Raw genomic sequence first — 45,535 nt, 5'->3', positions numbered from 1 at the left:
CGGCGCGGCCCGCGGCGCGCGCGGCATCGGCGGCCCGCGCCTGGGCCAGCGCGCCGTCGGCGTCGACGGTGATGAAGGCGTTGAGGTCCTGGCGGGACGCGATGCGGTCCAGGCAGCTGCGGGTCAGGGCTTCACTGGTGACGCGGCCCTCGCGAAACAGCGTCGCGGCTTCGGTCACGGTCGGGCAGGTCGGGGGCGTCCGGGGGGTGGGCATGGCGTGTTGTCTCCTTGTGGCTGCCATTTTGTCGGTTCGATCCCGATCTATACCTGTTCGACCGTGGCGCTGTCGAGCACGGCGCGTCGAGCGGGCGCTCCGGCCCGTGGCTGGAGCCGTCCCGCGGCGCCGCCGCAGGCGCTAACATAGACGGCACTTATACACGTACAAGTCCCCCGCTTATCCTGGTATGAACACTTCCCCCCAGGCCGGCGCCGCCGGTCACGAAGGCTCCCGCCTGCGCCGCCAGGCGCTGGGCGAGTTCGTGCGCAGCGCCCGCTCGCGCATCACCCCGCAGATGGCCGGCCTGCCCGAAGGCATGCGGCGCCGCACGCCGGGGCTGCGGCGCGAAGAGGTGGCGCAGCTGTGCGGCATCAGCGTCACCTGGTACACCTGGATCGAGCAGGGACGCGAGGTGTCGGTGTCGCCGTCGGTGTGGTCGCGCATCGCGGGGGTGCTGCAGCTGGCGCGGGCCGAGCGGGCCTATCTGTTCGACCTGGCCGATTGCGCCGACCCGCAGCATGCGCGCGACGATGCGATGGGGGCGCCGGGGTCGTTGCGTGAGTGCGTGGATGCGATCACCGCGCCGGCCTACGTGCTGGACCGGGCCTGGAACGTGCTGGCCTGTAATGAGCCGCTGCGGGATCTGTTCGACGACTGGCCGGCCCGGGATCCGGAGCCCAACCTGCTGCGCTACATCTTCCTGGATCCGGCGGCGCGCGAGCTGGTGGTGGACTGGGAGCAGCGGGCGCGGCGCGTGGTGGCCGAGTTCCGGGCGGATGCGGGGGCGCATCTGGATGAGCCGGCGGTGCTGGCGCTGATCGACGCCCTGAACCGGCAGAGCGCCGTATTCGCCCATTGGTGGACGCGGCACGCGGTGGTGGAGCGCGAAGGCGGTTTGCGCGAGTTCCAGCACCCGCGCCGTGGCACGTTGGCCTATCAGCAGATCACCTTTCGCCTGGCGACGCATTTGGATCTGAAGCTGGTGATGTTGCTGGGGGAGGAGTGATCTTTAGGCGCGAGTGACTTAGCAGCGGATGTTGGGGCGGGCGGTTTGCTTGGCGTTTTTGCCAGCAATCTTTGGGGTGGGAAGGGGCTTGCGGGGTCGCCAAAGACGGCCGCGCGGGCGGCCTTCTTTGGCGTTTGGGTGTCTGGCGTCGGGGCGGTGACGCTGCGCGCGGGGGGGCGGTCGGAGGGCGCTACTTGCTGTTGACCAGCAGGTCGCCGGGGAGGCCGGCTTCGATCAGGCCCAGCAGGAGTTTCTTTACGGGGGCGGGCAGGGCGGTGTCGGGGAGTTCGGCCTGGGTGATCCAGCGCTCGGGTTGCGTGGGCTGGCGCAGCGAGGCGCTGCGCACGGGCACGTACCAGGGGCGGATGTGCAGGCGGTAGTGGGTGAAGGTGTGGGCGAAGGCGGCGAGTTCGAAGCGCTGTTCGGGGTCCAGGCCTAGGGCGCGGGAGGCGGCCAGGGGGTCGCCGGCGGCGTCGAATTCGGGCAGGCTCCAGAGGCCGCCCCAGATACCGGGTTCGGGGCGCTGCTGCAGCAGGAAGGCGCCCTGGTGCTGCAGCACCAGCATGGCGGTCTCGCGTTCCGGAATCGCCTTGCGCGCCTTGGGCGTGGGCAGCTCAGCCTGGCGGCCGTCGCGCTTGGCGACACAGGTATCGGCGACCGGGCAGCGCTCACAGGCCGGCTTGCCGCGCGTGCAGAGGGTGGCGCCCAGGTCCATCAGGCCCTGGGTGTAGGCGGCCATGTCCAGGCCGGGGGCGGCGTCGACGTTGGCGTCGGCCAGGGCCCACAGGCGTTGTTCGATCTCGCGCTTGGCGGGGTCGCCGGCGATGCCGAATTGGCGGGTGAAGACGCGCTTGACGTTGCCGTCGAGAATGGGCGAGCGCTCGCCGTAGGCGAAGGCGGCGATGGCGGCGGCGGTCGAGCGGCCGATGCCGGGCAGGGTGGCGATGGCTTCGGCGGTGGGCGGGAAGCGGCCGTTCCAGTCGCGCGCGATTTCCTGGGCGCAGCGGTGCAGGTTGCGGGCGCGGGCGTAGTAGCCCAGGCCGGCCCAGTAGGGCATCACGTCTTCCTGGGCGGCGGCGGCCAGCGCCGCGACGTCGGGGAAGCGCTGCAGGAAGCGTTCGTAGTAGGGGATCACGGTGGCCACCTGCGTCTGCTGCAGCATGATCTCCGAGAGCCAGATGCGGTAGGGATCCCGGGTGTTTTGCCAGGGTAGATCGTGGCGGCCGTGCTGGCGTTGCCAGGCGACGATGCGAGGGGCGAAGTCCATGCCCGCAATTATCGCATCGCCCTATTGCCGGGGGTGGGGCGAGCGGTTACAACCGTAGGACAGAGGCGCATCGAGCGCCCGGAATTCACCTCCCGCCGCTTGCCCGCATGCGCTTCAAGAGGGCGTGGTGCGTTGGCTGCCGCGGGCGTTCCACGACCCTCGGAGTAGACATGAATGCCCCCCTCACGCCCGCGCTGCGCGCGGCGCTCGAATCCGTCCAGCTGGACGACAAATACACCCTCGAAAGTGGCCGCGCCTGGATGAGCGGCATCCACGCCCTGGTGCGCCTGCCGATGATGCAGCGGCTGCGCGACCTGCGCGCGGGGCTGAACACGGCCGGGTTCGTGTCGGGCTACCGGGGCTCGCCGCTGGGCGGGGTCGACCAGAACATGTGGAAGGCGGCCAAGTACCTGAAGGCGCACCACGTCGAGTTCCAGCCGGGCATCAACGAGGACCTGGCGGCCACCGCGGTGTGGGGCACGCAGCAGGTCAACCTGTTCCCGGGCGCCAAATACGACGGCGTGTTCGGCATGTGGTACGGCAAGGGGCCGGGCGTGGACCGCTGCGGCGACGTGTTCAAGCACGCCAACGCCGCCGGCACCTCGCCGCACGGCGGCGTGCTGGTGGTGGCCGGCGACGATCACCCGGCCAAGTCGTCGACGCTGCCGCACCAGAGCGATCACATCCTCAAGGCCTGCATGATCCCGGCGCTGTTCCCGTCGAGCGTGCAGGAGGTGCTGGACTACGGCCTGCACGGCTGGGCCATGAGCCGCTACGCCGGGGTCTGGGTCGGCATGAAATGCATCACCGACATCGTCGAGGTGTCGGCCTCGGTGGACGTGGATCCGTACCGCGTGCGGATCGTGCTGCCCGGGGATTTCCAGCTGCCGCCGGACGGCCTGAACATCCGCATCCCGGACACGCCCCTGCAGCAGGAAGCGCGGCTACTGGACTACAAGCTGTACGCGGCGCTGGCCTACGCCCGCGCCAACAATCTGAACCGCGAGCTGTGGCAGGTGCCGGCGCGCGACGCGCGCTTCGGCATCATGACCTCGGGCAAGGCCTACCTGGACACGCGCCAGGCGCTGTCCGACCTGGGGCTGAGCGAGGCGGTGTGCCAGCGCATCGGCCTGCGGCTGTTCAAGGTCGGCATGGTGTGGCCGCTGGAATCCACCGGCATGGCGCAATTCGCCGACGGCCTGGACGAGATCCTGGTGGTCGAGGAAAAGCGCCAGGTGCTGGAATACCAGTTGAAGGAAGAACTGTTCAGCTGGATCGGCAGCGGCAAGAAGATCCCGCGCGTGGTCGGCAAGTTCGACGACAAGGACGGCGGCGAGTGGTCGGTGCCGCAGGGCAACTGGCTGCTGCCGGCGCACTACGAGTTTTCGCCGGCGATGGTGGCCAAGGCCATCGCCGCGCGCCTGCTGCGCTTCGAGCTGCCGGCCGACGTGCGCGCCGGCATCGAGGCGCGGCTGGCCTTCATTGCCGGCCGCGAACAGGCGCTGGCGCGGCCGCGCGTGGTGGAGGACCGCAAGCCGTGGTTCTGTTCGGGCTGTCCGCACAATACCTCGACGCGGGTGCCGGACGGCTCGCGCGGCATGGCCGGCATCGGCTGCCACTACATGGTGACCTGGATGGGCCGCAATACCCAGGTCTACACGCAGATGGGCGGCGAGGGCGTGCCGTGGCTGGGGCAGGCGCCGTTCACCGAAGAGAAGCACGTGTTCGCCAACCTCGGCGACGGCACCTACTTCCATTCGGGCCTGCTGGCGATCCGCGCGGCGGTGGCGGCCAAGGCGCCGATCACCTACAAGATCCTGTTCAACGACGCGGTGGCCATGACCGGCGGGCAGCCGGTGGATGGCCCCATCAGCGTGCCGATGATCAGCCGCCAGGTGGCGGCCGAGGGCATCGACAAGATCGTGGTGGTGACCGACGAGCCGGAAAAGTACCAGGGCATGGCCGGCATGGCGCCGGGCGTGCCGGTGAAACACCGCGACGAGCTGGACGCGGTGATGCGCGAATTGCGCGAACACCCCGGCGTGTCGGTGCTGATCTATGACCAGACCTGTGCCACCGAGAAGCGCCGCCGCCGCAAGCGCGGCGCCTATCCCGATCCGGCGCGGCGCGTGGTCATCAACGAGCGCGTGTGCGAAGGCTGTGGCGACTGTTCGCAGAAATCGCACTGCCTGTCGGTGGAGCCGCTGGAGACCGAGTTCGGCCGCAAGCGCGCCATCAACCAGTCCAGCTGCAACAAAGACTTCTCCTGTCTGAAGGGCTTCTGCCCCAGCTTCGTCACGGTGGAAGGCGGCAAGCTGCGCAAGCCGCGCGCGCTGGCGCCGGAAGGCGCGGTCGACGACGAGGTGCCGCAACCGGCATTGCCGGGCCTGGCGCAAGCCTATGGCGTGTTCATCGCCGGCGTCGGCGGCACCGGCGTGGTCACCATCGGCCAGCTGCTGGGCATGGCCGCGCACCTGGAAGGCAAGGGCTGTTCGGTGCTGGACATGGCCGGCCTGGCGCAGAAGGGCGGCGCGGTGTATTCGCACGTGGTGCTGGCGCAGACGCCGGACCATTTGATGAATACGCGCGTGGCGATGGGCGAGGCCGACCTGATGCTGGCCGGCGACCTGGTGGTGGCGACCAGCGCCGACGCCATGGCGCGGCTGCGCCCGGGCCGCTCGCGCGCGCTGCTCAACAGCGACACCGCGCCCACCGCGGCGTTCGTGACCAATCCCGACTGGACGCTGCCGGGCGCCAACCTGACGGCGGACCTGCAGGCCGCCTGCGGCAAGGACAACCTGCACACGGTGGACGCGTCGGCGCTGGCCGTGGGCCTGCTGGGCGACGCCATCTACTCCAACCCGCTGATGATGGGCTATGCCTACCAGAAGGGCTGGCTGCCGCTGTCGCGCGAGTCCTTGCTGCGCGCCATCGAGCTGAACGGCCAGCAGGTGCCCAACAACCTGGCCGCCTTCGCCTGGGGCCGCCGCGCGGCCCACGACCTGGCCGGCGTCACGCGCCTGCTGGCCAACGGCGGCGCGCCGGCGCATCCGGACGACATCATCGAGATCCGCCGTCCGCGCGCGGCCAGTCCGGTGGTGGAACTGAAGAAGCCGGCCGGCGAGCTGGAACGCCTGGTCGAAACGCGCCGCGCGTTCCTGACGCAGTACCAGGACGCCGCTTATGCGCAGCAGTACGCCGAGCTGGTGGACAAGGTGGCGCATGCCGAGCACGAGGCCACCGGTACCCAGCGCCTGGCGCTGGCGGTGGCGCGCTACTACTTCAAGCTGCTGGCCTACAAGGACGAATACGAAGTGGCGCGGCTGTACACCGATGGCGCGTTCCTCAAGCGCATCGGCGAGCAGTTCGAGGGCGACTGGAAGCTGCGCTTCCACCTGGCCCCGCCGCTGTTCGCGCGCCGCGGCCCTGACGGCCATCTGGTCAAGAAGGCCTATGGCCCGGGCATGTTGCGGGTGTTCCGCCTGCTGGCGCGCATGAAGCGCCTGCGCGGCACGCGCTTCGACCCGTTCGGCTATACCCGCGAGCGTCGCGCCGAGCGCGAGCTGGCGCGTGAATACCGCGAGACGCTGACGGCGATCCTGTCCAAGCTCAACCGCGGCAACCTCGACCGCGCGGTGGCGCTGGCCAGCGTGCCGGAGGAGATCCGCGGCTACGGCCACGTGAAGGAGGCGGCCATGGAAAAGGCCGCCGCGCGGCGCGAGGCCCTGCTCAAGGACTTCACCGCCAACGTGGTGTCGATCGGGGGCGCGCGGGCGGCGTGAAGGGCGGCGACGCGTGCGGCTAGGCCGGATAGTGCGCGTCGTCCAGCAGCATGTCCTCGAAGAACGCGCCGTAGCGGCCCTGCGGGTCGCGCAGGTGGATCTCCAGGATCCAGCGCATCTCCGAGGGGCTGATCGCCAGGTCGGCCAGCGAGCCGGTGTGGATCGCCGCGTGCGGGAAGTCGGACACGCGGTGGCCGGGCAGGTCGAAATTCAGTTCCCAGCCCATGGCGCGCGCCTGGCGGTCGGCGTAGGCGTACAGCGCCTGCCCGCTCAACCGCTCGCGCAGCCAGACGCCGCGCACATCATGGAACAGCGCCTCGGCGTCGCGCGCGCAGCGCGCCTGCCCGGCGTCGTCGCCCACCACGTAGCTCTTGCCGCCGTCGCCTTCCCAGGCGTCCAGCCGCGGCGCGATATCGAGAAAGAAGATGTCGTGTTCGCCCAGCGCCACGCCGGGCGTGGACGCCTGGCGCATCGCCTTCATGGTGTTGGCGCCGAAGCGCACGCGGGTGGGGTGCCAGCTGAGCGCCAGGCCGGCGTCGATCAACGTCTGCTTGGCCAGGGCGACGGCGTCTTCCTCGATCATGCCGGGGCGGATGCGGGCGGCGATGTCCTCGATGGCCTGGCGCGTCTTGTTGCGGGCCAGCAGCATGCCGTCCACGGAGAAGGCGGGACCGACGCGTTCGCTGGGGTCGGAGGAGGGTGTTTGCATGATGCGTTTCCTTGCGTGGCGAGCCCGGAGGGCGATGCAGGCAGTGTCGGCGCGCGCGCCGTGGCGGACCAGCGCCGCGTGGGGCGGATTGAGGCCAGGATGGCGCGTCCGGCGGCCAGGGCCCGGGGCGGCGGCGGATGGCGGCCGCCATGGCACGGTTTACGGCCAGGCCCGGCGGCGGCGGGCCGCGCGCCCAAGGGCTTGGGCTAAGGTAGCGTGTCGCGGCGCCGTTGCCGCGTTGTCCGTGGCGTACCGCGCGGCGTTCCCCCTTTCGCCTTCCCGATCCCATGAAATCCGTCGCCATCCTCGTCTTTCCCGGCGTGCAGTCGCTGGACGTCAGCGGACCGCTGGACGTGTTCGCCGAGGCCAACCGCTTCCTGCTGCCGGCCCGGCAGTACCGGATGGAGCTGATCGGCCTGACGCGCGGCGCGGTGCCCTGTTCCAACGGCATGCTGCTGACGCCGCAGCGCCATTACGCCGACGTCGCGGACGCGCCCGACCTGCTGCTGGCCGCCGGCGGCCCGGGCCTGCCGGCGGCGCGGGAATCGGACGAGGCGCTGGCCTGGCTGCGCGCGGCCTGCGCGCGGGCCGAGCGCTATGGGTCGATCTGCAACGGCGTCTTCCTGCTGGCGCGCGCCGGCCTGCCCGCGGGCGCCATGGTCACCACCCACTGGAACGATGCGCCGGCGCTGGCGGCGCGCTATCCGGACCTGCGGGTCGAGACCGACCGCCTGTACGCGCAGGATGGCCGCTTGCACACGTCGGCGGGGGTGACGGCCGGCATCGACCTGGCCCTGTACCTGGTGGCGCAGGACCACGGGCCGGAGGTGGCGCTGAACGTGGCCAAGCGGCTGGTGGTGTTCATGCAGCGCGCCGGCGGGCAGTCGCAGTTCAGCCCGTTCCTGACGCCCTTCGTCGAGGAGACCTCGGCGGTGGCGCAGGTGCAGCAGTACGTGCTGGGGCACCTGGCCGACGACCTGGGCGTGGACGCGCTGGCGGCGGTGGCCAACATGAGCCGCCGCAATTTCTCGCGGGTGTTCCTGCGGGATGCCGGCGTCACGCCGGCGGATTTCGTCGAGAGCGCGCGGGTGGACGCGGCCCGCGCGCGGCTGGAGCGCGCGTCGGCGCCGCTCAAGACCGTGGCGTTTGATTGCGGCTTTCGCGATGCGCGGCACCTGCGCGAGGTGTTCCAGCGGCGGCTGGGCGTGTCGCCCAGCCAGTACCGCGCCAGTTTCGGCTGCTGACGCGGCGGCGGATTCAGCCGCCCGCGGTTTCCGGCTTGCGGCGGCGGGTGACGCCGGTGTCGAAGCGTTCCACGCCGGGACGCGTGGCGGGACGGTCGAAGCGCTCGACCCCCGGCCGGTCGAAACGCTCGACGCCGGGGCGATCGAAACGTTCCACCCCGGGGCGGGCGGCGGGGCGGTCAAAGCGTTCCACGCCGGGCCGCGCGAAGCGTTCGACCCGCGGCGGGCTGTGGGTCTTGGCCTGCACGCTTTCGGCGGCGGCCTGTTCGCGCTTGGCGATGATCTCTTCGGCGCGCTGGTGGTGCGGCGCCATCTTGCGGACCATCACGCGGCCATCGCGCGGGAAGTAGTTGATGCGGCGCGCGTGCACGTCGCCCAGGTCCTGCGCCTTGACCGGAATGCCTTCCGTGCGCAGGTAGTTGAGCACGAACTGGCCGTTGCGCTCGCCGATGTTCATCTGCTGCATGGCGGAGAGCACCGCGCCGCCGCCGAACACCTTGGCCTCGAGGCGCTCGCGCGACGCGCCGGCCTTGAGCAGCTCGTTGATCAGGACTTCCATGGCGAAGGCGCCATAGCGCATGGTGGCCGAGGCGGGCGACTGCATGTCGCCCTCGGGCAGCATGAAGTGATTCATGCCGCCCACGCCGTTGACGGGATCGTGGATGCAGGCAGCCACGCACGACCCGAGCACGGTCGAGATCATGATGTCTTCGTCGGTGACGTAGTACTCGTTGGGGAGTACCTTCACCGCCTGAGACTGGAACGCGCTATCGAAATAATGGCGCGTCGCACGGGCTTCAAGACGGGCGACCATGGAACGGAATCAAGGGCAAGAACAACGATTGGGACACGAAGGCAGCGCTCGGTAGGACAGTAAACGTTTCAAAATATGAGGAAAGATGTCGCTTTATTCTTGCACATCTGGCCCGTAATAGGGGGAAAACCTGTGTAACCGCAACTTTGTTATGTCCCTGATACATATGGCCGTTTCCCCGATAGCGAGGGCGCGCGCGACCCATGGCGGGACGGTGTTTCCATCCTAACCAGGGTCGGGCGGGGCCGTTCCCCGGATCACGGGGAAGAAGGGGGGCTATACGCGGGTTTAGAAGCGCGTGCTGCGGGTCACGGACCAGCGGGCCGACAGCGCGCCCAGGGCGGCCGAGGCCACGGTGGCCGTCAGCAGCACGGGGGCGCCGGGCAAATGCAGGGCGAATTCCGCCCCGTAGCTGTGGGCCAGGCCGAGCAGGGCGTTGTTCAGCGGCGACAGCGCCACCGCCGCCACGCCGATGGCCAGCAGCGAGGCCAGGGCGCCGGACAGCGCGCCCAGGTACAGGAACGGCCGCCGTACGAACGATTCGGTGGCGCCCACCAGGCGCGCCACCGCGATTTCCTCGCGCTGCGACAGGGCCTGCATGCGCACGGTGTTGAAGACCGTGGCCAGCACCACCACCGCCACGCAGGCGGCCAGGAAGCCCAGGCCGATGCGGGCGAAGCGCAGGATGGCCTCCAGCCGCTGCACCCAGGCGCTGTCCAGTTGCACCAGGTCCACCTGGTTCCATTGTTTCCAGGCCTGCGCCAGCTTGTCGGCGCGGCCGGCCAGGTCTTCGCCCTCGGCCAGGGTCACCACCACCGCGTCGGGCAGGGGGTTGCCGGGCAGCACGGCCAGCGCCTGCTGCCAGGCGGGGTTGGCGCGCAGGTCGGCCAGGGCGTCGTCGCGGCCGACCACGCGCACCGCGCGCACGTCGTTGGCGTACTCGCCCTGGATGCGCCTGGCGATGTCGGCGGCGGCGCCGGCGGGGGCGTCGACCCGCAGGAAGACGGTGACCTCGGGGGTGACGGACATCTGCCGCGCCACTGGCTGCACCGACACCAGGATGGCGCTGCCCAGCAGCGGCAGGGCCAGCGCCAGCGCCATCACCAGCAGGTTGGCGAGCGAGGAGAACGGCTGCTTGACCAGCCGGCGCAGGGTGACCATGAGCGCATAGCGATGCTGCCGCAGCCAGGCGTTCATGCCGGTTCTCCGGCGCTGCCGTGGCCGGCGTCGGCCGAGGGCGTGGCGGGACCGTGCGAGTCGGCGAACTTGCCGGGGTCGATGCGCAGGGTGCGGGTGGCGTAGCGCGCCATGAGTTCCTGGTCGTGCGAGGCGATCAGCGTGGTGACGCCGACGCGGTTGAAGTCGCGGAACACATTCATGATGCGCTGCGCGTTGTCGTGGTCGAGGTTGGCGGTGGGTTCGTCGGCGATCAGGATGGCGGGCCGGTTGACGATGGCGCGCGCGATCGCCAGGCGCTGCTGCTCGCCGCCCGACAACTCGATGGGGTTGAGATCTTCCTTGCCCGACAGGCCGACCTTGTCCAGCGCGGCGCGGGCGCGGGCGGCGGCCGAATCGCCGGGGTGGCCGGTGACCGCCAGCGGCAGCATCACGTTTTCAAACGCGCTGCGATCGAACAGCAGGTGCGTGTCCTGCAGGATCACGCCGACGGCGCGGCGCAGGTAGGGCCGGGCGCGGGCCGGCAGCTTGTCGAGCCGCTGGCCGTTGACCTGGATCGAGCCGCGGCTGGCGGGCTCGAGCCCCCCGATCAGCTTGAGCAGGGTCGACTTGCCGGCGCCGGATGGCCCCGACACGAAAACGAACTCTCCCGCGCTCACGCGGAAGTTGATGTCGGCCAGGATATTGCGGCCGCGGCCATACGATTTGAATACGTGCTGGAATTCGATCATGGCGGCTGTCGGATGAAGCCGCAATATTAACTCGGGGACAGTAAGCTGGCCTAAAACCGCGAGAGGGGCGCGCGGGAAAAAGTGTCCTGATGTGACCGCCGGCCCCACGCAAAAGTGACCGGTTGGACACGTTTTTTCGAACGAAAATGTGTCCCCGTTTTTATCGCAAAACCCCGTTTGATTTCATCCAGTGTCCCTATATTTCAAGGGAATTCCCGGATGCGGAGGCCGCTTTGTGGACGCTACCATCCGCCCCATGCGTAAAGCCCAACCCGGCCTTGCGTTCGGCTTCGCTACACCCCTACGGAGATCACGATGAAAGTACTGAAACTCGCTGCCATTGGCACCGCCCTGTTCGCTGCGTCCGCGGCTGCCAATGCGGGTGCGACCTTCGATAACGTCAAGAAGAAAGGGTTTGTCCAATGCGGCGTTTCGACCGGCATCCCGGGCTTCTCGATCGCGGACAGCAAGGGTGAATACAAGGGCCTGGACGTGGACCTGTGCCGCGCCGTCGCCGCCACCATGTTCGGCGACGCCACCAAGATCAAGGTCACGCCGCTGAACACGCAGCAGCGCTTCACCGCCCTGCAATCGGGCGAAGTGGACGTGCTGACCCGCAACACCACCGTCACGCTGACCCGCGACACCACGCTGGGCCTGATCGGCGTGGGCGTCAACTACTACGACAGCCAGGGCGTCATGGTCTCCAAGGACCTGAACGTCAAGAGCGCCAAGGAACTGAACGGCGCCACCATCTGCGTGCAGCCCGGCACCACCACCGAGTTGAACCTGGCCGACTGGTTCCGTGGCCAGAAGATCGAATTCAAGCCGGTCGTGATCGACAAGTACGACGAAATCATCCGCGCCTTCTCGGCCGGCCGTTGCGATGCCTTCACGACCGACAAATCGCAGCTGGCCTCGACCCGCACCACGCTGGAGAATCCGGACAAGTACATCATCCTGCCGGAAGACTTCTCCAAGGAGCCGCTGGGCCCCATGGTGCGCCAGGGCGACGAGCAATGGTTCAACGTGGTCCGCTGGTCGCTGAACGCGATGCTGGAAGCCGAGGAATACGGCATCACCAAGGCCAACGTCGATGAAATGACCAAGAGCACCAACCCCAACATCCAGCGCATCCTGGGCGTGACCCCGGGCATGGGCAAGAACCTGGGCGTGGACGACAAGTGGGCCTACAACATCATCAAGCAGATCGGCAACTACGGCGAGAGCTTCGAAGCCACGCTCGGCAAGAGCAGCGCGATGAAGCTGGACCGCGGCCTGAACGCCAGCTATAAGCAAGGTGGCTTGATGTACGGCTGGCCGGTGCGCTAACACACGGCTGCCCGGCATGGCGCCCTCGCGGCGCCATGCCTAGCCCGCCTTCGAGCGGGCGGCAGGAGTGGGCGGCGCGGTCTTTCGGGCCCAGCCGCCCGGTGTCCGACTTCTGTAGATTCATTCATGACGACTCCCAATAAAAACGCCCCGATTTCGGCACCCCCCCGGCGTCTGAACTGGAACGATCCCGGCGTGCGCGCCGTGGTCTATCAAGTGATAGCACTGGCCGCCGTTGCCACGGCGGTGTGGTTCCTGGTTTCAAACACGCTTCACAACCTGTCCGTGCGCAACATCGCCACGGGCTTCGGTTTCCTTCAACGCGAGGCCGGCTTCGCCATCGGCGAAACGCCCATCGCCTATACCCCCGCCGACACCTATGGCCGCGCCATCTGGGTGGGCCTGCTCAACACGCTGCGCGTGGCCGTGCTCGGCATCGTGCTGGCGACCATCCTCGGCACGCTGATCGGCGTGGGCCGGCTGTCCAAGAACTGGCTCGTCGCCAAGATCACGTCGATCTACGTCGAAGTGATGCGCAACGTGCCGCTGCTGCTGCAGCTGTTCTTCTGGTATGCGCTCATCACCGAGAACATGCCGGGTCCGCGCCAGGCGCACAACCCGCTGCCGGGCGTGTTCATCTCCAACCGCGGCCTCAAGGTGCCGGCGCTGGAGGGCAACTCGCTCGACTGGATGCTGGCCGGCCTTGGCCTGGCCATCGTCGCCATCCTGTTCCTGGGCCACTGGGGCAAGAAGCGCCAGGAAGCCACCGGCCAGGTGTTCCCGCTGGGCCGCGCGGCCATCGGCCTGTTGATCGGCCTGCCGGTGATCGGCTGGCTGGTCAGCGGCGCCTCGCTGACGCTGGACATGCCGGAACTGAAGGGCTTCAACTTCAGCGGCGGCCTGACGCTGTCGCCGGAGTTCGCCGCGCTGCTGGCGGGCCTGGTGATCTACACGTCGGCCTTCATCGCCGAGGTGGTGCGCTCGGGCATCCAGGCGGTCAACAATGGCCAATGGGAAGCGGCCGGGGCCCTGGGCCTGCGCCGCAAGCAGGTGCTGCGCCTGGTGGTGCTGCCGCAGGCGCTGCGCGTGATCATCCCGCCGATGACCAGCCAGTTCCTCAACCTCACCAAGAACAGCTCGCTGGCCGTGGCCATCGGCTATCCGGACATCGTGTCGGTGGTCAACACCACGCTGAACCAGACCGGGCAGGCCATCGAGGGCATTCTCATCATCATGGGCGCGTACCTCACGGTCAGCCTGTCGATCTCGATCTTCATGAACTGGTACAACAAGCGCATTGCGCTGGTGGAGCGTTGATATGAGCAGCACTACGCATACCCCCAGCGAAGGGCTGCCGCCGCCCAAGACCCATGTCGGCGCGTGGGCGTGGCTGCGCTCGCGCCTGTTCTCCTCGCCGCTGAACATCCTGATCACGGTGCTGGTGGCGTGGTTCCTGTTGATGTCGGTGCCGGCGCTGGTCGAATGGGCCTTCATCAAGGCTAACTACACCGCCGCCAACGCGCAGGAATGCCGCGCCTCGGTGGGCGGGGCCTGCTGGGCCTTCATCATCGAGAAGCACCGGCTGATCCTGTTCGGCACCTATCCGTTCGACGAGCAATGGCGGCCGCTGATCGCGACCATCATCCTGGTCGCGGTGATCGTGTGCAGCGGCATCCGCCGTTTCTGGAACTGGAAGCTCGCCATCATCTGGACCGTCGGCCTGACCGCCGTGGCGATCCTGATGTGGGGCGGCGTGCTGGGCCTGACCTACGTCGAGAACGCGCGCTGGGGCGGCCTGCCGCTGACGCTGATCCTGTCGACGTTCGGCATCGCCTTCGCCTTCCCGATCGGCGTGCTGCTGGCCCTGGGCCGGCGCTCGAAGATGCCGGCCATCAAGGCGCTGTGCGTCGTGTACATCGAGCTGATCCGCGGCGTGCCGCTGATCAGCCTGCTGTTCATGTCGTCGGTGATGCTGCCGCTGTTCCTGCCGGAGGGCTTCTCCATCGACAAGCTGCTGCGCGCGCAGATCGCGATCATCATGTTCGCGGCCGCGTACATCGCCGAAACGGTGCGCGGCGGCCTGCAGGCGATCCCCAAGGGCCAGTACGAGGGCGCCGATTCGCTCGGCCTGAACTACTGGCAGCAGATGCGCAAGATCATCCTGCCGCAGGCGCTCAAGATCGTGATCCCGCCGCTGGTCAGCATCTTCATCGCGCTGTTCAAGGACACGTCGCTGGTGGTGATCATCGGCATCTTCGACCTGACGCTGGCGGCCAAGGCGGCCCTGTCCGACGCGGCATGGCGCGGATTCGGGGTGGAGGCGTATCTGTTCATCTCGCTGATCTACTTCGTCTTCTGCTTCTCCATGTCCAAATACAGCCAGGCGCTGGAAAAACGCCTGGCCACCGGTCACGCACGATAGAACCTTGCCGCGGGTCCGCCCCGGGCGGGCCCGCAACGCGATATTTACGGGAGTACAGGCATGTCTGATGCCATCATTCGACTGCAGGACGTGAACAAGTGGTACGGCCAGTTCCACGTGCTGCGCAACATCAACCTGGACGTGGCGCCGGGTGAGCGCATCGTGGTGTGCGGGCCGTCCGGCTCGGGCAAGTCCACCATGATCCGCTGCATCAACCGGCTCGAAGAGCACCAGAAAGGCCACATCATCGTGGACGGCACGGAGCTCACCAACGACCTCAAGCACATCGAGACCATCCGCAAGGATGTCGGCATGGTGTTCCAGCACTTCAACCTGTTCCCGCACCTGACGGTGCTGGAGAACCTGACGCTGGGCCCGATGTGGGTGCTGAAAAAACCGCGCGCCGAAGCCGAGGCCACGGCCATGAAATACCTGGAGCGCGTGCGCATCCCGGACCAGGCCAAGAAATTCCCTGGTCAGCTCTCGGGCGGCCAGCAGCAGCGCGTGGCCATCGCCCGTTCGCTGTGCATGAGCCCCAAGATCATGCTGTTCGATGAGCCGACCTCGGCGCTGGACCCGGAAATGGTCAAGGAAGTGCTGGACGTGATGGTCAGCCTGGCCCAGGAAAGCGGCATGACGATGCTGTGCGTGACCCACGAAATGGGCTTTGCGCGCAAGGTCGCCAACCGCGTCATCTTCATGGACCGCGGCGAGATCATCGAGCAGAACAGCCCGGACGAGTTCTTCGACCACCCGCAGAACGAGCGCACCAAGCTGTTCCTGAGCCAGATCCTGCACTGAGGCCGGGCGGGCCCTGGCCCGCCGCGACCAGACCCGGAAAACCGCCCTCCCTGGAAGGCGGTTTTTCTTTTTGAACCCCGGCGGCTGCCCGGATGCCCGAGGCGCGCGGAAGGGGCTCGTCCGCCGCGCCGGTCCCCCGGGGACGACGGCTGGCGCGGGAAAAGCACCCGCTTTTCCCGGTATCCCTTTGTTACGGTGTTCATGCCACTGCGGTATGCTACCGACCGCCATCGATGCAATGAGAGGAGCAAACGAGATGAAACCGACCCCCCGCAGCGCCCTGCGCCGCGCCTTGCTGGGCGGCGCCGCGGCGCTGGCCGCCACGCTGGCCTTCGGCGCGCCCGCGCTGGCCCAGGCTACCGATTTCCCCACCAAGCCGCTGCGCTTCGTGGTGCCTTACCCGCCTGGCGGCCCGCTCGACACCATGGCCCGCATGCTGGCCGAGAAGGTGCGCGGCTCGCTCGGCCAGCCCGTGATCGTGGAAAACCGCTCGGGCGCCGGCGGCAACATCGGCGCCGACCTGGTGGCCAAGGCCCCGGCCGACGGCTACACGCTGGTGATGGGCGCCGTGGCCACCCACGCCATCAACCCCTGGCTGTTCGCCAACCTGCCGTATGACCCGGTGAAGGACTTTGCGCCGATCACCATCGTGACGTCGGTGCCGAACGTGCTGGTCATGAACGTCGAGTTCGCCGCCAAGAACAAGATCGAGACGCTGGCCGACCTGATCGACTACGCCAAGAAGAACCCGGGCAAGCTGAACTACGGTTCGGGCGGCAACGGCAGCGCCGGCCATCTGTCCGGCGAACTGCTCAAGGCGCGCGCCGGCATCAACGTCGAGCACATTCCTTACCAGGGCGCGGCGCCGGCGCAGCTGGCGCTGCTGTCGGGCCAGTCGGACTTCATGTTCGACAACCTGGCGGCGTCCGCCCCGCTGATCAAGGACGGCAAGGTCAAGGCGCTGGCCGTGACCACGGCCAAGCGCTCGTCGCTGCTGGCCAATGTGCCCACCGTGGAAGAGTCCGGCATCAAGGGCTTTGACCTGGGCACCTGGTTCGGCGTGTTCGCCACGGGCGGCACGCCCGCCCCGGTGGTGGCCAAGCTGCACAAGGCCTTTGCCGACGCGATGGAACTGCCCGACGTGAAGCAGCGCTCGCTGCTGATGGGTTCGGAAGTGGGGCCGATGACGCCCGAAGCCTTCGCCGAATTCGTCAAGAACGAAAAGGCCAAGTACCAGGAGATCGTCAAGATCTCCGGCGCCAGCCTGAACTGAGGTTGGCGCGTTCCGCCTGGAACGCGCCCGTCCGCATGCCGCCCGCCGCGAGCGGGTGAGGCATCCGCCGGGGGCCGCGATCGCGGCCCTCGCGCTTTGTTCCTGTCTTGCGGTTATCCGCGCGGGGCGGCCAGCAGGCCGTCCACCAGCCGCGCCAGCAGCTTGCGGTCGGTTTCCAGGTCGGTGCAGCCGTACTGGTCGGCCTCGCGGTTGACCCAGGCGTCATGCGCGCGCCATTGGCCGTCCATCGCGTCCAGCCGCAGCGCGTAGATCCAGATGCCAGTCCAGCTGCGATGAAAGCGCAGCACGCCGTCATCCAGATAGATGAACCACTTGTCTTCCATCTCCGCGGGGATGCGCCCCTGGCGCAACCGCGCGTATTGCTCGGCCGTGTAGACGGCGTCGAACGGCAGCTTGGCGCGCTTCTTCGGCGCGGGCAGGTGTTTCCAGGATGCGGCGTGAGCGTCGGGCATGGCAACTTTTTTGGTCTATGCTGGCTGGTGCGCGTGGCGTGTGTGCGGCGCGTCGTTTTCATGGGCGCGCGCGACCCCTCGCATACTAAGGCCTGATCATGCATTTGTCCCCCGCCATTCCCATCCTGCGCATCTTTTCGGTCGACAAGGCGCGCGAGTTCTACCTGGATTTCCTCGGTTTCGAGTGGGACTGGGAACATCGCTTCGAACCGGGCCTGCCGCTGTACGCGCAGGTGCATCGCGGCGAGCTGGTGCTGCACCTGAGCGAGCACTATGGCGATGCCACGCCGGGCGCGGCCATCTTCGTGCGCACCACCGGCGTTGACGATTACCAGGCCGAGCTGATCGGCAAGCAATACGGCTACGCGCGGCCGGGCGTCGAGGACGCGCCCTGGGGCCGGCTGCTGCGGGTGACCGACCCGTTCGGCAATCGCCTGACGTTCTGCGAATCGCAGGACTGAGTCCGCGAGCCGCGCTACCCGGGCGCGCGGCTCACATGCCCAGGTAGCGCCGCGCCCGCTCCAGCGTTCCTGGCGGATCCGCGGCGTCAGGTCCTCGGCGGCTACATCTTGCAGTCGGCCGCGTGCACATCGGTGTGGTCGCGGGCGATGACCTTGAGGTTCTTGTAGACCAGCTTGCCGTCCGCGCCGGCCTCGATGTGCAGCAGATACCAGTCCTGCACCGGATGCTGGTTGGGACCGAACTTGAACTTGCCGCGCACGCTGGGGAAGTCGGCGCGGCGCAGCGCGTCGCGGAACGCGTCGGCCTTGCCGGTGATGTCGCCGTTCACGGCCTTCAGGCCCGAGGCGATCAGGTTGGCGGTGTCGTAGGCCTGCGCCGCATAGGCGGTGGGCGCGCGGTTGTAGGTCTTGGTGAAGGCTTCGACGAAGTGCTTGTTTTGCGCGTTGTCCAGGTCCGCGCTCCACAGCGAACTCAGGTAGAAGCCCTTGCCGGCGGTGCCGGTGGCGGCCAGCATGCGTTCGTCCATCGAGTAGATGGGCGTGATCATCTTGATCTTGTCGGCCAGGCCGGAGTTGGCGTACTGCTTGGTCAGGTTGATGCCGGCGCCGCCCGGATGGAACTGGAAGATGGCGTCCGGGTTGAGCGAGCGGATGCGCGCCAGCTCGACCGAGAAGTCGGCCTGTTCGAGCTTGGTGTAGATCTCCTCGGCGATCTCGCCCTTGTAGGTGCGCTTGAAGCCGGCGACGGCGTCGCGCCCGGCCTGGTAGTTCGGCGCCATGACGACGACGCGCTTGGCGCCCAGCTCGTTGGCGGCGATGCCGGCGGTGTCGGCGTACGAGTCGTTCTGGAAGGCGACGGCGAAGTAGTTGGGGTTGCAGGCCTTGCCGGCGTAGTTGGAGGGGCCGGCGTTCAGGCTGACGTAGAAGCCGCCCGCGTTGAGCACCGTCGGCCCGACGGCCGCCATGACGTTGGAGAAGTTCACGCCGGTGAACAGGCGCACGCCGCCCTGCACCATCTTGTCGGCGATCTGCTTGGCGTTGGCCGGCTTGAGCGCGTCGTCCTCCACGCGCACGTTGACCGGCACGCCGCCGAGCTTGCCGCCGCCTTCCTTGACCGCCAGCATGAAAGCATCGCGCTCGTCCTCGCCGATGTAGCCGGCCGGCGTGGACAGCGTGCCGATGAAACCGATGTCCACGGGTTTCTGCTGGGCCTGGACGCCGCCGGCGGCCAGTGCCAGCAGCAGCGCGGCGCCGCCGCGGGTGATGCGTGTCGTCATGGTTGTCTCCTCCTGTGCCTGCTTTTTTTATGGCTGGATGGGTCCCGCGAGACAGTTCTCCACCTTCCAGCCGTAGAGCCACTGCAACGCGTCGTAGAACTGGGACTGGCCGCGGCCGGTCCACAGCATGTTGCGCACGGTGCGTTCGACGCCGCGCGCGTGATAGAGCCTGCCCATCTCCCGGGTCGACCAGACCACGCGCGCGCTGCGCGGGATGCGCACCGATTCGTACAGGCGGAAAGCGGCTTCCAGGTCGTGGTCGCAGCGTTTGACGGCTTCGCCCAGCGTCACTGCGTCTTCGAGCGCCATGCAAGCGCCCTGGGCCATGTACTGGGTCATGGGGTGGGCGGCGTCGCCCAGGATGGTGAGGCGGCCCTGGCCCCACTGTTCGACCGGCTCGCGGTCGGCGGTGGCCCAGCGCTTCCACGAAGTGGGGCGGTCCAGCATCTGGTGCGGGCGCGGGTGGATGCCCTGGAAGTACGACAGCACTTCCTCCTTGCTGCCTTCGCGCACGCCCCATTGTTCCTGCTCGCGGCTGTGGAAGGTCACCACCAGGTTGTATTGCTGGCCGCCGCGCAACGGGTAGTGCACCAGGTGGCAGTGCGGGCCGGCCCACAGCACCGGCGCGTTGATGCGCAGTTCCTCGGGCATGTTGTCGCGCTCGACCACGGCGCGGTAGACCACGTGGCCGGTCACGCGCGGCGGATCGCCGATCAGGTGCTCGCGGATCACGGACTTGACGCCGTCGGCGCCCACCACCGCGTCGGCCTGGTAGCGGTTGCCTTCGGTATCCGTGACTTCCACGCGCTTGCCGTCCTGCGCGACGCTGGCGATCTGGGTCGAGGTGCGAAAGCGGATCAGCGGGTTCTGCTGCACCGCTTCCAGGATGGACAGGTGGATGTCGGCGCGGTGGATCACGGCGTAGGGGCCGCCGAAGCGCTCGCGGAAAGCGTCGCCGGTGTCGATGCGCACCACTTCGCGCGCGTCGACCGCGTCCATCATGATGATGTGGTCGGTGAAGACCGCGCGCTGGCGTGCCGTGGCGCCCACGCCCAGCGCGTCGAGCGCGGCGAAGGCGTTGGGGCCGAGCTGGATGCCGGCGCCGATCTCGCCGATGTGCGCGGCCTGTTCCAGCAACTGCACGGCGATGCCCTGGCGCGTCAGCGCCAGCGCCGCGGCCAGGCCGCCGATGCCGCCGCCCACCACGATCACGGATTGGGGCGCGCCCTGTACTGTCGGTGTTGCGTTCATTCCTGGATTCCTTGCGTGTTCAGTCGTGGCCGCCGAGGAAGGCGCCTTGCCGTTCCAACTGCGCCTGCAGGGTGGCGACCGGCAGGTCGGCCGGCGCGATGCCGGCGCGCAGCGCCAGCGCCGAGGCAGTGCCGGCGGCCTCGCCCATGACGAAGCAGCTGCCGCTGACGCGGGCGGCCGACTGGCCCTCGTGCGTCATCGAGGCGCAGCGTCCGGCCACCAGCACGTTGCCGGCCACGCCGGGGCCGCGGCGCGGCACCATCATGCGGAACGGCAGCTGGTTGTAGCCGCGCGATTCGGGGATGGGCGGCCACATCCACTGCACGTCGCCGGCGGTGTGCATTTCCAGCGGCCAGCCGTTGACGCCGATGCTGTCCTCGAAGTCGGCGCAGCCCAGCACGTCTTCCTTGGTCAGCACGGCTTCGCCGACGATGCGGCGGGTTTCGCGGATGCCCAGCTGCGGCGCGATGTCGAGCACGTAGGCGTGCTCGAAGCCCGGCACCTTGGCGCGCAGGAACTTCAGGTACTCGGTGATCTGGCGGCGGCCTTCCAGCTCGCCGGCCGAGAGCGAGGCGGCGTCGGTGCCGTCGGCCGCGCTGCCGTCGGCGTTGGCCAGCTGGGTCACGTTGACGCGCCACTCGTAGTCATGCTTTTGCGGCCGCACGATGGCGCCGCGCCGCGGGAAGGTGAATTCGCCGCTGGCGGCGGCCTGGTCCATCAGTTGCGGAATGGTCTTCCAGGCCTCCTGGGCGCGGGCGCCGTCGACGTTGCCGACCTTGAACATCAGCGTGGGGTAGAGCATGTGGCCGTGCGCGTCGCCCTTCTCGAACGGCAGGCCGCCCCATTGCGCGATGTCGGCGTCGCCGGAGCAGTCGATGAAGACCTTGCCGCGCACCGCGCAGCGGCCGGACTTGGTCTCCAGGAACAGCGCGTCGACATTGCCGGCGGCATCGCGCGCCAGGCCGGTGGCCAATGCGTGGAACAGGATCTGTGCGCCGCTGTCCTGCACCATGCCGTCGGCGGCGCACTTGAAGGCGGCGATGTCGTAGGCCTGGGCGTGGATCTTGCCCAGGATCAGGTGCGGGTCGTTCAGTCCGTCCAGCGCGCGCATGCGGTCCAGCAGCTCGTCCGTCATGCCGTGCACGACCTGGCGGATGGCGCCGCGGATGTTGGCGTGCAGTCCGCAGAAGTTGGAGACCCCCGCCGCCGTGCCCATGCCGCCGAGAAAGCCGTAGCGTTCCACCAGCAGCACGCTGGCGCCGTTGCGGGCGGCGCTGGCCGCGGCCAGGATGCCGGCGGGGCCGCCGCCCAGCACGACGACGTCGTATTCGCCGTAGAGCGGGACCTGGCGGGCGGGTTCGGTGAGGGTCATGCTTGTCTCCTTGCTTGTCCTGCGGACTGCGTCTGGTGTTGCGAAATGCCGGGCGGCGAGGCCGCCCGTTCACGGGCCTGGTTACTGGCCCTTGATGCCGAGCTTGGTGATGAGGGGCTCCCAGCGCTTGAGCTCATCGTCCATGTAGGCGCGGAACTCGGCCGGGGTGCTGCCCACCGGGTCCATGAACTGCGCCTGCAGGCGCTTGACTACCTCGGGGTCGCGGATCGCCTGGATCAGCGCGTCCGACAGCTTCTTCTGGATGTCGGCGGGCACCTTGGACGAGATCACGAAACCGATCCAGGCCGAGCCCTCGATGCCGGGCACGCCGACTTCGGCCAGCGTGGGGATCTCGGGCAGCAGCGTGGAGCGCTTGGACGAGGTCACGGCCAGCGCCTTCAGGCGGCCGTCCTTGACCATGCTCATGACGGCGATCGGCGGCAGCGCGGCGAACTGCGTGTCGCCCGACAGCAGCGAAGTCAGCGCGGCCGGCGACGACGGATACGGCACGTGCGTGGCGCGCGCGCCGATCCGCTGCAGCAGCAGCTCCACCGCCAGGTGCGAGACGGTGCCGGCGCCGGGCGAGGGGAAGTTGTACTTGTCCGGGTTCTTCTTGAGCGCTTCCAGCAATTGGCCGACGTTGTCGATGCCGGAGTTGGCCGGCACCACCAGCACGTTGGGCTGGTGCACCGCCAGCGTCAGCGGCGCCAGGTCGGTGGCGGGCGCGTAGGGCAGCTTGTCGAACAGCAGCGTGTTGTTCACCAGCGGGCCGGTGATCGAGACGCCGAAGGTGTAGCCGTCGGGCTTGGCGTTGGCGATGGCGAAGGTGCCGATGTTGCCGCTGGCGCCCGGCTTGTTTTCCACCACCACGGTCTGGCCGAGGATGGCGCCGGCCTTCTCGCCGACGATGCGCGCCACCTGGTCGGGGCTGGAGCCCGGACCGAACGGCACCAGCGCCTTGAGCGGCTGCGACGGCCAGGCGTCGGCGGCCTGCGCCGCGCCCAGCGGCGCCAGCGCGATCAGCCCCAGCGCCAGCGCGCGCGCCGTGAAAGCGCGCGCCCGCGCCAGGGTCGAGGGGTTATGCATGCTTGTCTCCCGCAATCTTCATGTTGTTGAAATAGGTCTGTTCATTGGCGATGAAGGCCGCCACCATGGCGCGGTAGGCGGCATCGACCACCTGGTCCAGGTTCTCGAAGCCCTGGTCGTGGCGCTCGGCCAGGCGCCGCACTTTCTCGAACACCTCGGCCTGGCGCGCCGGCGCGCTGACCTGGAAGGCGTCGCGCTTGAAGCGCGCGGCGTCCTTGACGTACATGGCGCGTTCGGCCATCAGGCGCACGATCTCGTCGTCGAGCCGGTCGATGTTGGCGCGCACCTCGGCCAGGTTGGCGCACAGCGGGCGGTAGGCCGGATCGGTGTATTCGCGCAGCGGCGCGCCCAGGGTGTCGGGCTCCTGGCCCGGGGAAGCTTGCGTGGTCACTTGATGTAGTCCGGTTGGTTGCCAGGCGCGGCCCGCTGGAACGCGGGCTGCGCGGCGCAGTGTTCATAGACGGCGATCAGGCGCGGGTAGGCCGACAGGTCGCAGCCCATGCGCTGGGCGTTGGCGATCTGCGGCACCAGGCAGCAGTCGGCCAGCGTCGGCGCATCGCCGAAGCAATAGGCGCCGTGGCCATGACGCGCCAGCAGGGTCTCGACCGCGGTCAGGCCTTCGCGGATCCAGTGGTGATACCAGGCGTTCTTCTGCGCGTCGGTGGCGCCCAGCTCTTCCTGCAGGTAGCGCAGGATGCGCATGTTGTTGACCGGATGGATGTCGCAGGCGATGGCGTTGGCCAGCTCCAGCACGCGGGCGCGCTCGCGCGGCGCGGCCGGGATCAGGCGCGGCTCGGGGTGCGTGGCGTCCAGGTAGTCGATGATGGCGAGCGATTGCGACAGCTGGAAATCGCCTTCCGTCAGCAGCGGCACGCCGGCCGACGGATTCTGCGCCACGTAGTCGGCGGCGCGCTGTTCCTGTTTGCGCAGGTTCACCGGCACGATGTCGAACGGCAGGCCCTTGAGCGCCAGCGCGATGCGCACGCGGTACGAGGTGGAGCTGTTGAAGAAGCTGTGCAGTTGCATGGGCGGGCGTCCTCAGGCGATCTGCACGCTGAGCGTGCCCAGGCCGTCGACGCCGCCGACCAGCTTGTCGCCGCGCGTCACGGGGCCCACGCCTTCGGGCGTGCCGGTGTAGATCAGGTCGCCGGCTTCCAGGCGGAAGTAGCGCGACAGGTAGGCGATGGTCTCGGCCACCGACCAGATCAGCTGGCCGACGTCGCTGCGCTGCTTGTCGGCGCCGTTGACCTGCAGCCAGATGCCGGCGTGGTGGATGTCGCCGGCCTGCGCGGCGGGCACCAGCGGGCCGATCGGCGCGCTCTGGTCGAAGGCCTTGCCCAGCTCCCACGGGCGGCCGGCCTCGCGCATCTTCATCTGCAGGTCGCGGCGCGTCATGTCCAGGCCGACGGCGTAGCCCCACACGTGTTCCAACGCGGATTCGACCGCGATGTTGGCGCCGCCCTTGCCGATGGCCGCGACCAGTTCGATTTCATAGTGGAAGTTGGCGGTCTCGGACGGATAGGGCAGCGTCAGCGTGGCGTCCCGCGCCACCGGCACCACGGCGTCGGCCGGCTTGCAGAAGAAGAACGGCGGCTCGCGGTCGGGATCGAAGCCCATCTCGCGGGCGTGGGCGGCGTAGTTGCGGCCGACGCAATAGACGCGGCGCACGGGAAAACGGTCCGGGCTGCCGGCGACGGGCACGGCGACGGGGTCGGCGGGAGCAAACACGTAAGACATGAATCAACCTTTGAAGGCGGAACGGAAAGGGGGAGGGCGGGCGCGGCGGCCCGCCCGCGTCAGGCGATGCGTTCTTCGCGCCACAGGCCCAGCGCGTCCTGCACCGGGCGGTCGGAATAGCTGAACAGGGTGGCGTCTTCCAGCGCCGCCAGCTGCACCGGCAGCCACGACGGCGCCACGAACACGTCGCGCGGACCGAAATGGAATTCGGCGTCGCCGATGCGGGCGATGCCGCGGCCTTCCACCACGCTGTAGACGGTGGAGTCGGTGCTGCGATAGGTCTTGCCCTGGAAGCCGGCCGGCAGCAACTGCATGAAGGTGGCCATGGTGGGCATGGGGTAGCCGCCCGTGGCCGGATTGAGGTAGCGCAGCTTGACGCCGTCCCAGGGGTCGAGCTCGCCGTGGCGGTAGAGCGCGTCGAGCGCTTCGCGGCTGCGCTCGTAGGGGTAGTTGAAGATCGGCGAGGTGCCGCCGGCGGCGCGGTGGCGCACCGGCGCCATGTTGTGGCCGTAGCGCGCCATGCTGTCGCCTTCCGGCCGCGTGACGGGCTGGGTGGCGGACGGATAGTTTTCGGCGAAGCCGGCGTCCAGGAAGCGCAGCAGCGGAATGTCCAGGCCGTCGAGCCAGACCACCGGTTCGCCGCCGTCGACGGTCTCGGCGTTGCCGTGGTCGTGCCAGGTCCAGGACGGCGTGATGATGAAGTCGCCCGGATGCATGGTGGTGCGTTCGCCGTTGACGGCGGTGTAGGCGCCGCGGCCCTCGACGATGAAGCGCAGGGCCGACTGGGTGTGGCGGTGGCTGGGCGCGATCTCGCCCGGCAGGATCAGCTGCAGGCCGGCGTACAGGCTCTGCGTGATGCTGGCCTGGCCGGGCAGGCCCGGGTTCTCCAGGATCAGCACGCGCCGCACGGCTTCCTCGGCGGTGATGAGCGAGCCCGAGGCCAGCACGTCGTCGCGCACGTCGTCGTATTTCCAGATCGCCGGCACGCAGCGCGGCGCGGGCTGGCGCGGCACCAGGTTGTGCAGCGACTCCCACAGCGGGGCCATGTGCTTCTGGGCGATGCGCGCGTAATAGGCGGCGCGGTCCGCGCCGGGGGGGTGACCGTCGGGCATGTCTGTCTCCTGGGGGCCGGCGTCGGGGCCGGCTTCTGTTGGCCCGTCGCGGCAGGCGCGGCGGGTCACGATATGGAGACGATTATGCGTAACGAGCTATGTGTTTTGAAATGAAATTATCTTATTATCCATACCAATAACTATATGGATAAGAGACAAAAGGGGACTCCATGGACTGGACTCACCGGTTGCGCCTGCGCAACCTGAAAATGCTCCTCAGCCTGGCCCAGACCCGCAACATCAGCCACTCGGCCGCCATGCTCAACACGACCCAGCCGGGGTTGTCGAAATGGCTGAAGGATCTGGAAGACGACATCGGCCTGCCGCTGTTCGAGCGCCATGCGCGCGGCCTGCGGCCGACGCCGCACGGCGACGTGCTGATCGCGCACGCGCAGCGGGTCGAGGCGCAGCTGGACCGCGCCAGCGCCGACATGGCTGCGCTGCGCGAGGGCGGCGGCGGCCGGGTGGTGATCGGCGCCTCGGGCGCCTCGGCCTCCGACACCGTGCCGCTGGCGGTGATGAAGCTGCTCGAACGCATGCCGCAGGCCCGCGTGAAACTGGTGGAAGGCACCACCGACCGCCTGTTGGCGCAGCTGGCGCAGGGCGACCTGGACATCGTGGTGGGCCGCTCGGCGCCCGAGCACCATGATCCGGCCATCCGCTTCGAAGCGCTGTACCTGGAGCCGATCCACCTGGTGGCGCGGCCGCGCCATCCGCTGTTCGCGCTGGAGCAGCCCGGCTGGCCAGAGCTGCTGTCATACCGCTGGATCCTGTGGCCCAAGGGCACGCCGATCCGCAACGCGGTCGACGCCGCGCTGGCCGCGGCCGGCCAGGCGCCGCCGGCCGACCACGTCGAGTCCAATTCGGTCACCATCAACCTCACCCTGATCAACAACAGCGACATGATCGGCGTGGCCTCGCACCGCGCGGCGCTGCGCTTCACGCAGATGAAGGCGATGCGCATCATCCCGGTGCGCTTGTCGGGCTTCGGCTCGGTGGCCATGTACTGGCGCGAGGACGCCTTCCGGCCGACCGCCGTGCAGGAGGCGATGGCCGCGCTGCGCAACACGGTGGCCGAACACGCCCCGGGCGTCACGAGGCTGTGATGGCGCCGTCCGGCCCCGGGCTGAATGCGCTGATCGCGCAATGCCGCCGGCTGGAGGCGGCGCTGCGCGACGAGGCGGGCGCGCCGGATGCGTCGGCGGCCATGCACCGCTTCGTCGCCGAGATGGATGCGCGCGCCGCGCCGCCGGGGCTGTGGTCGCCGCTGGCGCTGGCGGTGCTGACGATGGTCGGCGGCATCGGCGTCGGCATCGGCCTGTTGAGCCTGCTGCTGCGCCCGGCCGGCCCGGCGCTGGCGGCCTTCGCGCTGGTGCTGGCCTGCGCCGTCACGGCGCTGGCGCTGGCGATCGGCGTGGTGGCGTTCATGGGCGGCTACAGCCTGGGGCTGGTGCTGCTCAAGCGCACCGCGCTGACATTGGCCGCCGCGGGCGGGTTGGGGCTGATCGCGTGGTCGCAGGGCGACATGCGCGCGGTCGGCCCGGTGGTCGCGCTGCTGGGCGGCGCCGGCGCGTGGCTGCTGATGAACAGCAATGCGTTCTATGTGTTCGCCGGCTATCGCGTGGCGTTGCGGCTGATGCAGGCGCAGGCGCGGCGGCCGTAAGTCGCCGGGCCGCGGCCGTTCACTTCGCGGTGTTGGACCAGCCCTTGGACAGTTCCACCGCCTGGCTCCAGCGCCGCATGCGGGCCTCGCGCACCGAGTCCGGCCAGGCCGGCTCGAAGGTGCGCTCGGCCTGCCACTTGGAGGCGAACTCGTCCTGGCCCGACCAGAAGCCGACCGCCAGGCCCGCCAGGCCCGCCGCGCCCAGCGCGGTCGATTCCGGCACCCGCGGGCGCACCACCGGCACGCCCAGCAGGTCGGCCTGCATCTGCATCAGCAGGTCGTTGCGGGCCGCGCCGCCATCGACCCGCAGCTCGGTCAGCGCGATGCCGCTGTCGCCGTTCATGCAGGTCAGCAGTTCGGCGCTCTGCAGCGCGATGGATTCGAGCGTGGCGCGGGCGATGTGGGCGCGGGTGGTGCCGCGCGTCAGGCCCACCAGGGTGCCGCGGGCATAGGGATCCCAGTGCGGCGCGCCCAGGCCGGCGAAGGCCGGCACCATGAAGACGTCGTCGGTGTCGGCCACGCTGGCGGCCAGCGATTCGATTTCCTCGGAGCGCTGGATGATGCCCAGGCCGTCGCGCAGCCATTGCACCGCGGCGCCGGCGACGAACACGCCGCCTTCCAGCATGTAGGCCGGCCGCCAGCCTGGCTGGCCCTGGACCGGCAGGCCCCAGCCGACGGTCGACAGCAGATGGTTGTGCGACTGCACCGGCTTGTCGCCCACGTTCATCAGCATGAAGCAGCCGGTGCCATAGGTGTTCTTGGCCATGCCCGGCTTGAAGCAGGCCTGGCCGAAGGTCGCGGCCTGCTGGTCGCCGGCGACGCCGGCGATGGGAATCGAGCCGCCCAGCCATTCGGGCAGGGATTCGCCCACCACCGCGCTGCTGGGCGCGATCGACGGCAGCACGCTGCGCGGAATGTTGAGCAGCGCCAGGATCTCGTCGTTCCAGTCCTGCGTGTGCAGGTCGAACAGCATGGTGCGCGAGGCGTTGCTGGGGTCGGTGCTGTGCACCGCGCCGCCGGTCAGCTGCCAGATCAGCCAGGTGTCGACGGTGCCGAAGGCCAGCTCGCCGCGCTCGGCCTTCTGGCGCGCGCCGGGCACGTGATCCAGTAGCCAGGCCAGCTTGGTGCCCGAGAAATAGGCGTCCAGCACCAGCCCGGTGCGCGATTGCAGGAAGTCGGCATGGCCGTCCTGGCGCAACTGGTCGCACATCGGCGCGGTGCGGCGGTCCTGCCAGACGATGGCGCGGGCCAGCGGGCGGCCGCTGGCGCGGTCCCAGATCAGGGTGGTTTCGCGCTGGTTGGTGATGCCGATGGCGGCCACGTCGGCGGCGCTGGCGGCGGCGTTGCGCAAGGCCTCGCGCGCCACGTCCAGCTGGCTGTGCCAGATCTCGCCGGGATCATGTTCGACCCAGCCCGGCCGCGGGTAGTGCTGGCGGAATTCGCGCTGGCCGATGCCGCGCACCACGCCGTCGCGATCGAACACGATGGCGCGGGAGCTGGTCGTGCCCTGGTCCAGGGCTAGGACAAATTCATTCGTCGTCACTGTTTTTGGCGCCGTTCAGGTGTGCCCCGGCCAGCGGGTCGAGGCGTCTAAAGGAGAAGACCGAAGCCGCGCACAGCAGGCCGATGACGATGAAGCCGGCGATCACGTCGCCCACCGCCAGCGTTTCGGCCCCGCGCAGGGTCATGCTGATGTTCAGGGTCACCGCGGCCACGCCCACGCCCAGGCTGATGCCGAGCTGCTGCGCCATGGCGGCGAAGCTGCTGGCGCGGCTCATCTTGGCCGGGGGAATGTCGGCATAGGTTAGCGTATTTACGCCGGTGAACTGCAGCGAGCGGAAGAAGCCGCCGATCAGCAGGATGGCGATCAGCAGCCAGACCGGCGTGGCCGCCGTGAAGGTGGCGCAGACCATGATGAAGGCGCCGGTCAGCACCGCGTTCACGGTCAGCACGCGGCGAAAGCCGAAATGCCTGACGATCGGGGTGGCCACGAACTTCATCAGCAGCGCGCCGGCCGCGCTGGCGAAGGTGATCAGGCCGGCCGAGAACGGCGACAGGCCGAAGCCCACCTGCAGCAGCATGGCCAGCAGGAAGGGCGTGGCGCCCACCGCGAAGCGGCACAGGTTGCCGCCCAGCGTCGAGATGGCGAACGTGGGAATGCGCATCAGCGACAGGTCGATGATCGCGTAATCGATGCGGCGCGCGTGCCAGCCGTAGAGCAGGCCGCAGATGATGCCCACCGCGATCAGGCCCAGCAGCAGCGGCAGCGGCATGACGTCGCGGCCGATGGCCTCGAAGCCGCTGACCAGCGTGGCCAGGCACACGGCGCTGAGCAAAAAGCCCAGCCAGTCCAGGCGCGGCGCCGTTTCTTCCTTGATCTCGGCCACGTAGCGCAGCACCAGCGCGATGCCGAGCACGCCGATGGGAATGTTGATCAGGAAGATCCAGTGCCACGACATGTAGGTGACCATGAAGCCGCCCAGCGGCGGCCCGATCACCGGGCCCAGCAGCGCCGGGATCGACAGGAACGACATGGCTTTGAGCAGGTCCTGCTTGGGCACGGTGCGCAGCAGGATGATGCGGCCCACCGGCACCATCATGGCCCCGGCCATGCCCTGCACGATGCGGGAGATGACCAGTTGCGGCAGGTCCTGCGACAGGGCGCAAGCCACGGAACTGAGGGTGAACAGGCCGATGGCGGCGATGAAGACGCGGCGGGCGCCGTAGCGGTCGGCGGCCCAGCCGCTGACCGGCACGAACACGGCCACCGACAGCAGGTAGGAGGTGATGGCCACGTTCAGCCGCACCGGGGTCGATCCCAGGGCCCGCGCCATGGCCGGCAGGGCGGTCGCCACCACGGTCGCGTCCAGCATCTGCATGAACAGCGCACAGCCGACGATGAAGGGAATCATGCGTGCCGCGCGCACCGCGTCCGGGGTTGAAGGAGGAGCGGGATTGGCTGCGGCTGCGGATTCGGCGGACATGGCGGAGGGGGGCGGTGGGAGCCGGAAGATTGTAACGCCGGGTTCCGGCCCCGGGTGCAGTAAACTGGCGGCATCCGAAACCCACTGAAATTGGTGCCATGGCGACCAACTACGAATCCGAGATCACCCAGTTCCTGAAAGACTACAAGCAGTCGCACCCTGGCACCGAAGAACGCCAGCGCGAAGGCCGCGCCCGTCTTTGGGACAAGACGCAGGACGCGGAACTGCTGGAAGGCTTCCGCGCCGCCCGCGTGCCGCAAAAGCCGTACGTGTATCAGGCCGACTGATACCGTTGCGGCAGCCATGGCCCACACCCCCTCCGTCCCGGGCGATGCCCTGGCCGCGCTAGTGGAACCGTCCGTCGACAGCACGCCCGACACCGTTGATAGCGTGGCGTTCGCGCGTCTGTACGGCGAGCCGCTGTTCCAGATGCCGACGGATCTGTACATTCCGCCGGACGCGCTGGAGGTCTTCCTCGAGGCCTTCGAGGGGCCGCTGGACCTGCTGCTCTACCTGATCCGCAAGCAGAACTTCAACGTGCTGGACATCCCGATGGCGGATGTCACGCGGCAGTACCTGTCCTATGTGGAACAGATCCGCATCCACAACCTGGAGCTGGCCGCCGAGTATCTGCTGATGGCGGCCATGCTGATCGAGATCAAGTCGCGCATGCTGCTGCCGGTCAAGAAGACCGACACCGGCGAAGAGCCCGAGGATCCGCGCGCCGAGCTGGTGCGCCGCCTGCTCGAGTACGAGCAGATGAAGCTGGCCGCGCAGAAGCTCGACGCCTTGCCCCAGCTGGGCCGCGACTTCGTCACCAGCCACGCCGTTGCCGACCTGAGCGTCGAGCGCATGCTGCCCGAGGTCAGCGTCGATGACCTGCGCGCCGCGTGGGCCGACATCATGAAGCGGGCCAAGCTCAACCAGCACCATCACATCACTCGCGAACAGCTGTCGGTGCGCGACCACATGACGCACATCCTGCGGCGCTTGAACGACGTGCGTTTCATCGAGTTCGGCGACCTGTTCATGGAACGGGTGCGCGAAGGCGCGCCGGCCGCGGTGGTGGTGGTGCACTTCATCGCCATGCTGGAGCTGGCGCGCGAGTCGCTGCTGGAAATCACGCAGGCCGAGCCTTACGCGCCCATCTACGTGCGCCTGGCCTATACCAGCGTCGCGGCGGTCGCGGCCTGATCCCCCCGGGCTGTGCGCCCGATCCCGGAGATTCCCCTTGAAAGTCGTCCACACCATCCAGGAACTGCGCGATCACCTGCGCGGCCAGAATCGCGTGTCGTTCGTGCCCACCATGGGCAACCTGCACGAAGGCCACCTGGCGCTGATGAAGCTGGCGCGCCAGCACGGCGACCCGGTGGTCGCCAGCATCTTCGTGAACCGCCTGCAGTTCGGGCCGAACGAGGACTTCGACCAATACCCGCGCACCCTGGCCGCCGACATCGAGAAGCTCGAGCGCGAACGCGACGTCTACGTGCTGTTCGCGCCCAACGAGCGCGAGATGTACCCCGAGCCGCAGAACTACCGCGTGCAGCCGCCGGACGACCTGGGCGACATCCTCGAAGGCGAGTTCCGTCCGGGCTTCTTCGCCGGCGTCAGCACCGTGGTGCTCAAGCTGTTCTCCTGTGTGCAGCCGAAGGTGGCGGTGTTCGGCAAGAAGGACTACCAGCAGCTGATGGTGGTGCGCAACATGTGCCGCCAGTTCCAGCTGCCGGTGGAAGTGCTGGCGCACGAGACCGTGCGCGCCGATGACGGCCTGGCGCTGTCCTCGCGCAACCGCTACCTGAGCGACGCCGAGCGCGCCGAGGCCCCGGCCCTGTACGCCGCGCTGCACAACGTCGGCCAGCGCCTGGCGGCCGGCGAGCGCGATGCCGCCAAGCTGGAGCGCGAAGCGGCGCAGCACCTGACCGATCGCGGCTGGAAGGTCGACTACATCGCCCTGCGCCGCCAGCGCGACCTCAAGCGTCCGGAAGCCGCCGACCTGCAGGCCGGCGAGCCGGTGGTGGTGCTGGCCGCCGCCAAGCTGGGCGCGACGCGCCTGATCGACAACCTGGAACTGTCCTACACGGCCTGAGCCGGTTGCGCCGCGGCCCGATCCTCCCGGGCCGCACCCCTGGCAAAATTGCCAGCTTATGCCGCCGCCGGGGGCGGGGCAGACTCTCTGCAAGTCTTCATTGCAGAGCCGTTCCATGCACGTTCCCCGCACCGACCTCGATCGCCTCCTGTCCACCCTGACGCCGCGCGAACGCCAGATCGTCGCCTATGTCGCGGCCGGCCGTCCCAACAAGGTCATCGCGATCGACCTGGACATTTCCCTGCGCACCGCCGAGGCCCATCGCGCCCGGATCTTCGCCAAGCTGGGCGTGCGCAACGCCATGCAGCTGGCCTGCCGGCTGTGCGCCCATGGGCAACTGGGCGTGTCGCCGGTGCTGGGCGCGCCGCTGCCGTGCGGGCGGGGCGCGGCGGGGCCGGCCGAGCCCCTGCATGAATGGCCCCTGCGCGAACCCGCCCAGCCCGGGCCGACGCCATTCGAGCCGACCGCGCTCGATCCGGCCCGGCCCGCACCGATCCCGCCTGCGCCGGATGGTCACGCGCCAGTCACGCGCTATGCGCCGCGGGCGGAGCCGGTCCACGTCATTCTTGCGGATTGTTGCGCAGCGCTTATTAATAAAGGGTATTGGAGTAAGTAGGCACTTACTTATAGAGCCAACCGACCATGCATGGGCCGTCACGTCGCCCGGGGCCCGCCGCAAAAACCAAGGGCCTGCGGATGCGGCATCCGGCAGGCCCTGTGGGGGGAAGGGTCAGGCCAGGGTCGATGCCCGGCCCGCCGGGCTCAGGGGCACTGGGGCGCCTGGGCCTTGGCCAGTTCGTCGATCGGATCCAGGTCCGGCTGGCGGGTCAGGTTGTAGTTCAGGTTGGGCGTCTGGCCGCCGATGGAGCGCACGCGCAGCACGTTGTTGGCGGCGACCACGAATTCGACCCGCATGTTGCCCTTGCTGTCGAGCAGCAGGACGCGCGGCGGGCGCTCGTCGGTGGCGTCCCAGCAGCCTTGCTCGACGATCGGCGCGGCCTTCTGGGGATCGTTTTCCAGGTAGGCGGTGCGGCCGCGCCAGCGGCCGTTGGGCGCCAGGGTCAGGGTGACGCGTTGCGCCGTGCATTGCATGGCGGGCGAGAAACACGGCAGGGTGCCCATGTAGGTCTGCGGCTGCGGCACCAGGCTGTTGGCGGCGGCGCTCTGCGCGGCGGCGGGCGCCGGAACGGGCGCGGGGGCCGCAGCGGCGCCGCTGTCCGCGCCTTCCGGCACGGGCTGGCCGTCCTCGGTGGTGGCGCCCTGGGCCGCGGCGGCCTGGGTCGGGGTCTTCTTCTGGTCGGGTTTCAGCGCGATCTGCACCTGCGAGGGCGCCCGCAGCACGGTGCGGTAGCCGGCGCCGGAACCCTGGTACTGGGCGTCGGTGACGGTGCTTTCGACCGGAGGATCGTAATAGCCTTCGGTGCGTTGCTGGGCGCAGCCCGCGGCACCCAGCACCGTGCCCGCTAGCAGCAGCCCCATCATGCTGAGTTTGCGGGGGCGGGTAAGGATTTCGACGCGCGCGGCCATGGCAGCTGATCCGTAAGTTGAGTCTGTCTCCGATTTTACGCACTTATGCGAAGATTCGATACGATCCCCATCATCCTGAAAGGCGTTGCCGGCACTTTATGCACAAATTACGACACGGCTCCCGGCTGCCCACCCGCCGCCTTGCCGCCAGCGCTCGCGCGCCGGCGCGACGGACCGCGTCGCGGGAGCGCGCATGACGCTGTGGCATGTCTTCCCGGTGCCGCTGGCGGCGTTCATCGCGCTGGCCGCGCTGGCCGGCCTGCTGGTCGGCGGCTGGCTGACGCGGGTGACTTACCGCCTGCCGCGCATGATGGAGCGCGAGTGGCAGGCGCAGTGCCAGGAGGCCGCGGGCCAGGCCCGGCCGGTCGCCGATTCCGGCCTGCTGGCGCCGGCCTCGCATTGCCCGAGCTGTGAGACCCCGGTGACCGGCTGGCGCCGCCTGCCGCTGCTGGGCTGGCTGGCGCTGCGCGGCCGCTGCGCCGCATGCGGGGCCGGGATCGGCTGGCGCTATCCCGCCATCGAGTCGATCACCTGCCTCCTGTTCGCCGCCTGCGCCTGGCGTTTCGGCGCCACGCCCATCGCGCTGTGCGCCATGGGCCTGTCGGCGGCGCTGGTGGCGCTGGCCTGGATCGACCTGGAATCGACCCTGCTGCCGGACGCGATCACGCTGCCGCTGGCCTGGGCCGGTCTGCTGGTGAATCTGTTCGACGCCTTCACGCCGCTGTCGATGGCGGTGGTGGGCGCGGTGGCCGGCTACCTGTTCCTGTGGGTTATCTTTCATGCATTCCGGCTGCTGACCGGCCGCGAAGGCATGGGCTACGGCGATTTCAAGCTGCTGGCGGCGCTGGGCGCCTGGTTCGGCGTCGGCGCCTTGCCGATGCTGCTGCTGGGCGCGTCGGTGGTCGGCGTGGTGGTGGGCGGCGCCCTGACGCTCAGCGGCCGGGCCAGCCGTGGCCAGGCGCTGCCGTTCGGCCCGTACCTGGCATTGGCGGGCGTGGCCGTGCTGCTGCTGGGCGGCGAGCAGGGCCTGGGATGGTTGCTGCATTGAATTGAACGCGCGCGCGGCCAGCGGCGGCTCGCGCCCGATGGCGCGGCGGTCCTGTCCAGTCCGCGCCGCAAACGAAGGACGAACATGTTCAAGATCGGTCTGACAGGGGGCATCGGCTCGGGCAAATCGCGCGTGGCCGACATGCTGGGCGAATGGGGCGCGTCGGTGGTCGATACCGATGAGATCGCGCGCGCGCTGACCGCGGCCGGCGGCGCCGCGATGCCCGCCATCGAACGCGAATTCGGGCCCGACGCGCTGACGCCGGCCGGCGCCCTCGACCGCGACTGGATGCGCGAGCGCGCGTTTGCGGATCCGCAGGTCCGCCTGCGCCTGGAAGCCATCCTGCACCCGGCCATCGGCCACGAAACCGAACGCCAGGCCGAGGCCGCGCAAGGCGCCTATCTGGTGTTCGTGGTGCCGTTGCTGGTCGAGTCGATCGGGCGTTGGCGCGACCGCGTCGACCGCATCTGCGTGGTCGATTGCGATCCCGACACGCAGGTGGCCCGCGTGCAGTCGCGCAGCGGGCTGACGGACTCAGCCATCCGGCGTATCATGGCGGCACAGGCTGCGCGGGCGGACCGGCTCGAAGTCGCGGACGACGTCATCGACAATGGCGGCGCGACATCGCCGGAGCAATTGCGCGTGCAGGCGAAGACCCTGCATGATCGCTGGCTCACGTTGGCGGCCACGACGGGCCGGCAAGCCCCGGGCTTGGCCGGCACCCCTGAATAATCTCGGCCCGCCGGCCGACCTCTGATGGGCCTGTTTACAAGCGTGATTGTTTACGAATATCCCTTCAATGAGCGCATCCGCGCCTACCTGCGGCTTGAATACCTGTTCGACAGGTTGTTCTTCTTTGCCCGCGAGGGGGATTCACGCCAGCACCAGGTCGCCGTCACCTCGTTGTTCGACCTGCTCGATGTCTGCGAGCGCACCGACGTCAAAGGCTCGGTGCTGCAGGACCTCGAACGCCAGCGCGTGGCGCTGGTGGGCCTGCGCGACCACCCCGGGGTGGCGCAGGACGCGCTCGAAGGCATGCTGCGCGAACTCGAAAAAGTGGCCTCGGCCCTGGCGGCGCCCGGCAAGACCGGCCAATCCCTGCGCGAGAACGAATGGCTCACCAGCCTGCGCGGCCGCCTGGCCGTGCCCGGCGGCGCGACCCAGGTCGACATGCCGTCGTACTACGCCTGGCAGCACAAGTCCGAAGCCGCGCGCTGCGCCGACCTGCAGGCCTGGCTGGCGCCCTTCACCGCCCTGAACGACGGCCTGACCCTGGCGCTGCGCCTGTTGCGCGAGTCCGGCCGCAAGACCGACATCGTGGCCGAGCAGGGAGCCTACCAGGAGATGCTGGGCGGCAAGCAGTTCCAGCTGCTGCGCGTCTGGGTCGATCCGGCGCAGGGGGTCTTTCCCGAGATCAGCGCGAACAAGTACATGATCTGGATCCGCTTTTCGACCCAGGACGGCGAATTCAAGCCCCAGCAGGTGGCGCGCAGCATCCCCTTCCAGATCACGCTCTGCAATTCGTAGCCCGGCGGGCGCGGGCGGGGGTCATCCCGCCCCGATTCCTGTTGCGGCCGATTTCAGCAGTAACGGACAATGGCTGAAATGTCGGTCGTCTAGGTCACAATACGGCTTTCTCCGTCAGTGCCGGAACCGTTCCCCATGTCCGATAGCCGTCCCGTTTCTCCGCCCTCTCGCTGGACCCGCCGCAGAATCATCGGGTTAGCGGTGCTTTTGCTGGTGGTGGCCGGCATCGCCTGGCTGGCGTTGCGGCCGGCGGCCAAGCCGGGCGGCGGCGGCCCCGGCGGGCGCTCCGGCGGCGGACGGCCCAACATGGCCGCGGCCTTGGCCAACCTGGCCGTGCCGGTGCGGGTGGCCAGCGCCGTGACGCAGGACATCGACATCTTCCTCAAATCCCTGGGCACCGTGACCGCCTACAACACCGTCACCGTGCGCAGCCGCGTCAGCGGCGAACTGGTCGACGTGCCGTTCCAGGAAGGCCAGCAGGTCAAGGCCGGCGACCTGCTGGCGCAGGTCGACCCGCGCGCCTTCCAGGTGGCCCTGGACCAGGCCCGCGGCACCCAGATGCAGAACCTGGCGCTGCTGGAGAACGCGCGCCGCGACCTGCAGCGCTACCAGGCCCTGTTCAAGCAGGACTCGATCGCCAAGCAGCAGGTCGACACCCAGGCCGCGCTGGTGCGCCAATACGAAGGCACCATCAAGAGCGACCAGGCCAATGTCGACAATGCCCGCCTGCAGCTGGACTACGCCCGCATCACCGCGCCGATCAGCGGCCGGCTGGGCCTGCGCCAGGTCGACCGCGGCAACCTGGTGTCCAGCTCGGACACCAACGGCCTGGTGGTGATCACCCAGACGCAGCCGATCTCGGTGGTCTTCACGCTGCCCGAGACGCAACTGCCGGAAGTGCGCGCCGAGCTGGCCGAGGGCAAGACCCTGGCGGTGGAGGCCTACGACCGCGCCGATACCCGCCGCATCGCCTCCGGCACGCTGGCGACGCTGGACAACCAGATCGACGTCACCACCGGCACCCTCAAGCTCAAGGCCAAATTCGAGAACCAGGACGACGCGCTGTTCCCCAACCAGTTCGTCAACGTGCGCCTGCACGTGCTGACGCGCAAGGGCGTGACGGCGATCCCGACGGCGGCGGTGCAGCAGGGGTCGGCCGGCGCCTTCGTGTTCCTGGTGCAGCCGGACAACACCGTGCAGGTCAAGCAGGTCAAGCTGGGCGCCATCAACAATGGCATGGTGGCCGTGAACGAGGGCCTGCAGCCGGGCGACCGCGTCGTGACCGAAGGCACCGACCGCCTGCGCGCCGGCGCCAAGGTCGACGTGGTGGGCGGCGACGAGGTGATTCCCGCCGCCAAGGACAAGTCGCTGGGCGGGGGCGCGCCGGCGGGCACCACGCCCGCGACGCGATAAGCGGGGGGCCACGCCGTGAGCCCGTCGCGCCTGTTCATCCTGCGGCCCGTGGCCACCACGCTGTCGATGGTGGCCATCCTGATCGCCGGCTTCATCGCCTACCGCCTGCTGCCGGTCTCGGCCCTGCCCGAAGTCGATTACCCCACCATCCAGGTGACCACGCTGTATCCGGGCGCCAGCCCGGACGTGATGACGTCGCTGGTGACCTCGCCGCTGGAGCGGCAGTTCGGCCAGATGCCGGGCCTGAACCAGATGTCGTCGACCAGCTCGGGCGGCGCCTCGGTCATCACCATGCAGTTCAACCTGACGCTGCCGCTGGACGTGGCCGAACAGCAGGTGCAGGCCGCCATCAACGCGGCGTCGAACCTGCTGCCCAGCGACCTGCCGGTGCCCCCGACCTACAACAAGGTCAACCCGGCCGACGCGGCGGTGCTGACGCTGGCGATCACCTCGCCCACCATGCCGCTGCCGCAGGTGCGCGACCTGGTGGACACGCGGGTGGCGCAGAAGCTGTCGCAGATTCCGGGCGTGGGCCTGGTGAGCGTGGCGGGCGGGCAGCGCCCGGCCGTGCGCGTGCAGGTCAATCCGCAGGCGCTGGCGGCCAACGGCCTGGGGCTGACCGACCTGCGCACCGCGGTGGTGGGCGCCAACGTCAACCAGCCCAAGGGCAACCTGGACGGGCCGCTGCGCTCGACCACCATCAACGCCAATGACCAGCTCAAGTCGCCGACCGACTACAACGACCTGATCATTGCCTACAAGAACAACGCGCCGCTGCGCCTGTCGGACGTGGCGCGCGCGGTCGAGGGCGCCGAGGACACGCGCCAGGCCGCCTGGGCCGGCGACAAGCCCGCCATCCTGCTCAACATCCAGCGCCAGCCCGGCGCCAACGTCATCGACGTGGTCAACCGCATCCAGGCGCTGCTGCCGCAACTGCGCGCCGCGCTGCCGGCCACGCTGGACGTGACGGTGGTGTCGGACCGCACCCAGACCATCCGCGATTCGGTGGCCGACGTGCAGTTCGAGATGCTGCTGGCGGTGGCGCTGGTGGTGATGGTGACCTTCGTGTTCCTGCGCAGCATCACGGCGACGCTGATTCCCAGCGTGGTGGTGCCGCTGTCGCTGGTGGGCACGTTCGGCATCATGTACCTGGCCGGTTTCTCCATCAACAACCTGACGCTGATGGCGCTGACCATCGCCACCGGCTTCGTGGTGGACGACGCCATCGTCATGATCGAGAACATCGCCCGCCACATCGAAGAGGGCGAGACGCCGCTGCAGGCCGCGCTCAAGGGCGCCTCGCAGATCGGCTTCACGCTGATCTCGCTGACCTTCTCGCTGATCGCGGTGCTGATCCCGCTGCTGTTCATGACCGAGGTGGTGGGGCGGCTGTTCCGCGAGTTCGCCATCACGCTGGCGGTGTCGATCCTGATCTCGCTGGTGGTGTCGCTGACGCTGACGCCGATGATGTGCGCGCGCCTGTTGCGCGCCGAGTCCGAGCAGAAGCACGGCCGCTTCCACCAGGTCACCGGGGCCTTCATCGACCGCACCATCGCCGCCTACGACCGCATGCTGCAGAAGGTGCTGCGGCACCAGCCGCTGACGCTGCTGGTGGCGCTGGCGACCTTCGCGCTGACGGTGCTGCTGTACATCCTGATTCCCAAGGGCTTCTTCCCGCAGCAGGACACCGGGCTGATCCAGGCCATCACGCAGGCGCCGCAGTCGATTTCCTTCTCCGCCATGGCCGAGCGCCAGCAGGCCGCGGCGCGGCTGGCGCTGGAGGATCCCGATGTGCAGGCGGTGTCGTCGTTCATCGGCGTGGACGGCAGCAACGCCACCCTCAGCGCCGGCCGCATGCAGATTGCGCTCAAGCCGCAGTCCGAGCGCAAGGGCGACCTGCCGACCGTGATGGCGCGGCTGCAGGAGGCCTTCGGCAAGCAGGACGGCGTGACCGTCTACATGCAGCCGGTGCAGGACCTGACCATCGAGGACCGGGTCAGCCGCACGCAGTACCAGATGACGCTGTCCAACCCGGACCTGAAGGTGCTGAGCGAATGGACGCCCAAGCTGATCGACCGGCTGCGCCAGGTGCCGGGCCTGAAGGACGTGACCGATGACCTGCAGGACGACGGCCTGCAGACCTGGGTCGAGATCGACCGCGACGCGGCTTCGCGGCTGGGCATCACGGCGGCGGTGGTGGACGAGGCGCTGTACGACGCCTTCGGCCAGCGCCTGATCTCGACCATCTTCACCCAATCCAACCAGTACCGCGTGGTGCTGGAGGTGCAGCCGCAGTTCCAGATGAACCCGGCCTCGCTCGGCCAGATCCACGTGCCGACCTCCACCGGGGCGCAGGTGCCGCTGTCGTCCATCGCCCGCATCACCGAGGGCAAGACGGTGCTGGCGGTGAACCGGCTGGACCAGTTCCCGATGGTCACGGTGTCGTTCAACCTGGCGCATGGCGCGTCGCTGTCGGCCGCGGTCGAGGCGATCACCGCGGCCGAGGCCGAGATCGGCATGCCGGCCAGCGTCGAGACGCGCTTCCAGGGCGCGGCGCTGGCGTTCCAGAACTCGCTGTCGAGCACGCTGTGGCTGATCCTGGCGGCGATCGTCACCATGTACATCGTGCTGGGCGTGCTGTACGAAAGCTACATCCACCCGATCACCATCCTGTCGACGCTGCCGTCGGCCGGGGTGGGGGCGTTGCTGGCGCTGCTGATCAGCGGCACCGAGCTCGACATGATCGGCATCATCGGCATCATCCTGCTGATCGGCATCGTCAAGAAGAACGCCATCATGATGATCGACTTCGCGCTCGACGCCGAGCGCAAGCGCGGCCTGTCGCCGCGCGCGGCGATCCATGAGGCGGCGCTGCTGCGCTTCCGGCCGATCCTGATGACCACGCTGGCGGCGCTGTTCGGCGCGCTGCCGCTGATGCTGTCGACGGGCACCGGCGCCGAGCTGCGCCAGCCGCTGGGCCTGGTGATGGTGGGCGGCCTGCTGCTGAGCCAGGTGCTGACGCTGTTCACCACGCCGGTGATCTACCTGATGTTCGACCGCATGTCGCGGCGCTGGCGCGGCATGCGCGAGGCGCGCGCCGGGAGCGCGCCGTGATCCTGTCGGCGCCCTTCATCGTCCGGCCGGTGGCGACCACGCTGCTGTCGCTGGCGATCGTCCTGGCCGGCATGCTGTCGTTCTTCCTGCTGCCGGTGGCGCCGCTGCCGCAGGTGGACATTCCCACCATTTCGGTGTCGGCCAGCCTGCCGGGCGCCAGCCCCGAGACCATGGCCTCCAGCGTCGCCACGCCGCTGGAACGCTCGCTGGGCAGCATCGCCGGCGTGACCGAGATGACCTCCAGCAGCACCCAGGGCTCGACCCGCGTGACGCTGCAGTTCGACCTGTCGCGCGACATCAATGGCGCGGCGCGCGACGTGCAGGCGGCCATCAACGCCGCCCGCTCGCTGCTGCCGACCAGCCTGCGCAGCAACCCCACGTACCACAAGTCCAATCCGTCCGACGCGCCCATCATGACGCTGGCGATGACCTCCGACACGCTGAGCCAGGGCCAGATGTATGACCTGGCCTCGACCATCGTGGCGCAGAAGCTGTCGCAGGTGGACGGGGTGGGCGAAGTGACGGTGGGCGGCAGCTCGCTGCCGGCGGTGCGCGTGACGGTGCTGCCGGGCGCGCTGGCCAACCGCGGCGTCTCGCTCGACGACGTGCGCACGGCGCTGGCCAACGCCAACGCCAACCGCCCCAAGGGCGTGCTGGAAAACGACCAGTACCACTGGCAGATCATGGTCAACGATCAGCTCAGCCGCGCCGAACAGTACCGGCCGCTGCTCGTGGCCTGGCGCGACGGCGCGCCGGTGCGGGTGTCGGACGTGGCCAGGGTCGAGGATTCGGTCGAGGACCTGTACCAGACCGGCTTCTACAACCAGCGCAACGCGATCCTGATGATCGTGCGGCGCCAGGCCGACGCCAACATCATCGAGACCGTGGACGCGGTGCGGGCCCAGCTGCCGGTGCTGCTGGCGCTGATGCCGGCCGACGTGCAGCTGACCGTGGCGCAGGACCGCACGCCCAGCATCCGCGCCTCGCTGCACGAGGCCGAGCTGACGCTGGTCATCGCGGTGGGCCTGGTGGTGCTGGTGGTGCTGCTGTTCCTGCGGCGCTGGCGCGCGGCGATCATTCCCAGCGTCGCGGTGCCGGTGTCGCTGATCGGCACCTTCTGCATCATGTATCTGTGCGGCTTCACGCTCAACACCATCTCGCTGATGGCGCTGATCGTGGCCACCGGCTTCGTGGTGGACGACGCCATCGTGGTGCTCGAGAACATCATGCGCCACGTCGAGAACGGCATGTCGCCGATGCGGGCGGCGCTGCGCGGCTCGCGCGAGGTGGGCTTCACCGTGCTGTCGATGAGCCTGTCGCTGGTGGCGGTGTTCATTCCGATCCTGCTGATGGGCGGGGTGGTGGGACGCCTGTTCCGTGAATTCGCGGTGACGCTGTCGGCGTCCATCATGGTGTCGCTGGTGGTGTCGCTGACCCTGACGCCGATGATGTGCGCGCGCCTGCTCAAGGCCGAACCCAAGGAGCCGAAGCCGCCGGGCCGCCTGGCGCGCTGGGCCGAGGGCGGCTTCGCCTGGATGCAGGACGGCTACCGCCGCAGCCTGGCCTGGGCGCTGGCGCACGGCCGGCTGATGATGCTGATCCTGGCGGCGGCGGTGGGCCTGAACGTGTATCTGTACACGGCGGTGCCCAAGGGCTTCTTTCCGCAGCAGGACACCGGCCAGCTGCTGGGTTTCTTCCGGGTCGACCAGGGCACCTCGTTCCAGGCCACGGTGCCCAAGCTGGAGGCGCTGCGCAAGGTGGTGCTGGCCGATCCGGCGGTGCAAAGCATGACCGGCTTCGCCGGCGGGCGCGGCGGCAGCAACAGCAGCTTCATGCAGATCCAGCTCAAGCCGCTGGCCGAGCGCGGCGTGTCGGCCGACCAGGTCATCAACCGCCTGCGGGCGCGGCTGCAGAACATGCCGGGCGCGCGCATGTTCCTGGTGTCGCAGCAGGACATCCGCATCGGCGGCCGCCAGAGCCAGGGCTCGTACGACTACACCCTGATGTCCGGCGACCTGCAATTGCTGCGCACCTGGATGCCCAAGGTGCAGCAGGCCATGTCGAAGGTCCCCGAGATCACCGACGTCGACACCGACGTCGAGGACAAGGGCCGCGAGATCAACCTGGTGATCGACCGCGACGCCGCCACGCGGCTGGGCGTGAGCATGTCGACCATCTCCACGGTGCTGAACAATTCCTTCAGCCAGCGCCAGGTGTCGGTGATGTACGGGCCGCTGAACCAGTATCACGTGGTGCTGGGGGTGGACCAGAAGTTCGCGCAGGATATCGATTCGCTCAAGCAGGTCGAGGTGATCACGTCGGCCGGCACGCGCGTGCCGATGGCGGCCTTCGCCCGCTTCGAGAACGCCAACGCGCCGCTCAGCGTGCAGCACCAGGGCCTGTTCGTGGCCGACACGGTGTCGTTCAGCCTGGCGCCGGGCGTGTCGCTGGGGCAGGCCACCGCCGCCATCGACGCCGCGGTGGCGCGCATCGGCCTGCCGTCGGATCAGATCCAGGCCGGCTTCCAGGGCACGGCGGCGGCGCTGCAGCAGACGCTGGCGCAGCAGCCGTGGCTGATCCTGGCCGCGCTGGTCACCATGTATATCGTGCTGGGCATCCTGTACGAGAGCTTCGTGCATCCGCTGACGATCCTGTCGACGCTGCCGTCGGCCGGGCTGGGCGCGCTGCTGGCCCTGCTGCTGGTGCGCACCGATTTCACGCTGATCGCCCTGATCGGGGTGTTCCTGCTGATCGGCATCGTCAAGAAGAATGCCATCATGATGGTGGACTTCGCGCTCGAGGCCGAGCGCAATCAGGGCATGGCGCCCAAGGAAGCCATCTTCCAGGCCTGCCTGACGCGCTTCCGGCCGATCATGATGACGACCATGGCCGCCATCTTTGGCGCGCTGCCGCTGGTGGTGGCCACCGGCGCTGGCGTCGAGATGCGCCAGCCGCTGGGCATTACCATCGTGGGCGGGCTGGTGCTGAGCCAGATCCTGACGCTGTACACCACTCCGGTGGTCTATCTCTACCTTGACCGTTTCCGCCTCTGGGCCGCGCGCGGGCGCGCCCGGCGCGGCGGGGCCGCTTCGATAGAACAACTATGATCCGCAACGCCAAGCCTTTCCCTTCCGTCTTTCTGCCGCGCGCCGGCATCACGCTGGCGTTGTGCGCCGCGCTGGCCGCCTGCGCCGTCGGCCCTGACTACCAGCGGCCGGCGCTGGACGTGGGCGCGGCCTACAAGGAAGGGCAGGACGAAGTGCCCGGCTGGAAGCGCGCCGAACCGCGCGATGACGCCGACCGCGGCCAGTGGTGGCGCGTCTATGACGACGCCACGCTCAATGGCCTGGTGGACGCGCTCAACACGTCGAACCAGACCATCGCCCAGGCCGAGGCCAATTACCGCCAGGCGCTGGGCCTGGTGCGCGGCGCGCGCGCCGGGTTCTTCCCCACCGTGGGCGCGGGCGCCGGCCTGACCCGCTCGGGCAGCGGCGGCGGCAGCGGCGGTTCGTCGTCCTCGTCGTCGGGCGGCGGCAACGTGTCCAACCAGTATTCGCTGACGGGCAGCGTCAGTTGGGAGCTGGACGTGTGGGGCCGCGTGCGCCGCAATGTCGAGGCCTCCGAGGCCAGCGCGTCGGCCAGCCTGGCCGACCTGGCGGCGACCCGCCTGAGCGCGCAGGCCGCGCTGGTGCAGGCCTATCTGCAGTTGCGCGTGCTCGATGAGCAGAAGCGCCTGCTGGACGCGACCGTGGCCGCCTACGAGAAATCGCTGCAACTGACGCAGAACCGCTACAGCGTGGGCGTCGTCGGCCAGGCCGACGTCGCCGTGGCCCGCACCCAGGTCGAGAGCACGCGGGCCCAGTCGATCGACCTGGATTGGCAGCGCGGCCAGTACGAGCATGCCATCGCGGTGCTGATGGGCCAGGCGCCGTCGCATTTCAGCCTGCCGCCGGCGGCGTTCTCGGTGCAGCTGCCGCAGATCCCGGTGGGCCTGCCTTCCGAACTGCTGGAGCGCCGTCCCGACGTGGCCGCCGCCGAGCGCCGCGCCGCCGCCGCCAACGCCCAGATCGGCGTGGCGCAGGCGGCCTGGTTCCCCAGCCTGACGCTGTCGGCCGATGGCGGCTTCCGCAACGGTCAGTTCGCCGAGCTGCTGACCGCCCCGGCGCGCTTCTGGTCGTTGGGGCCGGCGTTGGCCTTGACCATCTTTGACGGCGGCGCGCGCCAGGCGCAGGTCGAGCAGGCGCGCGCGTCCTACGACGCGCAGGCCGCGGCTTACCGGCAGGCGGCGCTGACCGGGCTGCGCGAAGTCGAGGACTACCTGATCCAGCTGCGCGTGATGGAGAACGAGCAGACCGTGCAGCGCCGCGCGCTCGAGGCCGCGCGCGAATCGCTGCGGCTGATGCAGAACCAGTACAAGGCCGGGCTGGTGGATTACCTGAGCGTGGCGGTGGTGGACGCCACCGCGCTCAGCAACGAGCGCAGCGCGCTCAGCCTGTATGGCAACCGCCTGGTGGCCAGCGTCAACCTGATCGTTGCCCTGGGCGGCGGCTGGAACGGGCTGCCCGCGCAAGGGGCGGGCGCGGCCGGCGGCGGATCGCAGGCCACGGCGCCCGCCGCGCCGCAGGCGGCC

At 69.0% G+C, this 45,535-nt stretch carries 39 protein-coding genes and 1 pseudogene; 22 read left to right on the top strand and 18 right to left on the bottom strand.

The window, feature by feature from the left end; genetic code table 11:
• Nucleotides 1-214: pseudogene (locus H0523_RS22385) on the bottom strand (indoleacetamide hydrolase); the annotation flags it as partial.
• Nucleotides 215-404: 190 nt separating this feature from the next.
• Between H0523_RS22385 and H0523_RS22380 the strand changes: the two are divergent.
• The gene (locus H0523_RS22380) at nt 405-1,223 is read left to right on the top strand and encodes a helix-turn-helix transcriptional regulator (RefSeq protein ID WP_054433168.1); all 819 of its coding nucleotides are present in this window, start codon (nt 405-407) and stop codon (nt 1,221-1,223) included.
• 190 nt (nt 1,224-1,413) lie between these two features.
• Here the strand turns inward: H0523_RS22380 and mutY are convergent, their stop codons facing one another.
• Nucleotides 1,414-2,490 (bottom strand): A/G-specific adenine glycosylase, encoded by a 1,077-nt coding sequence (gene mutY, locus H0523_RS22375; RefSeq protein ID WP_054433169.1) that lies wholly within the window; start codon nt 2,488-2,490, stop codon nt 1,414-1,416.
• Nucleotides 2,491-2,660: 170 nt separating this feature from the next.
• On the opposite strand from mutY, the gene H0523_RS22370 reads away from it, so the two are divergent.
• Entirely contained in the window at nt 2,661-6,272 is a 3,612-nt protein-coding gene (locus tag H0523_RS22370; RefSeq protein ID WP_054433170.1) for an indolepyruvate ferredoxin oxidoreductase family protein, read from the top strand.
• Nucleotides 6,273-6,291: 19 nt separating this feature from the next.
• On the opposite strand, the gene H0523_RS22365 is transcribed toward H0523_RS22370, so the two are convergent.
• Nucleotides 6,292-6,981 (bottom strand): M24 family metallopeptidase, encoded by a 690-nt coding sequence (locus H0523_RS22365; protein WP_054433171.1) that lies wholly within the window; start codon nt 6,979-6,981, stop codon nt 6,292-6,294.
• Between the two features lie 287 nt (nt 6,982-7,268).
• On the opposite strand from H0523_RS22365, the gene H0523_RS22360 reads away from it, so the two are divergent.
• Nucleotides 7,269-8,225, top strand: coding sequence for a GlxA family transcriptional regulator (locus H0523_RS22360; protein WP_054433172.1), 957 nt, complete (start codon nt 7,269-7,271; stop codon nt 8,223-8,225).
• Nucleotides 8,226-8,238: 13 nt separating this feature from the next.
• Here H0523_RS22360 and cheD read toward each other — a convergent pair whose 3' ends face one another.
• The 3 genes from cheD to H0523_RS22345 form a co-directional block, all read right to left on the bottom strand.
• Complete coding sequence (gene cheD, locus H0523_RS22355) at nt 8,239-9,039, bottom strand: chemoreceptor glutamine deamidase CheD (RefSeq protein WP_054433173.1); 801 nt, start codon at nt 9,037-9,039, stop codon at nt 8,239-8,241.
• A gap of 288 nt (nt 9,040-9,327) precedes the next feature.
• A complete protein-coding gene (locus H0523_RS22350) occupies nt 9,328-10,236 on the bottom strand; it encodes a cell division protein FtsX (protein WP_054433174.1) in 909 nt (302 codons plus the stop codon).
• The gene (locus H0523_RS22345) at nt 10,233-10,946 is read right to left on the bottom strand and encodes a cell division ATP-binding protein FtsE (protein ID WP_054433175.1); all 714 of its coding nucleotides are present in this window, start codon (nt 10,944-10,946) and stop codon (nt 10,233-10,235) included. Before H0523_RS22345 ends, H0523_RS22350 begins: the two co-directional genes overlap by 4 nt.
• 315 nt (nt 10,947-11,261) lie before the next feature.
• Here H0523_RS22345 and H0523_RS22340 point away from each other — a divergent pair, with 315 nt between their 5' ends.
• The 5 genes from H0523_RS22340 to H0523_RS22320 all read left to right on the top strand — a co-directional run bounded on the left by H0523_RS22340 (nt 11,262) and on the right by H0523_RS22320 (nt 16,774).
• A complete protein-coding gene (locus tag H0523_RS22340; RefSeq protein WP_054433176.1) occupies nt 11,262-12,278 on the top strand; it encodes an amino acid ABC transporter substrate-binding protein in 1,017 nt (338 codons plus the stop codon).
• Nucleotides 12,279-12,404: 126 nt separating this feature from the next.
• On the top strand, nt 12,405-13,595 hold the full coding sequence (locus H0523_RS22335) for an amino acid ABC transporter permease (RefSeq protein WP_054433177.1): 1,191 nt from the start codon (nt 12,405-12,407) through the stop codon (nt 13,593-13,595).
• Between the two features lies 1 nt (nt 13,596).
• Nucleotides 13,597-14,700 carry an amino acid ABC transporter permease gene (locus H0523_RS22330; protein ID WP_054433178.1) on the top strand — a complete coding sequence of 368 codons (1,104 nt, stop codon included), beginning with the start codon at nt 13,597-13,599 and terminating at the stop codon, nt 14,698-14,700.
• Between the two features lie 60 nt (nt 14,701-14,760).
• Nucleotides 14,761-15,501, top strand: coding sequence for an amino acid ABC transporter ATP-binding protein (locus tag H0523_RS22325; RefSeq protein WP_054433179.1), 741 nt, complete (start codon nt 14,761-14,763; stop codon nt 15,499-15,501).
• 256 nt (nt 15,502-15,757) lie between these two features.
• Nucleotides 15,758-16,774, top strand: a complete 1,017-nt coding sequence (locus tag H0523_RS22320) for a Bug family tripartite tricarboxylate transporter substrate binding protein (protein WP_054433180.1) — start codon at nt 15,758-15,760, stop codon at nt 16,772-16,774.
• A 113-nt stretch (nt 16,775-16,887) separates the two neighbouring features.
• Here H0523_RS22320 and H0523_RS22315 read toward each other — a convergent pair whose 3' ends face one another.
• Complete coding sequence (locus tag H0523_RS22315; RefSeq protein WP_054433181.1) at nt 16,888-17,247, bottom strand: hypothetical protein; 360 nt, start codon at nt 17,245-17,247, stop codon at nt 16,888-16,890.
• A gap of 98 nt (nt 17,248-17,345) precedes the next feature.
• Here H0523_RS22315 and H0523_RS22310 point away from each other — a divergent pair, with 98 nt between their 5' ends.
• A complete protein-coding gene (locus H0523_RS22310; protein ID WP_054433182.1) occupies nt 17,346-17,708 on the top strand; it encodes a glyoxalase superfamily protein in 363 nt (120 codons plus the stop codon).
• Between the two features lie 101 nt (nt 17,709-17,809).
• Here H0523_RS22310 and H0523_RS22305 read toward each other — a convergent pair whose 3' ends face one another.
• The 8 genes from H0523_RS22305 to gtdA all read right to left on the bottom strand — a co-directional run bounded on the left by H0523_RS22305 (nt 17,810) and on the right by gtdA (nt 25,543).
• Nucleotides 17,810-18,985: an ABC transporter substrate-binding protein gene (locus H0523_RS22305; RefSeq protein WP_054433183.1), complete on the bottom strand. Its 1,176-nt coding sequence runs from the start codon at nt 18,983-18,985 to the stop codon at nt 17,810-17,812.
• Between the two features lie 27 nt (nt 18,986-19,012).
• A complete protein-coding gene (locus H0523_RS22300; RefSeq protein WP_054433184.1) occupies nt 19,013-20,236 on the bottom strand; it encodes a 3-hydroxybenzoate 6-monooxygenase in 1,224 nt (407 codons plus the stop codon).
• Nucleotides 20,237-20,255: 19 nt separating this feature from the next.
• Entirely contained in the window at nt 20,256-21,608 is a 1,353-nt protein-coding gene (locus H0523_RS22295) for an FAD-dependent oxidoreductase (RefSeq protein ID WP_054433185.1), read from the bottom strand.
• Between the two features lie 81 nt (nt 21,609-21,689).
• On the bottom strand, nt 21,690-22,694 hold the full coding sequence (locus H0523_RS22290) for a Bug family tripartite tricarboxylate transporter substrate binding protein (protein ID WP_054433186.1): 1,005 nt from the start codon (nt 22,692-22,694) through the stop codon (nt 21,690-21,692).
• Nucleotides 22,687-23,085 (bottom strand): chorismate mutase, encoded by a 399-nt coding sequence (locus tag H0523_RS22285; RefSeq protein ID WP_006392672.1) that lies wholly within the window; start codon nt 23,083-23,085, stop codon nt 22,687-22,689. Before H0523_RS22285 ends, H0523_RS22290 begins: the two co-directional genes overlap by 8 nt.
• Nucleotides 23,082-23,720: a maleylacetoacetate isomerase gene (gene maiA, locus H0523_RS22280; protein ID WP_054433188.1), complete on the bottom strand. Its 639-nt coding sequence runs from the start codon at nt 23,718-23,720 to the stop codon at nt 23,082-23,084. Before maiA ends, H0523_RS22285 begins: the two co-directional genes overlap by 4 nt.
• A 12-nt stretch (nt 23,721-23,732) precedes the next feature.
• Entirely contained in the window at nt 23,733-24,431 is a 699-nt protein-coding gene (locus H0523_RS22275; protein ID WP_054433190.1) for a fumarylacetoacetate hydrolase family protein, read from the bottom strand.
• A gap of 59 nt (nt 24,432-24,490) precedes the next feature.
• Nucleotides 24,491-25,543, bottom strand: a complete 1,053-nt coding sequence (gene gtdA / locus H0523_RS22270; RefSeq protein ID WP_054433192.1) for a gentisate 1,2-dioxygenase — start codon at nt 25,541-25,543, stop codon at nt 24,491-24,493.
• A gap of 170 nt (nt 25,544-25,713) precedes the next feature.
• Between gtdA and H0523_RS22265 the strand changes: the two genes are divergently transcribed.
• Nucleotides 25,714-26,649 carry a LysR family transcriptional regulator gene (locus H0523_RS22265; RefSeq protein WP_006386930.1) on the top strand — a complete coding sequence of 312 codons (936 nt, stop codon included), beginning with the start codon at nt 25,714-25,716 and terminating at the stop codon, nt 26,647-26,649.
• Complete coding sequence (locus tag H0523_RS22260; protein WP_054433194.1) at nt 26,649-27,206, top strand: hypothetical protein; 558 nt, start codon at nt 26,649-26,651, stop codon at nt 27,204-27,206. The genes H0523_RS22265 and H0523_RS22260 overlap by 1 nt, the downstream gene beginning before the upstream one ends.
• 19 nt (nt 27,207-27,225) lie before the next feature.
• Here H0523_RS22260 and glpK read toward each other — a convergent pair whose 3' ends face one another.
• Together glpK and H0523_RS22250 are read right to left on the bottom strand one after the other, a co-directional pair.
• Nucleotides 27,226-28,749 carry a glycerol kinase GlpK gene (gene glpK, locus H0523_RS22255; RefSeq protein WP_054433196.1) on the bottom strand — a complete coding sequence of 508 codons (1,524 nt, stop codon included), beginning with the start codon at nt 28,747-28,749 and terminating at the stop codon, nt 27,226-27,228.
• Entirely contained in the window at nt 28,736-30,190 is a 1,455-nt protein-coding gene (locus H0523_RS22250; RefSeq protein ID WP_054433197.1) for a DHA2 family efflux MFS transporter permease subunit, read from the bottom strand. The genes glpK and H0523_RS22250 overlap by 14 nt, the downstream gene beginning before the upstream one ends.
• A gap of 98 nt (nt 30,191-30,288) precedes the next feature.
• Between H0523_RS22250 and H0523_RS22245 the strand changes: the two genes are divergently transcribed.
• The 4 genes from H0523_RS22245 to H0523_RS22230 all read left to right on the top strand — a co-directional run bounded on the left by H0523_RS22245 (nt 30,289) and on the right by H0523_RS22230 (nt 32,892).
• Nucleotides 30,289-30,477, top strand: a complete 189-nt coding sequence (locus H0523_RS22245; RefSeq protein WP_054433199.1) for a DUF3460 family protein — start codon at nt 30,289-30,291, stop codon at nt 30,475-30,477.
• A 16-nt stretch (nt 30,478-30,493) separates the two neighbouring features.
• Nucleotides 30,494-31,384, top strand: coding sequence for a segregation and condensation protein A (locus H0523_RS22240; RefSeq protein ID WP_054433201.1), 891 nt, complete (start codon nt 30,494-30,496; stop codon nt 31,382-31,384).
• Nucleotides 31,385-31,421: 37 nt separating this feature from the next.
• Nucleotides 31,422-32,276 carry a pantoate--beta-alanine ligase gene (gene panC, locus H0523_RS22235; protein ID WP_054433202.1) on the top strand — a complete coding sequence of 285 codons (855 nt, stop codon included), beginning with the start codon at nt 31,422-31,424 and terminating at the stop codon, nt 32,274-32,276.
• Nucleotides 32,277-32,391: 115 nt separating this feature from the next.
• Nucleotides 32,392-32,892 (top strand): response regulator transcription factor, encoded by a 501-nt coding sequence (locus H0523_RS22230; protein ID WP_054433204.1) that lies wholly within the window; start codon nt 32,392-32,394, stop codon nt 32,890-32,892.
• Between the two features lie 146 nt (nt 32,893-33,038).
• Here the strand turns inward: H0523_RS22230 and H0523_RS22225 are convergent, their stop codons facing one another.
• The gene (locus H0523_RS22225; protein WP_054433205.1) at nt 33,039-33,803 is read right to left on the bottom strand and encodes a copper resistance protein NlpE N-terminal domain-containing protein; all 765 of its coding nucleotides are present in this window, start codon (nt 33,801-33,803) and stop codon (nt 33,039-33,041) included.
• A 193-nt stretch (nt 33,804-33,996) separates the two neighbouring features.
• Here H0523_RS22225 and H0523_RS22220 point away from each other — a divergent pair, with 193 nt between their 5' ends.
• The 7 genes from H0523_RS22220 to H0523_RS22190 form a co-directional block, all read left to right on the top strand.
• The gene (locus tag H0523_RS22220) at nt 33,997-34,851 is read left to right on the top strand and encodes a prepilin peptidase (protein ID WP_054433207.1); all 855 of its coding nucleotides are present in this window, start codon (nt 33,997-33,999) and stop codon (nt 34,849-34,851) included.
• An 84-nt stretch (nt 34,852-34,935) separates the two neighbouring features.
• Nucleotides 34,936-35,583, top strand: coding sequence for a dephospho-CoA kinase (gene coaE / locus H0523_RS22215; RefSeq protein ID WP_054433209.1), 648 nt, complete (start codon nt 34,936-34,938; stop codon nt 35,581-35,583).
• A gap of 42 nt (nt 35,584-35,625) precedes the next feature.
• Nucleotides 35,626-36,378 (top strand): cell division protein ZapD, encoded by a 753-nt coding sequence (gene zapD / locus H0523_RS22210; protein WP_054433256.1) that lies wholly within the window; start codon nt 35,626-35,628, stop codon nt 36,376-36,378.
• Nucleotides 36,379-36,513: 135 nt separating this feature from the next.
• Nucleotides 36,514-37,791: an MdtA/MuxA family multidrug efflux RND transporter periplasmic adaptor subunit gene (locus H0523_RS22205; protein WP_054433210.1), complete on the top strand. Its 1,278-nt coding sequence runs from the start codon at nt 36,514-36,516 to the stop codon at nt 37,789-37,791.
• 15 nt (nt 37,792-37,806) lie between these two features.
• Nucleotides 37,807-40,905, top strand: a complete 3,099-nt coding sequence (locus tag H0523_RS22200; RefSeq protein WP_054433211.1) for an MdtB/MuxB family multidrug efflux RND transporter permease subunit — start codon at nt 37,807-37,809, stop codon at nt 40,903-40,905.
• Complete coding sequence (locus H0523_RS22195) at nt 40,902-44,012, top strand: multidrug efflux RND transporter permease subunit (RefSeq protein ID WP_054433213.1); 3,111 nt, start codon at nt 40,902-40,904, stop codon at nt 44,010-44,012. Before H0523_RS22200 ends, H0523_RS22195 begins: the two co-directional genes overlap by 4 nt.
• Nucleotides 44,009-45,535 (top strand): efflux transporter outer membrane subunit (locus tag H0523_RS22190; RefSeq protein ID WP_218950882.1); only part of this gene is annotated, 1,527 nt, incomplete at its 3' end. The genes H0523_RS22195 and H0523_RS22190, both read left to right, overlap by 4 nt.

Origin of the sequence: Achromobacter insuavis, assembly GCF_902859645.1 — a bacterium.
GTDB lineage: Bacteria > Pseudomonadota > Gammaproteobacteria > Burkholderiales > Burkholderiaceae_B > Achromobacter > Achromobacter insuavis.
The sequence above is the reverse complement of the archived record's forward strand: the minus strand, read 5'-3'. Positions and strand labels throughout refer to the sequence as shown.

What these genes read in the sequence shown, in the direction of transcription:
- H0523_RS22380 (WP_054433168.1), top strand. Translation starts at nt 405, where the DNA reads ATGAACACTTCCCCCCAGGCCGGCGCCGCCGGTCACGAAGGCTCCCGC.
- mutY (WP_054433169.1), bottom strand. Translation starts at nt 2,490, where the DNA reads ATGGACTTCGCCCCTCGCATCGTCGCCTGGCAACGCCAGCACGGCCGC.
- H0523_RS22370 (WP_054433170.1), top strand. Translation starts at nt 2,661, where the DNA reads ATGAATGCCCCCCTCACGCCCGCGCTGCGCGCGGCGCTCGAATCCGTC.
- H0523_RS22365 (WP_054433171.1), bottom strand. Translation starts at nt 6,981, where the DNA reads ATGCAAACACCCTCCTCCGACCCCAGCGAACGCGTCGGTCCCGCCTTC.
- H0523_RS22360 (WP_054433172.1), top strand. Translation starts at nt 7,269, where the DNA reads ATGAAATCCGTCGCCATCCTCGTCTTTCCCGGCGTGCAGTCGCTGGAC.
- cheD (WP_054433173.1), bottom strand. Translation starts at nt 9,039, where the DNA reads ATGGTCGCCCGTCTTGAAGCCCGTGCGACGCGCCATTATTTCGATAGC.
- H0523_RS22350 (WP_054433174.1), bottom strand. Translation starts at nt 10,236, where the DNA reads ATGAACGCCTGGCTGCGGCAGCATCGCTATGCGCTCATGGTCACCCTG.
- H0523_RS22345 (WP_054433175.1), bottom strand. Translation starts at nt 10,946, where the DNA reads ATGATCGAATTCCAGCACGTATTCAAATCGTATGGCCGCGGCCGCAAT.
- H0523_RS22340 (WP_054433176.1), top strand. Translation starts at nt 11,262, where the DNA reads ATGAAAGTACTGAAACTCGCTGCCATTGGCACCGCCCTGTTCGCTGCG.
- H0523_RS22335 (WP_054433177.1), top strand. Translation starts at nt 12,405, where the DNA reads ATGACGACTCCCAATAAAAACGCCCCGATTTCGGCACCCCCCCGGCGT.
- H0523_RS22330 (WP_054433178.1), top strand. Translation starts at nt 13,597, where the DNA reads ATGAGCAGCACTACGCATACCCCCAGCGAAGGGCTGCCGCCGCCCAAG.
- H0523_RS22325 (WP_054433179.1), top strand. Translation starts at nt 14,761, where the DNA reads ATGTCTGATGCCATCATTCGACTGCAGGACGTGAACAAGTGGTACGGC.
- H0523_RS22320 (WP_054433180.1), top strand. Translation starts at nt 15,758, where the DNA reads ATGAAACCGACCCCCCGCAGCGCCCTGCGCCGCGCCTTGCTGGGCGGC.
- H0523_RS22315 (WP_054433181.1), bottom strand. Translation starts at nt 17,247, where the DNA reads ATGCCCGACGCTCACGCCGCATCCTGGAAACACCTGCCCGCGCCGAAG.
- H0523_RS22310 (WP_054433182.1), top strand. Translation starts at nt 17,346, where the DNA reads ATGCATTTGTCCCCCGCCATTCCCATCCTGCGCATCTTTTCGGTCGAC.
- H0523_RS22305 (WP_054433183.1), bottom strand. Translation starts at nt 18,985, where the DNA reads ATGACGACACGCATCACCCGCGGCGGCGCCGCGCTGCTGCTGGCACTG.
- H0523_RS22300 (WP_054433184.1), bottom strand. Translation starts at nt 20,236, where the DNA reads ATGAACGCAACACCGACAGTACAGGGCGCGCCCCAATCCGTGATCGTG.
- H0523_RS22295 (WP_054433185.1), bottom strand. Translation starts at nt 21,608, where the DNA reads ATGACCCTCACCGAACCCGCCCGCCAGGTCCCGCTCTACGGCGAATAC.
- H0523_RS22290 (WP_054433186.1), bottom strand. Translation starts at nt 22,694, where the DNA reads ATGCATAACCCCTCGACCCTGGCGCGGGCGCGCGCTTTCACGGCGCGC.
- maiA (WP_054433188.1), bottom strand. Translation starts at nt 23,720, where the DNA reads ATGCAACTGCACAGCTTCTTCAACAGCTCCACCTCGTACCGCGTGCGC.
- H0523_RS22275 (WP_054433190.1), bottom strand. Translation starts at nt 24,431, where the DNA reads ATGTCTTACGTGTTTGCTCCCGCCGACCCCGTCGCCGTGCCCGTCGCC.
- gtdA (WP_054433192.1), bottom strand. Translation starts at nt 25,543, where the DNA reads ATGCCCGACGGTCACCCCCCCGGCGCGGACCGCGCCGCCTATTACGCG.
- H0523_RS22265 (WP_006386930.1), top strand. Translation starts at nt 25,714, where the DNA reads ATGGACTGGACTCACCGGTTGCGCCTGCGCAACCTGAAAATGCTCCTC.
- H0523_RS22260 (WP_054433194.1), top strand. Translation starts at nt 26,649, where the DNA reads ATGGCGCCGTCCGGCCCCGGGCTGAATGCGCTGATCGCGCAATGCCGC.
- H0523_RS22250 (WP_054433197.1), bottom strand. Translation starts at nt 30,190, where the DNA reads ATGTCCGCCGAATCCGCAGCCGCAGCCAATCCCGCTCCTCCTTCAACC.
- H0523_RS22245 (WP_054433199.1), top strand. Translation starts at nt 30,289, where the DNA reads ATGGCGACCAACTACGAATCCGAGATCACCCAGTTCCTGAAAGACTAC.
- H0523_RS22240 (WP_054433201.1), top strand. Translation starts at nt 30,494, where the DNA reads ATGGCCCACACCCCCTCCGTCCCGGGCGATGCCCTGGCCGCGCTAGTG.
- H0523_RS22230 (WP_054433204.1), top strand. Translation starts at nt 32,392, where the DNA reads ATGCACGTTCCCCGCACCGACCTCGATCGCCTCCTGTCCACCCTGACG.
- H0523_RS22225 (WP_054433205.1), bottom strand. Translation starts at nt 33,803, where the DNA reads ATGGCCGCGCGCGTCGAAATCCTTACCCGCCCCCGCAAACTCAGCATG.
- H0523_RS22220 (WP_054433207.1), top strand. Translation starts at nt 33,997, where the DNA reads ATGACGCTGTGGCATGTCTTCCCGGTGCCGCTGGCGGCGTTCATCGCG.
- coaE (WP_054433209.1), top strand. Translation starts at nt 34,936, where the DNA reads ATGTTCAAGATCGGTCTGACAGGGGGCATCGGCTCGGGCAAATCGCGC.
- H0523_RS22205 (WP_054433210.1), top strand. Translation starts at nt 36,514, where the DNA reads ATGTCCGATAGCCGTCCCGTTTCTCCGCCCTCTCGCTGGACCCGCCGC.